General features: G+C 72.4%; 44 protein-coding genes. 26 read left to right on the plus strand and 18 right to left on the minus strand.

The genetic code is table 11. The annotated features are described in order from the left end of the window. Positions 1–1,115 (plus strand): hypothetical protein (locus LIU39_RS27835; protein ID WP_372464070.1); only part of this gene is annotated, 1,115 nt, incomplete at its 5' end. 44 nt (positions 1,116–1,159) lie between these two features. After that, positions 1,160–2,521 (plus strand): hypothetical protein, encoded by a 1,362-nt coding sequence (locus LIU39_RS27840; RefSeq protein WP_227049706.1) that lies wholly within the window; start codon positions 1,160–1,162, stop codon positions 2,519–2,521. Positions 2,522–2,602: 81 nt separating this feature from the next. On the opposite strand, the gene LIU39_RS27845 is transcribed toward LIU39_RS27840, so the two are convergent. Then, positions 2,603–4,132, minus strand: coding sequence for a peptide MFS transporter (locus LIU39_RS27845; protein ID WP_227049667.1), 1,530 nt, complete (start codon positions 4,130–4,132; stop codon positions 2,603–2,605). A gap of 479 nt (positions 4,133–4,611) precedes the next feature. Between LIU39_RS27845 and LIU39_RS27850 the strand changes: the two genes are divergently transcribed. Next, positions 4,612–5,292: a response regulator transcription factor gene (locus tag LIU39_RS27850; RefSeq protein WP_030086430.1), complete on the plus strand. Its 681-nt coding sequence runs from the start codon at positions 4,612–4,614 to the stop codon at positions 5,290–5,292. A 126-nt stretch (positions 5,293–5,418) separates the two neighbouring features. Beyond that, positions 5,419–6,666 carry a sensor histidine kinase gene (locus LIU39_RS27855; protein WP_227049668.1) on the plus strand — a complete coding sequence of 416 codons (1,248 nt, stop codon included), beginning with the start codon at positions 5,419–5,421 and terminating at the stop codon, positions 6,664–6,666. Between the two features lie 12 nt (positions 6,667–6,678). Here the strand turns inward: LIU39_RS27855 and LIU39_RS27860 are convergent, their stop codons facing one another. Then, positions 6,679–7,197, minus strand: coding sequence for a GtrA family protein (locus LIU39_RS27860; RefSeq protein WP_227049669.1), 519 nt, complete (start codon positions 7,195–7,197; stop codon positions 6,679–6,681). Positions 7,198–7,314: 117 nt separating this feature from the next. After that, positions 7,315–7,728 (minus strand): hypothetical protein, encoded by a 414-nt coding sequence (locus LIU39_RS27865; RefSeq protein ID WP_227049670.1) that lies wholly within the window; start codon positions 7,726–7,728, stop codon positions 7,315–7,317. Between the two features lie 229 nt (positions 7,729–7,957). On the opposite strand from LIU39_RS27865, the gene LIU39_RS27870 reads away from it, so the two are divergent. The 3 genes from LIU39_RS27870 to LIU39_RS27880 are packed head-to-tail and all read left to right on the plus strand — an operon-like array spanning position 7,958 to position 10,979. After that, complete coding sequence (locus LIU39_RS27870) at positions 7,958–9,166, plus strand: 5-(carboxyamino)imidazole ribonucleotide synthase (RefSeq protein ID WP_308409424.1); 1,209 nt, start codon at positions 7,958–7,960, stop codon at positions 9,164–9,166. After that, positions 9,163–9,762 (plus strand): 5-(carboxyamino)imidazole ribonucleotide mutase, encoded by a 600-nt coding sequence (gene purE, locus LIU39_RS27875; protein ID WP_372464071.1) that lies wholly within the window; start codon positions 9,163–9,165, stop codon positions 9,760–9,762. The genes LIU39_RS27870 and purE overlap by 4 nt, the downstream gene beginning before the upstream one ends. Next, complete coding sequence (locus tag LIU39_RS27880) at positions 9,759–10,979, plus strand: dipeptidase (RefSeq protein WP_227049671.1); 1,221 nt, start codon at positions 9,759–9,761, stop codon at positions 10,977–10,979. The genes purE and LIU39_RS27880 overlap by 4 nt, the downstream gene beginning before the upstream one ends. Here LIU39_RS27880 and LIU39_RS27885 read toward each other — a convergent pair. Continuing rightward, entirely contained in the window at positions 10,934–11,299 is a 366-nt protein-coding gene (locus LIU39_RS27885) for a VOC family protein (protein WP_227049672.1), read from the minus strand. The two genes, LIU39_RS27880 and LIU39_RS27885, sit on opposite strands and share 46 nt — an antisense overlap. Positions 11,300–11,370: 71 nt before the next feature. Here LIU39_RS27885 and LIU39_RS27890 point away from each other — a divergent pair, with 71 nt between their 5' ends. Continuing rightward, positions 11,371–11,925, plus strand: a complete 555-nt coding sequence (locus LIU39_RS27890; RefSeq protein WP_227049673.1) for a CGNR zinc finger domain-containing protein — start codon at positions 11,371–11,373, stop codon at positions 11,923–11,925. A 14-nt stretch (positions 11,926–11,939) separates the two neighbouring features. On the opposite strand, the gene LIU39_RS27895 is transcribed toward LIU39_RS27890, so the two are convergent. Next, positions 11,940–13,280 (minus strand): UDP-glucose dehydrogenase family protein, encoded by a 1,341-nt coding sequence (locus LIU39_RS27895; RefSeq protein WP_227049674.1) that lies wholly within the window; start codon positions 13,278–13,280, stop codon positions 11,940–11,942. A 279-nt stretch (positions 13,281–13,559) separates the two neighbouring features. Between LIU39_RS27895 and LIU39_RS27900 the strand changes: the two genes are divergently transcribed. After that, on the plus strand, positions 13,560–14,732 hold the full coding sequence (locus tag LIU39_RS27900) for an acyl-CoA dehydrogenase family protein (protein ID WP_227049675.1): 1,173 nt from the start codon (positions 13,560–13,562) through the stop codon (positions 14,730–14,732). A gap of 80 nt (positions 14,733–14,812) precedes the next feature. Here LIU39_RS27900 and LIU39_RS27905 read toward each other — a convergent pair whose 3' ends face one another. Continuing rightward, positions 14,813–16,126, minus strand: coding sequence for an LCP family protein (locus tag LIU39_RS27905; protein WP_227049676.1), 1,314 nt, complete (start codon positions 16,124–16,126; stop codon positions 14,813–14,815). Positions 16,127–16,318: 192 nt separating this feature from the next. Here LIU39_RS27905 and LIU39_RS27910 point away from each other — a divergent pair, with 192 nt between their 5' ends. Beyond that, on the plus strand, positions 16,319–16,873 hold the full coding sequence (locus tag LIU39_RS27910; RefSeq protein WP_227049677.1) for an acyl-CoA thioesterase: 555 nt from the start codon (positions 16,319–16,321) through the stop codon (positions 16,871–16,873). Here the strand turns inward: LIU39_RS27910 and LIU39_RS27915 are convergent. Genes LIU39_RS27915 through LIU39_RS27925 form a run of 3 tightly spaced genes read right to left on the minus strand, consistent with a single transcriptional unit; the run spans position 16,824 to position 19,371 of the window. Then, entirely contained in the window at positions 16,824–17,405 is a 582-nt protein-coding gene (locus LIU39_RS27915; protein WP_227049678.1) for a VanZ family protein, read from the minus strand. The two genes, LIU39_RS27910 and LIU39_RS27915, sit on opposite strands and share 50 nt — an antisense overlap. Before the next feature lie 41 nt (positions 17,406–17,446). Then, on the minus strand, positions 17,447–17,902 hold the full coding sequence (locus tag LIU39_RS27920; protein ID WP_227049679.1) for a hypothetical protein: 456 nt from the start codon (positions 17,900–17,902) through the stop codon (positions 17,447–17,449). Beyond that, a complete protein-coding gene (locus LIU39_RS27925; protein WP_227049680.1) occupies positions 17,899–19,371 on the minus strand; it encodes an LCP family protein in 1,473 nt (490 codons plus the stop codon). The genes LIU39_RS27920 and LIU39_RS27925 overlap by 4 nt, the downstream gene beginning before the upstream one ends. A 195-nt stretch (positions 19,372–19,566) precedes the next feature. Here LIU39_RS27925 and LIU39_RS27930 point away from each other — a divergent pair, with 195 nt between their 5' ends. Further along, the gene (locus LIU39_RS27930) at positions 19,567–20,658 is read left to right on the plus strand and encodes a glycosyltransferase family 2 protein (RefSeq protein ID WP_505016426.1); all 1,092 of its coding nucleotides are present in this window, start codon (positions 19,567–19,569) and stop codon (positions 20,656–20,658) included. A gap of 68 nt (positions 20,659–20,726) precedes the next feature. Here the strand turns inward: LIU39_RS27930 and LIU39_RS27935 are convergent, their stop codons facing one another. The 4 genes from LIU39_RS27935 to LIU39_RS27950 form a co-directional block, all read right to left on the minus strand. Continuing rightward, the gene (locus LIU39_RS27935; RefSeq protein ID WP_227049682.1) at positions 20,727–22,442 is read right to left on the minus strand and encodes an LCP family protein; all 1,716 of its coding nucleotides are present in this window, start codon (positions 22,440–22,442) and stop codon (positions 20,727–20,729) included. Positions 22,443–22,510: 68 nt separating this feature from the next. After that, positions 22,511–24,295 carry an LCP family protein gene (locus LIU39_RS27940; protein ID WP_227049683.1) on the minus strand — a complete coding sequence of 595 codons (1,785 nt, stop codon included), beginning with the start codon at positions 24,293–24,295 and terminating at the stop codon, positions 22,511–22,513. 225 nt (positions 24,296–24,520) lie between these two features. Further along, a complete protein-coding gene (locus LIU39_RS27945) occupies positions 24,521–25,876 on the minus strand; it encodes an LCP family protein (RefSeq protein WP_227049684.1) in 1,356 nt (451 codons plus the stop codon). A gap of 238 nt (positions 25,877–26,114) precedes the next feature. Continuing rightward, positions 26,115–26,876, minus strand: coding sequence for a TIGR03089 family protein (locus LIU39_RS27950; RefSeq protein WP_227049685.1), 762 nt, complete (start codon positions 26,874–26,876; stop codon positions 26,115–26,117). 372 nt (positions 26,877–27,248) lie between these two features. Here LIU39_RS27950 and manB point away from each other — a divergent pair, with 372 nt between their 5' ends. Both manB and LIU39_RS27960 read left to right on the plus strand, forming a co-directional pair. Further along, the gene (manB, locus tag LIU39_RS27955) at positions 27,249–28,331 is read left to right on the plus strand and encodes a mannose-1-phosphate guanylyltransferase (protein ID WP_227049686.1); all 1,083 of its coding nucleotides are present in this window, start codon (positions 27,249–27,251) and stop codon (positions 28,329–28,331) included. A 124-nt stretch (positions 28,332–28,455) separates the two neighbouring features. After that, a complete protein-coding gene (locus tag LIU39_RS27960; protein WP_227049687.1) occupies positions 28,456–29,361 on the plus strand; it encodes a DNA-3-methyladenine glycosylase family protein in 906 nt (301 codons plus the stop codon). A gap of 38 nt (positions 29,362–29,399) precedes the next feature. Here LIU39_RS27960 and LIU39_RS27965 read toward each other — a convergent pair whose 3' ends face one another. The 3 genes from LIU39_RS27965 to LIU39_RS27975 all read right to left on the minus strand — a co-directional run bounded on the left by LIU39_RS27965 (position 29,400) and on the right by LIU39_RS27975 (position 32,398). Next, a complete protein-coding gene (locus LIU39_RS27965; RefSeq protein ID WP_227049688.1) occupies positions 29,400–30,725 on the minus strand; it encodes a coenzyme F420-0:L-glutamate ligase in 1,326 nt (441 codons plus the stop codon). Next, positions 30,722–31,711, minus strand: coding sequence for a 2-phospho-L-lactate transferase (gene cofD / locus LIU39_RS27970; RefSeq protein WP_227049689.1), 990 nt, complete (start codon positions 31,709–31,711; stop codon positions 30,722–30,724). The genes LIU39_RS27965 and cofD overlap by 4 nt, the downstream gene beginning before the upstream one ends. A gap of 153 nt (positions 31,712–31,864) precedes the next feature. Further along, a complete protein-coding gene (locus LIU39_RS27975) occupies positions 31,865–32,398 on the minus strand; it encodes a cysteine dioxygenase (protein ID WP_227049690.1) in 534 nt (177 codons plus the stop codon). A gap of 694 nt (positions 32,399–33,092) precedes the next feature. Here LIU39_RS27975 and LIU39_RS27980 point away from each other — a divergent pair. The 3 genes from LIU39_RS27980 to LIU39_RS27990 all read left to right on the plus strand — a co-directional run bounded on the left by LIU39_RS27980 (position 33,093) and on the right by LIU39_RS27990 (position 39,109). After that, on the plus strand, positions 33,093–33,356 hold the full coding sequence (locus LIU39_RS27980; protein WP_030266018.1) for a WhiB family transcriptional regulator: 264 nt from the start codon (positions 33,093–33,095) through the stop codon (positions 33,354–33,356). Positions 33,357–33,671: 315 nt separating this feature from the next. Continuing rightward, entirely contained in the window at positions 33,672–37,511 is a 3,840-nt protein-coding gene (locus tag LIU39_RS27985; protein WP_227049691.1) for a glycosyltransferase family 2 protein, read from the plus strand. Beyond that, positions 37,508–39,109 carry a DUF5719 family protein gene (locus tag LIU39_RS27990; RefSeq protein WP_227049692.1) on the plus strand — a complete coding sequence of 534 codons (1,602 nt, stop codon included), beginning with the start codon at positions 37,508–37,510 and terminating at the stop codon, positions 39,107–39,109. The genes LIU39_RS27985 and LIU39_RS27990 overlap by 4 nt, the downstream gene beginning before the upstream one ends. A 20-nt stretch (positions 39,110–39,129) precedes the next feature. Here LIU39_RS27990 and LIU39_RS27995 read toward each other — a convergent pair whose 3' ends face one another. Next, positions 39,130–39,588 carry a metallopeptidase family protein gene (locus LIU39_RS27995; RefSeq protein WP_227049693.1) on the minus strand — a complete coding sequence of 153 codons (459 nt, stop codon included), beginning with the start codon at positions 39,586–39,588 and terminating at the stop codon, positions 39,130–39,132. A gap of 318 nt (positions 39,589–39,906) precedes the next feature. On the opposite strand from LIU39_RS27995, the gene LIU39_RS28000 reads away from it, so the two are divergent. The 9 genes from LIU39_RS28000 (at position 39,907) to LIU39_RS28040 (ending at position 50,595) form a co-directional block, all read left to right on the plus strand. Then, the gene (locus tag LIU39_RS28000; protein ID WP_227049694.1) at positions 39,907–40,338 is read left to right on the plus strand and encodes a DUF3499 domain-containing protein; all 432 of its coding nucleotides are present in this window, start codon (positions 39,907–39,909) and stop codon (positions 40,336–40,338) included. Positions 40,339–40,524: 186 nt separating this feature from the next. Next, on the plus strand, positions 40,525–42,141 hold the full coding sequence (locus LIU39_RS28005; protein WP_227049695.1) for an L-lactate permease: 1,617 nt from the start codon (positions 40,525–40,527) through the stop codon (positions 42,139–42,141). Positions 42,142–42,276: 135 nt separating this feature from the next. Then, positions 42,277–43,635: a phosphomannomutase/phosphoglucomutase gene (locus LIU39_RS28010; RefSeq protein ID WP_227049696.1), complete on the plus strand. Its 1,359-nt coding sequence runs from the start codon at positions 42,277–42,279 to the stop codon at positions 43,633–43,635. A gap of 121 nt (positions 43,636–43,756) precedes the next feature. After that, positions 43,757–43,939 (plus strand): Trm112 family protein, encoded by a 183-nt coding sequence (locus LIU39_RS28015; protein ID WP_227049697.1) that lies wholly within the window; start codon positions 43,757–43,759, stop codon positions 43,937–43,939. A gap of 77 nt (positions 43,940–44,016) precedes the next feature. Then, on the plus strand, positions 44,017–45,153 hold the full coding sequence (locus LIU39_RS28020; RefSeq protein WP_227049698.1) for an SIS domain-containing protein: 1,137 nt from the start codon (positions 44,017–44,019) through the stop codon (positions 45,151–45,153). A gap of 100 nt (positions 45,154–45,253) precedes the next feature. Beyond that, a complete protein-coding gene (gene manA / locus LIU39_RS28025) occupies positions 45,254–46,459 on the plus strand; it encodes a mannose-6-phosphate isomerase, class I (RefSeq protein WP_227049699.1) in 1,206 nt (401 codons plus the stop codon). A 128-nt stretch (positions 46,460–46,587) separates the two neighbouring features. After that, on the plus strand, positions 46,588–47,547 hold the full coding sequence (locus LIU39_RS28030; RefSeq protein WP_227049700.1) for a cation diffusion facilitator family transporter: 960 nt from the start codon (positions 46,588–46,590) through the stop codon (positions 47,545–47,547). A 717-nt stretch (positions 47,548–48,264) separates the two neighbouring features. Beyond that, on the plus strand, positions 48,265–49,722 hold the full coding sequence (gene ahcY, locus LIU39_RS28035; protein WP_227049701.1) for an adenosylhomocysteinase: 1,458 nt from the start codon (positions 48,265–48,267) through the stop codon (positions 49,720–49,722). 258 nt (positions 49,723–49,980) lie between these two features. Then, positions 49,981–50,595 (plus strand): hypothetical protein, encoded by a 615-nt coding sequence (locus LIU39_RS28040; protein WP_227049702.1) that lies wholly within the window; start codon positions 49,981–49,983, stop codon positions 50,593–50,595. Positions 50,596–50,736: 141 nt separating this feature from the next. On the opposite strand, the gene LIU39_RS28045 is transcribed toward LIU39_RS28040, so the two are convergent. Continuing rightward, positions 50,737–51,690 carry an RDD family protein gene (locus tag LIU39_RS28045; RefSeq protein WP_227049703.1) on the minus strand — a complete coding sequence of 318 codons (954 nt, stop codon included), beginning with the start codon at positions 51,688–51,690 and terminating at the stop codon, positions 50,737–50,739. 123 nt (positions 51,691–51,813) lie between these two features. Here LIU39_RS28045 and LIU39_RS28050 point away from each other — a divergent pair, with 123 nt between their 5' ends. Continuing rightward, on the plus strand, positions 51,814–52,821 hold the full coding sequence (locus LIU39_RS28050; protein ID WP_227049704.1) for a stage II sporulation protein M: 1,008 nt from the start codon (positions 51,814–51,816) through the stop codon (positions 52,819–52,821). Positions 52,822–53,294: the final 473 nt, after the last annotated feature.

Below are 53,294 nucleotides of genomic sequence, written 5' to 3' on the forward strand. Positions count from 1 at the left end.
GCCGTGGCGTCGCGGCGCCCCATCGGACACGCCCCGGCGGCCCGTACCGCTCCCGCATCGCCGCCGCGCTCGCCCTCTGCGCGGCGCTGGTGCTCCCGGCGCCGCCCGCCGCCGTGGCCGCCGTACGCAGCGCCGCCGCGCCCTCGGCGCAGGTCTCCGAGCAGGAGGCGGGCACCGGCGGCACGGTGACCGTGACCGGGCGCGGCTGGCGGCCGAAGGTGCTGCTCACGCTGCTGATCTGCGGGCAGAACATGATCGGCGGCACCAACTCCTGCGCCAACGGCGACGGCCGGGCCACCACCACCGACGCACACGGCGCGTTCCGCAAGCGCCTCCCGGTCGCCGAGCCGCCCAAGCCCTGCCCCTGCGTGGTGCACGTCGCGACGGTGACCGGCGATGCGGCCGCGGCGGACGTCGCGTTCAAGGTGGCGGGCCATCCCGTGGCGCCGCTGCCCAAGGAGGGCGCGGGCGGCCGGCTCGCGGTGGTCGACCGGCCGGAACTTGCGGGCAGCAGCGGCCTGTTGACCTGGTTCGGCGCGCCGCCGCAGCGCAGTCTGACCTTCACGGTCGGCAATCTCGGCTCGGCACCCGCGAAGGATCCGCTCTTCAAGGTCGGGACCTCGCACGGCGTCTTCGCTCCCGAGTGGGAGGAGCAGCAGTGGCGCGGGACCGTACCGGCGGGGAAGAAGGCCAGGGTCACGCTGCCGGTGGAGCTGGCGGCCGGTGCGCACGGCGACTACCTGGTCTCCCTGGAGTACGGCGGCAAGCTGCTGGCCGAGCAGCCCTGGGGGGTCGGCAGGCCGTGGGGCGTGACGCTCTTCTGGGTGCTGCTGTGCGTGGTGATCCCGACGGCGGTCTTCCGGATCGGCATGGCGGTCGTCGACCGGATCCGCCCGCGCCTGGCCCCCGCGCCCCGCGCCCCCGCCGCGCCCGGCCCGCGCTTCCGGGCCCGCGTGTCCGCCGGGCGGCCGCGCGGGAACGGCACCGTACGTGGTGGCCCGGCCGGCCCGTCCGCCCCGGCGGACGCCCCGGCCGCGCTGCCCTGGTTCACCCCGGACGCCGCACCGTCCACCACCACATCCACGCAACGACCGACGTCGAAGGGGCCCATGTGATGAGGCAACGGAGGAGAGCGGGTGTGGCGGCGGGAGCCGCGCTGATGCTCGCGGGGGCGGGCATCGTGGCCACGGCACCGGCCGCCCGCGCGGCGGACGTCGCGTACAGGACGGAGTGCAAGCCGCCGCCGATCTCGGGGCTGCCCGCGATCAAGGGCACCACGAAGGTGACGGTGACGGCGCCGGCCACGGCGAAGGTGGGGGACGAGGTCGAGGTGGTGTGGAAGACGGTCGAGGCCGCCTCCAAGAACCCCGACATCCTCGACCTGGACAAGGACACGGTGCAGCCCACCGGCACGGTCAAGGTGGCGGGCGCGCAGACCGGCGACCTGGCGATGCAGGGACCGCGGCAGAATCCGCCGATCCCCAAGAACAGCCCGATGAAGCTGCCGGACATGAAGGGCACGCTGAAACTGGAGAAGCCCGGCGAGGTCACCCTCGCGCCCGGCTTCTACAACATCAACGTCAACAAGCCGATCTCCACGGACACCAAGTGCACACCCGAGGAGGACGTGCCGCCCGCGGCCACGATCAAGGTCACCGGCGGCGGGGACAGCGGCGGCACGACGGCGGGAACGAGCGGCGGGGCATCCGGCACGGGCGGGACGGACTCGGGCGGCACGGACGCCGGGGGCACGACGTCCGGCGGCACCGCGTCCGGCGGTGCGGACTCGGGCGGCAGCACCGGCGGCGGGACGAGCGGCGGCACCAGCGCCGGAGCCACGGGAGGTTCCGGCGGTGACCCCGACGGCACCGCATACCAGGGCAAGGAAGTGCAGGTGCCGTACGCCTGCAAGACACCCATCGGGGACAAGAAGGCGACCTCGCCGGTCAGGATCAACGGCGTGAAGAAGGGCGGCGGGTACGACCTGACGGTGAAGTTCGGCAAGTCCGTGATGGACAGCCCGGCCGACATCCCCAAGGGCTCGGTCGTCCCGTCGATGGACGTGAAGGCGGGCGGCGCGGACAAGGGCACGGTGAAGGTGACCGGGCCGGCCAACGCCGCGCCGATCAAGTCCGGGCAGCCGATCGAGATCCCCGACCTCAAGGGCACCTACAAGCCGGGCGCCACCGGCAAGGCGACGCTGGCGCCCGGAGTGCTCACCGTCAAGGCGCTCGGGACGACCACCACCTGCACCCCGGAGAAGGACCCCGGTGTCTCCCTGACGCTGGACACCTCGGCCCAGCCGGGCGGCACGTCCGGCGGGAGCTCCGGCGGCGCGGCGTCATCCGGCGGCGGCACGGCGGGCGGCGCGCAGGCGGCCGGCGGCAGTGCGGGCGGCCTGGCGGAGACGGGGGCGAGCGACCACGGCGGCCTGACCGCCCTCGGCCTCTTCGCCGGCACCGTCCTCCTGCTCGGCGGCGCGGTCTTCACCTTCACCCCGTGGCGGCGGCTGCGCCGCTGACCTGCGGCTTCGGCAGGGCCAGGCAGGCAGAAGGGCCCGGCACGCAGCAGCGTGCCGGGCCCTTCTGGTGTGGCGCGAACGTCAGTGCACGTCGCCCATCAGACCCGTGATCTTCTTGCGGTTGATCCAGATCGCGACACCGGCCAGGGCCGCCAGCGCGGCCTCCGCCGCCAGGACGCCCACGCCGCTCAGATCGGCTCCGGCCGTGGACAGCAGGCTGACCACGCAGTCACCGGCGGTGACGGCCAGGAACCAGACACCCAGCATCTGGCTGGCGTACTTCTGCGGGGCCAGCTTGGTGGTCACCGACAGGCCGACCGGGGAGAGGCACAGCTCGCCCATGGTCTGGATCATGTAGACCACGATCAGCCACATGGGGCTGACCTTCGTGCCGTCCGCCGACATCTGCATCGGGAGGATGAAGACGAAGTACGAGATGCCGATCAGCACCATCGCCATGGAGAACTTGATCGTGGTGCTCGGCTCCTTGGCGCGCTTGGCCAGGGCCAGCCACAGCCAGGCGAAGACCGGGGCCAGCGCCATCACCCAGAGCGGGTTTATCGACTGGAACCAGGTCGAGGGGAAGCCGAGGCCGAAGACGTTGTCCGCGGTGTTCTTCTCCGCGAAGCCGCTCAGCGTGGAGCCGGCCTGGTCGAAGATCATCCAGAAGACGGCGGCCGCGACGAAGAACCAGACGTAGCCGCTGACCTTGGTCTGCTCCTCGTCCGACAGCTCCTTGTCGCGCTTGATGCGGACCAGCACGGAGATCGGGATGACCAGACCGAGCAGTGCGATCGGGATGAGCGCCCAGTTCAGCGTGAAGGTGCCGGTGCCGATGACGATGCCGTAGAAGACCGCGGCGACGATCAGCCAGATCAGGCCCTTGCGCAGCCAGGCCATCCGCTCCTGGGACGCGAGCGGGGTCGGGACCGCGCTGCTCTGCGGGCTCAGGTGGCGGGTGCCGAGCAGGAACTGCACCAGGCCGAGGCCCATGCCGAGTGCGGCGGCGGCGAAGCCCAGGTGCCAGTTGACGCTCTGGCCGATCGTGCCGACGACCAGCGGGGCGGCGAAGGCACCGACGTTGATGCCGATGTAGAAGAGGGTGAAGCCGCCGTCACGACGCGGGTCCTGCGGACCGTCGTAGAGGTGCCCGACCATCGTCGAGATGTTGGCCTTGAGCAGGCCGGATCCCAGGGCGACCAGCGCCAGACCGGCGAAGAACATCCCCTGTCCGGGGATGGCCAGCGTGAGGTGGCCGATGATCACGACGCCCGCGCCGATGGCGACCGTCTTGCGCGGACCCCACACGCGGTCACCGAACCAGCCGCCGGGCATGGCGAGCAGGTAGACCATCGCGAGGTACACGGCGTAGATCGCCGACGCGGTGGCCATCGTCATGGCCAGGCCGCCACCCTGGGCCCCGGGCTTGGCATCCGTGCCGCCGGAAATCAGGTAAAGCACGAGCAAGGCCCGCATGCCGTAGAAGCTGAAGCGCTCCCACATCTCGGTCATGAAGAGAGTGGCCAGTCCGCGGGGGTGGCCGAAGAAGGTCTTACCGCCTTGTGCAGGGTTCCCCTGCGGGGCGGCGTCCTTCGTCAGGCTGGACGCCATGGTGCTTCCTTGGTCTGCTCGGGACGCGCTGACGAGGCGTTACGCGCCCGGGTGGGGGTGACCGGCACCGGCGTACGCCTTGCCCGCCCCCACGTCCGAGGGGTTCGACCCCACACGCGGAGGAATCGGCAGGACGGTCGTACACCGGGATCCACGCCCCCCGTGCTTCTGGCGCGGCGGACCCGGTCGACAGGTCGATCACTGTGTAGCGGGGACGGTGGTACCGGCCCTGCACACAACAGGGACCGATGACACCAGTTCAGGGTCACGGGCCCCAGCGGCTGTGCGATGGACGTCCGGCCACCATACGTCCCGTATACGCACCGTTGGGAGGGGTGAGACAACGCTCACATTCACACAGGGAACCGTTCGCACCGCCACCACCCGCGCCGTCCCGGCTCACGGCACAGATCCGCGTGACCGTCACCGGCCGCGCCTGCTCGGCCCGATGGTCCAACGCATCGGACTACCATCGGGCCATGACCCGTGTACTGCTCGCCGAGGATGACGCGTCCATCTCGGAGCCGCTCGCCCGCGCACTGCGCCGCGAGGGTTACGAAGTCGAGGTGCGCGAGGACGGCCCCACGGCGCTCGACGCCGGTCTCCAGGGGAATATCGACCTGGTCGTGCTCGACCTGGGCCTGCCCGGAATGGACGGCCTGGAGGTCGCCCGCCGGCTCCGTAACGAAGGCCATTCCTTTCCCATCCTGGTGCTGACCGCCCGCGCCGACGAGGTGGACACCGTCGTCGGCCTGGACGCCGGCGCCGACGACTACGTCACCAAACCCTTCCGGCTCGCCGAACTCCTCGCCCGCGTCCGCGCGCTGCTGCGCCGCGGCTCCACCGCCGAACCCCAGCAGCCGCCCGCCACCCACGGCGTGCGCATCGACGTCGAGTCGCACCGCGCGTGGATGGGCGACGAGGAACTCCAGCTCACCGCCAAGGAGTTCGACCTCCTTCGGGTGCTGGTGCGCGACGCCGGCCGGGTCGTCACCCGCGACCAGCTGATGCGCGAGGTCTGGGACACCACCTGGTGGTCGTCCACCAAGACCCTGGACATGCACATCTCCTGGCTCCGCAAGAAGCTCGGTGACGACGCCGCCAACCCGCGCTACATCGCCACCGTCCGCGGCGTCGGCTTCCGCTTCGAGAAGAGCTGACACCCCCAGGGGGCGCGCCACGCTCCCCGGGCCCGTCCGCGGCCCGGCCGCCGGGCGGGAAGCCGAGTGGGGGCCTGGCGTGCGGATCAGGCCCCAGACCACCGCAATTCCCGCCCGGAGGGCACCGTGCGCCGCCGCCTCATCAACTCCACCCTTGCCGTGGTGCTCGTCGTGATCGCCGTCTGCGGCGTCTCGCTGGTCATCGTCGAGACCCGCACGATCCAGGCGGGCGCGGAGGAGAGCGTGGCCTCCGAGGCGGTCCGGCTGGTGGGGATCGTGGAGAGCCGTCTCGGCAGCGGCGAGAAGATCACGCCGGAGATCCTCTCCGAACAGATCACCGCCAAGCGGTACGCGCAGATCAGGGTGCCGGGCAAGGGGCCCATCGAGATCGGGAAGCGGCCCGCGGGCGATGTCATCGCCTCACGGGTCGAGGGGGACCGCGGCGAGGTGGTCACCGTCCAGGAATCCCGCGCCACGGTGAACGAGGAGATCGGCCGGACGCTCCTGATCATCCTGGCCGTCGCACTGCTGGCGATCATCGCCGCCGTGATCCTGGCCATCCGGCAGGCCCGCAGGCTGACCGCGCCGCTCACCGACCTCGCCGAGACCGCCGAGCGCCTGGGCTCCGGCGACCCGCGCCCGCGCCACCGCCGCTACGGCGTGCAGGAACTCGACCGGGTCGCCGACGTCCTGGACGCCAGCGCCGAACGGATCGCACGGATGCTGACCGCCGAGCGCCGACTGGCGGCCGACGCCTCCCACCAGCTGCGCACCCCGCTGACCGCGCTGTCCATGCGCCTTGAGGAGATCACGGTCACCGACGATCCGGACACCGTGAAGGAAGAGGCCACCATCGCGCTGGCCCAGGTGGAACGGCTGACGGACGTCGTCCAGCGGCTGCTGACCAACTCCCGCGACCCGCGCTCCGGATCCGCGGTCGCCTTCGACCTGGACGAGGTGGTCAAGCAGCAGATCGAGGAGTGGCGGCCCGCCTACCGCAGCGCGGGGCGGGCGATCGTCCGGTCCGGCAAGAAGGGGCTGCGGGCGGTCGGCACGCCGGGCGCGGTGGCGCAGGTGATGGCCACCCTCATCGAGAACTCGCTGATGCACGGCGCGGGCACGGTCGCGCTGCGCACCCGCGTCACCGGCAACCAGGCGGTCGTCGAGGTCACCGACGCCGGGCCCGGTGTGCCGCCGGACCTCGGCTCGCGGGTCTTCGAGCGCACCGTCTCCGGCCGCAATTCGACCGGCCTCGGACTCGCGGTCGCCCGTGACCTGGCGGAGGCCGACGGCGGACGGCTGGAACTGCTCCAGCAGCACCCGCCGGTGTTCGCACTGTTCCTGGCCCGGGAGGCGGAGCCGGTCGACCTGTGAGGGCGAGACGGCCTAGCGGGGCGAGGTGCCGTGCGGCTGCGGCCGGCGTTCGGGTTCCCCCGCGAGGATGGTCTCGGCGCTCTCCACGGCGGCGCGCGCCGGGAGGGTGCGGAAGACCCAGGTGCGGTACGACCAGAAGCGGAAGAGGGTGGCGATGGCGATGCCGAGGAACTTGAAGACGTTGCTCTGCAGCGGGGTGTCCCAGTCGAAGCCGTACGTCGCGACGTAGAGCACGCCGTTCTCGATGACCAGGCCGATGACGCTGAACAGCAGGAAGAGCGTCAGCTCGCGGGTGCGGCCCTGTTTGTCGCGGTCGCGGTAGGTGAAGTAGCGGTAGCCGAGGTAGTTGGTGACCGTCGCGACGACCGTCGCCACCACGCTGGCCCGGACGACGGGCAGCTCCGTCAGATGCCGTACGAGGTTGAACACCGCGAAGTTCACGACGACCCCGGCGCCGCCGACGGCGCCGAATTTCACGACTTCCCGGGTGAGCGCATCCAGTCGGGACCGCAGTGCGCTCCGTTCACTCATGGTGATCGTTCCGCTCCCTGTCGGTGGCGGATCCGCGCACCGACATCCCGGTCCGCCCCCACATGCTAACCAGCGTCCGGTGGCCGTGTCCGCGCCCGGTCGCGGGCCGCAACGGCGTCACTCCACGGTGATCCGGAAGTTCAGGCTCCGGGCGCCGGGTTCCTCCGCGGCGCCGGGGCCGCACGTGCGGCAGCGCAGCAGCCGGAGGTCCGTACGGCCGGAGCCGACCGCGTCGAAGTCCAGGTAGCGGGTGGTGGCGGGGTCGGCGGGCGGTGGGGCGCCCGTCGTGACGTGGCCGCCGGCGGACCGCAGGACGGCCGGGTCGGGGGCCGGGGCGGCGATGATCCAGCGGGAGCCGTCGGGGGTGGCGGGCAGCTGCACCGAGAAGTGGTCGCCGGGCGAGACCGTGACGTCGGTGCTGTGCGGGCCGAAGACCATCGGCCCGGTCAGCTGGGAGATCACCGTGTAGACCGCGATCAGCAGCGCGGCGACGGCCATGGCCGGCACCAGCAGCCGGGAATCCCACGCCATCCACTCCGGCCACCCCGGTATGCCGTCCTTTCCGCCCCGCCCGTTCCTCGCCATCCCCGTTTCCCCCTCCGCCGTCGCCCGCTCCGCGCCCGTGCACGTCCCGTACGGGTGGCTCCGCCCCTCCTGGTGATCTTCCCGCGGCGCCCGCCGCCACCCCTCGCGCGCCCGCCCTTGGAGGATCCCCCAAGGCGCTGTCGGGGCGGCGCGGCCGGGCGGATACCCTGGGGGCGTGACGTTCCCGGTAGTCGGCATGGTCGGTGGCGGTCAGCTCGCCCGTATGACCCACGAGGCGGGTATCCCCCTCGGCATCAAGTTCAAGCTCCTCAGTGACACCCCGCAGGACTCGGCGGCCCAGGTGGTGAGCGAGGTCGTCATCGGCGACTACCGCGACCTGGACACGCTGCGCGCCTTCGCGCGCGGCTGCGATGTGATCACCTTCGATCACGAGCACGTGCCCACCGAGCACTTGAGGGCGCTGGAGGCCGACGGGATCCCCGTACGGCCCGGCCCCGGCGCTCTGGTGCACGCGCAGGACAAGGGGGTGATGCGGGCGAAGCTCGACGCGATCGGCGCGCCCTGTCCGCGGCACCGCCTGGTGACGGATCCCGCGGATGCCGCGGCCTTCGCCGCCGAGCTGGCCGGGGACGGCGCTCGGGGCCGGGCCGCGGGGCAGTGGCCCGAGGACGGCCGGGGCGGCGGCTTCCCGGTGGTCCTCAAGACCGTCCGCGGCGGCTATGACGGCAAGGGCGTCTGGATCGTGCGATCCTCCAAGGAAGCGGCCGAGCCGTTCCGCGCCGGAGTGCCCGTACTCGCCGAGGAAAAGGTCGGCTTCGTCCGCGAACTGGCCGCCAACGTCGTCCGCTCGCCGCACGGCCAGGCCGTCGCCTACCCCGTCGTGGAATCCGTCCAGGTCGACGGCGTCTGCGACACGGTCATCGCCCCCGCGCCAGGACTGGACGGCCGCCTCTCGGCGCAGGCGCAGGAGCTGGCGCTGCGGATCGCCGCCGAGCTGAACGTCGTCGGGCATCTCGCCGTCGAGCTGTTCGAGGTCACCGGCGCCGACGGCGAGCCCGCGGTGCTGGTCAACGAACTCGCGATGCGCCCGCACAACTCCGGCCACTGGACCCAGGACGGCGCGGTCACCTCGCAGTTCGCCAACCACGTCCGCGCGGTGCTCGACCTCCCGCTCGGCGACCCGCGCCCGCGCGCCCCCTGGACGGTGATGGCCAACGTTCTCGGCGGCGACTTCCCGGACATGTACTCCGCGTACCTCCATTGCATGGCACGCGACCCGCAGTTGAAGATCCACATGTACGGAAAGGACGTGAAGCCCGGCCGCAAGGTCGGCCACGTCAACACCTACGGCGACGACCTGGCCGACGTGCGCGAGCGCGCCGCGCACGCCGCCGGCTACCTGCGAGGAACGATCACCGAATGACGGCCAGCCCCGCACCCGACCGCCACCCCTCAACGAGCGCTCACGCGCGCCCCTCTGGTGGCGCCCCCGCCGCCCCGCTCATCGGCATCGTCATGGGCTCCGACTCCGACTGGCCCGTCATGGAGGCCGCGGCCAAGGCACTCGACGAGTTCGAGATCCCCTACGAGGTCGACGTCGTCTCCGCGCACCGCATGCCGCGCGAGATGATCGCGTACGGCGAGGAAGCGGCCGGACGCGGCCTGAAGGCCGTCATCGCGGGCGCCGGAGGGGCCGCGCACCTGCCGGGGATGCTCGCCTCGGTCACCCCGCTGCCGGTCATCGGCGTGCCGGTGCCGCTGAAGTACCTGGACGGCATGGACTCGCTGCTGTCCATCGTGCAGATGCCGGCCGGCGTGCCGGTCGCCACCGTCTCGGTCGGCGGCGCCCGCAACGCCGGACTGCTCGCCGTCCGGATCCTCGCCGCCCACGACGCCGAACTCCGCGCCCGGATGCGGGACTTCCAGCAGGAGCTGAACGACCAGGCGACCGAGAAGGGCAAGCGGCTGCGCAACAAGGTCGCCTCCCCGGCCGGCTTCGGCTTCGGAGGCAACAGGTGAGCGCCGAGCTGGACGCCGCGCGGGAACTGCTGGCCCGCTGGCCCGTCGTCGACGGCCACAACGACCTGCCCTGGGCACTGCGCGAGCAGGTCCGCTACGACCTCGACCGGCGCGACATCGCCGCCGACCAGTCGGCGTTCCTGCACACCGACATCCCGCGGCTGCGGGCCGGCGGCGTCGGCGCGCAGTTCTGGTCGGTGTACGTACGCGCCGACTACGCGGGCGACAAGGCGGTCAGCGCCACCCTCGAACAGATCGACGTGGTGCGGCAGTTGGTCGCCCGCTACCCGGACGAGCTGCGCCTCGCGCTCACCGCCGACGACATGGAGACGGCCCGCGCCGAGGGCCGGATCGCGTCCCTGATGGGCGCCGAGGGCGGCCACTCCATCCACAACTCGCCGGCCACCCTGCGGGCCCTGCACCGGCTGGGCGTCCGCTACATGACGCTCACCCACAACGACACCATCGACTGGGCGGACTCGGCGACCGACGAGCCGCGGCACGACGGCCTGACCGCGTTCGGCGAAGAGATCGTGCGCGAGATGAACCGCTGCGGCATGCTCGTCGACCTCTCGCACGTCGCGGCCACCACCATGCGCGACGCGCTGCGGACCAGCCGGGCGCCGGTGATCTTCTCGCACTCGTCGTCCCGCGCCGTCTGCGACCACCCGCGCAACATCCCCGACGACGTACTGGCCCAGCTGCCGGCCAACGGCGGCGTCGCGATGGCCACCTTCGTCCCGAAGTTCGTGCTGCCCGCCGCCGTCGAGTGGACCCGGCAGGCCGACGAGAACATGCGCGCGCACGGCCTGCACCACCTCGACACCACCGAGGAGGGCATGGCCGTGCACCGCGCCTTCGAGGCCGCCCACCCGCGGCCGAAGGCCACCGCCGCCACCGTCGCCGACCACCTCGACCACATGCGCGAGGTGGCGGGCGCCGACCACATCGGCATCGGCGGCGACTACGACGGCACCGCCTTCACCCCGGACGGCCTCGCCGACGTCGCCGGATACCCGCACCTGATCGCCGAGTTGCAGCGCCGCAAGTGGTCCGAAGCCGACCTCGCGAAGCTCACCTGGAAGAACGCGGTCCGGGTGCTGCGCGCCGCCGAGGACGTCGCCCGCGACGAGCAGGCGAGCCGCCCGCCGTCGGCTGCGGCGAGGACCGCTCAGCGCAGGGACAGACAGAACGGATGGCCCGCGGGATCGAGGTAGACCCGGAAGGCCCGCTCGGGTTCGTCCGGCTGCACCAGTTCGGCGCCGAGGCCCAGTACCCGGCGCTCCGCCTCGTCGATGGCGGCGCGGGCCACGTCGAAGTCGAGGTGGAACTGCTGCGGTTGCTCCTGCCCCGGCCAGCGCGGCGGCGTATAGCCATCGACGCGCTGGAAGGCCAGCTGCCACCCGGCGGGCCCGGTGGCCACGGCCCAGTCGTCGTCGCCGCCCACCTCCCAGTCCAGCGTCGCGGCGTAGAAGCCGGCGAGCGCCTGCGGGTCGGGGCAGTCCAGGACGACGGGGCCGGGGACGATGAGAGTCATCGTTACCTCCTGAATGGGTTAACCGGTAACTGTGTTACTGCATCATTGCCCGCGCAGGTAACGTCATACACATGGCCGACCGCACCGCACCCGGCCAACTGCTCCTGGTGCAGCAGCTGGTGAACACCCTCGACATCGCGTCCGGGCAGGACGCACTGACCGCCGATGGCGGCCTCGCCGCGTTCCTCGACGGCCACGGCCTGCCGCGCGGCGAGGGCCGGGCGGACGACGGGACGGACGAGGCGTGCGTGCTGCGGGAGGCGCTGCGGGCGGCCTGCCTCGCGCACACCGGCGCCGCCCTGCCCCACGCGGCCGCCCGTGACCTGGAGCGGCTGTTCGCCCGCGCGCCGCTGGTCCTCACCGTGGACACCGACGGCGGCGCCGCGCTGCGCCCCGCGCCAGAACTGACCGGGACCGCCGTGCTCACCGCCGCCGTCGCCGCCGGAATCGCCGCCGCCACGGTCGACGGAAGCTGGGCGCGCCTGAAGGCGTGCGAGGCCCACGACTGCTTGTGGGCCTTCTACGACCGAAGCCCGGCCGGCCGCGGCCGCTGGTGCACCATGGCGGTCTGCGGCAGCCGGGCGAAGATGCGGACCTACCGCGCCAGGCGCGCGGAGTCCGGCTGACGGGCGGTTCCCGCCTACGCCTGCGGGCGTCCCAGTGCCCGGTAGGTCCAGCCGGCCTTGCGCCACAGTTCCGGGTCGAGCGCGTTGCGGCCGTCCAGGATGCGGCGCTCGGTGACCACCTCGCCGAGCGCCGCCGGGTCCAGCTCGCGGAACTCCTGCCACTCCGTCAGGTGCAGCACCGCGTCCGCGCCGCGCACCGCCTCCAGTGCGCTGTCCGCGTAGCCGAGGGTCGGGAAGAGCCGCCGGGCGTTCTCCATGCCCTTCGGGTCGTAGACGGTGACCTGGCCGCCCTGGAGGTGGATCTGGCCCGCGACATTGAGCGCGGGGGAGTCGCGTACGTCGTCCGAGTCCGGCTTGAACGTGGCGCCCAGGACGGCCACCCGCTTGCCGAGGAAGCCGCCGCCCACCGCGTCACGGGCCAGCTCGACCATGTGGCCGCGGCGCCGCATGTTGATCGAGTCGACCTCGCGCAGGAAGGTCAGTGCCTGGTCGGCGCCCAGCTCACCGGCGCGGGCCATGAAGGCCCGGATGTCCTTGGGCAGGCAGCCGCCGCCGAAGCCGATGCCGGCCCGCAGGAACTTCTTGCCGATCCGCTCGTCGTGCCCGATGGCCTCGGCCAGCTTCACCACATCGCCGTCGGCCGCCTCGCACACCTCGGCCATCGCGTTGATGAAGGAGATCTTCGTCGCGAGGAAGGAGTTGGCGGAGGTCTTGACCAGCTCGGACGTCGGGTAGTCCATGACGATGAACGGCGAGCCCTCGCCGACCGGCGTCGCGTACACCTCGCGCAGCAGCTTCTCGGCCTGCTCGCCGGCCACGCCGACGACGATCCGGTCCGGGTGCAGGGTGTCCTGGACGGCGAAGCCCTCGCGCAGGAACTCCGGGTTCCAGGCCAGCTCGGCCGCCGCGCCCGCGGGCGCCGCCGCGGCCAGCAGCCCGGCGAGCCGGGCCGCGCTGCCCACCGGCACCGTCGACTTGCCGACGACCAGCGCAGGCCGCGTCAGATGCGGCGCCAGCGACGCGAAGGCGCTCTCCACGTACGACATGTCGCAGGCGTACTCGCCGTGCTTCTGCGGTGTGTTGACGCACACGAAGTGCACATCGCCGAAGGCGCCCGCCTCTTCGTAGGAGGTCGTGAAGCGCAGCCGGCCACTGGAGCCCTCGATGCCCGCGACATGGCTGCGCAGCAGCTCCTCAAGTCCCGGTTCGTACATCGGGACCTCGCCGCGCTGGAGCATCTCGATCTTCTCGGGGACCACGTCAAGGCCCAGCACCTCGAAGCCGAGTTCGGCCATGGCGGCGGCGTGCGTGGCGCCGAGGTAGCCGGTGCCGATCACGGTGATCTTGAGGGCCATGGGTACTCCAGACAAGTGGTGTCGGCGCGGGGCCGCGGGTGCGGGTCGGCGGTCGGTGACGGGCGGGCTGTGACCGCGCTGTCCCGGGCGGGAAAACAGCGCTGACCGAGCATAGTCGGGCCTGCCGCGGGCCCGGTCGGGCGGCGACCGCCCCGGGGCCGCAGGCTGTCGGCAACCTCACGTATCCCGATGGGCCACCGGCGCCTAGAATCCGATGGAAGTAACGGGTTACTTAACGGTAGTTAGCACTGCAGTCAGCTCTCAGGGGAGTGAGAAACCTTGGCGGGAACCGCTGATTTCGATCTGTACCGGCCGTTGGAGGAGCACGACATGCTCCGTGAGTCGGTGCGCGCGCTCGCCGAGGCGAAGATCGCACCGTTCGCCGCCGCCGTGGACGAGGAGGCACGCTTCCCGCAGGAGGCGCTCGATGCGCTGGTCGCCAATGACCTGCACGCCGTCCACGTACCGGAGGCGTACGGCGGCGCCGGTGCCGACGCGCTGGCCACCGTCATCGTCATCGAGGAGGTCGCCCGGGTCTGCGGCTCGTCCTCGCTCATCCCGGCGGTCAACAAGCTCGGCTCGCTGCCGGTCATCCTCTCCGGCTCCGAGGAACTGAAGGCGAAGTACCTCGGCCCGCTGGCCAAGGGCGACGCGATGTTCTCGTACTGCCTGAGCGAGCCGGACGCCGGCTCGGACGCGGCCGGCATGAAGACCAAGGCCGTCCGCGACGGCGACTTCTGGGTGCTCAACGGCGTCAAGCGCTGGATCACCAACGCCGGTGTCAGCGAGTACTACACGGTGATGGCCGTCACCGACCCCGAGAAGCGCTCCAAGGGCATCTCGGCGTTCGTCGTGGAGAAGGGCGACGAGGGCGTCTCCTTCGGCGCCCCGGAGAAGAAGCTCGGCATCAAGGGCTCGCCGACCCGCGAGGTCTACCTCGACAACGTCCGGATCCCCGCCGACCGCATGATCGGCGCCGAGGGCACCGGCTTCGCCACCGCGATGAAGACCCTGGACCACACCCGCATCACCATCGCGGCGCAGGCGCTCGGCATCGCCCAGGGCGCCCTGGACTACGCCAAGGGCTACGTCCAGGAGCGCAAGCAGTTCGGCAAGCCGATCGGCGACTTCCAGGGCGTCCAGTTCATGCTCGCCGACATGGCCATGAAGCTGGAGGCCGCCCGCCAGCTGACCTACGCAGCGGCCGCCAAGTCCGAGCGGATCTCGGCCGGCGGCAAGGCCGAGGACCTGACCTTCTTCGGCGCCGCGGCCAAGTGCTATGCGTCCGACGCCGCCATGGAGATCACCACGGACGCCGTCCAGCTGCTCGGCGGCTACGGCTACACCCGTGACTACCCGGTCGAGCGCATGATGCGCGACGCCAAGATCACCCAGATCTACGAAGGCACGAATCAGGTCCAGCGGATCGTGATGGCCCGCAACCTGCCGTAGGGCGGATGCGCGAGCGGCCCCCGGCTTCGCGCCGGGGGCCGCTCGCAGGTCAGGGGCGGGCCCGTAGGCCGCCGCCCGGGTCACTGGCCGTCGGAGACCGTGACCTTCTCGTCGTTGTTCAGCTGCTGGACGAGCTGCGCGAGCTTGGGCTTGTCCCACAGCAGGTTGCCACCGGTGCTGCCGGAGATCGGCATGTTCAGGGACTTGCCCTCGCCGCCGGTGACGCCCTTCATCGCGAAGAACATCTGGCCCAGGTCCCACAGGCTCATGTCCTTGTCGACGATCAGGGTGCCAAGGCCCGCGCTCATCGTCGGATAGAGCTTGAACGGGTTGAGGATCGTGCCAGGCGTCGCGGTCTGGCTCGCCAGCGCCGCCAGGAACTTCTGCTGGTTCTTGGTGCGCGCCAGGTCGCTCGCGGCGAACGCGTGCCGGGCGCGGACGAAGGCCAGCGCCTGGGTGCCGTTGAGCGTCTGCGTGCCCGCCCTGAAGTCGGAGCCGGAGTCCTTGTCCTTGAACGCCTTGGGGATGTCCAGTTCGACGCCGCCGATCGCGTCCACGATCCCGGCGAAGCCGGCGAAGCCGATCTCGACGTAGTGGTCGATGTGCAGCTTGGTGTTGAACTCGATGGTCCGCACCAGCAGTTCGGCGCCGTCCTCGGCGTAGGCCGCGTTGAGCTTGGTGTGCCGCCCCGTGTCCGGGTACTTCTTGCCGGAGTCCGAGCCGACGAACGACGGTATCTCCACGTCCGAGTCGCGCGGCAGCGAGACCAGCGTGGGGCCGTTGCTGCCGTCGTGCAGGATCATCATCGAGTCGGTGCGCTTGCCCTCGGCCGATCCCGTGTGCAGCTTCTTCTTGTCGTCCGCGGTCATGCCCTCGCGGCTGTCCGAGCCCACGATCAGGTAGTTCGTGCCGTCACCGGCCGCGGGACGGTCGATGACCTTGCTGAGGTCGACCTTCCGGCGCAGCTGGCCGTCGGCCCAGAAATACGTGGCGACCGACGTGACGGCGAACACCACCACCAGCGTCAGGACGGTCCACTTGATGCGCCGGCCCCAGTTGGGACGCGGCCGGGCGCGGTAGCCGTCGGGGCCCGCGCCGCCGCCGCGGCCGCCGCCGTCACCGCCGTAGACCTGCCCGGTGTTGTAGCCGCTGTAGTCGTCGTAGCCCTGGGACTGCTGCGGCACGGTGCCCCGGTGCGGGGACATCTGCGGCGGCAGCGGCGGCTCGGACCGCCCGTACCCGGACCCCGCGTCGCGCCGCACCTGCGGCATGGCGCGTACGCCTTCCGGCTGGGTGCTGCCGCTGCCGCGTCCGTACCCGTTCCCGCTCCGGTCGCGGGATCGTCCACCCCCGGCACCGTGCGGGCGGGAGGTACCGCCTTGCCACTCATTCATAGGGGGAAGTGTGCCTGCCGGAGGGGGCCTCCTTACAGGCCGGGTGCAGGATCGGGCCGGTGCTGTTGCAGAGCTGATGCAAAGGGTCCGGGCATACCGCAAGGGGACGTGACCATTCCGGCGATACCGGGGCAAAACCGCATTCCGGACGCCGCGCGCCCGGCCGCGGGTGGCCGAGATTAGGGTGGTCGCATGACCGAAACCGCCGCGACCGGCGAGGAGGGTGCGCTCGCGGGCAAGCCCACCTCCGTATCCCGCACCACGCTCTCGCACATCATGACCGCCGGGGACACCAACCTCCTCGGGACGGTGCACGGCGGCGTGATCATGAAACTGGTCGACGACGCCGCGGGCGCGGTGGCCGGACGGCACTCCGGCGGACCCGCCGTGACCGCGTCCATGGACGAGATGGCCTTCCTGGAACCGGTCAGGGTCGGCGACCTCGTCCATGTGAAGGCCCAGGTCAACTGGACCGGCCGGTCCTCCATGGAGGTCGGCGTGCGGGTCCTGGCCGAGCGCTGGAACGAATCCACCCCGGCCACCCAGGTCGGCTCCGCCTACCTCGTCTTCGCCGCCGTCGACGCCGACGGCACGCCCCGCCCGGTGCCGCCGGTCGTCCCCGAGACCGAACGGGACAGGCGCCGCTACCAGGAGGCGCAGATCCGCCGCACGCACCGCCTCGCCAGGCGGCGCGCGATCATGGAGCTGCGCGAGCGACGCGCCGCCGAGGGCCTCGACGACGCATGAAGGCGGCGGCCAGCCGGGCCAGCCCCGCGAGCCCCAGACCGATGCCGGTTCCGGCGGCCCCGCACAGCACATCGTTCACATCGGCGACCCGCCCGGCCCGCATCATCAGCTGCCCCACCTCGATCAGCACGCACAGGCCCACACCCGCCAGGAACGCGGCGGCCACCGACCGGCCCGGCAGCGCGAACCGCAGCAGCATCGGCACCGGCAGGAACAGCGCGGCATTCGCCAGCTGCTGCCGCACCAGCATCGACAGCTCCAGCGGCAGCAGCGGCGCACCCGGGTCGAACAGGCCCTCGCCCGGCAGCCACCACACCGTGGCATCGCCCGAACCGATCGGCTGCGAGGGCGCCAGCGTCGCCACCAGGACCACCACCAGCCAGCAGCCCAGCAGCACCCCTGCGGTACGCCGCGGCGCCGCACGCTCCGGCGCCCGGCCCGCCCACAGGGCGAGCGCCAGCGCCAGCGCCATCGCCGCCAGCAGGAACAGCGTCACCGTCGCCGGCGTGATGCCCAGTACGACCTGCCACACGATGCGACCCTCCGGAAACGTGCTGTCGGCCGACCCGGGGATCAGCCGCAGCTCCACTTGGTGACGAAGACGGTGTCCCGGTGCTCCATGAGCCCCCGGATGCACTCCCCGGGCAGCATCTCCACCCGCCCGCCCAGCTCGGCGGCCCCCCGCACCGTCCGCCGGAAGCCGAACCACCCCGGGAACGCCGTGATCCTGACGTCCTTGCGCTGATATCCCAGCCGTACGGTGATCTCGCCAGGACCCGCCGCACCGCCGCGCCGGTAGCTCGCGACGTACCGGCCCGCCGCGCCGACCGGGCCGCGCAGGCACAGCTGCCCGCCCGTCAGATCACCGCAGCCGGTCGGCGCGGCCGGGGCCGGCGGGGCCGCCGCCGCGGTCGCCGCGATCAGGCACAGGGCGGCCGCCGCCACCCCGGCCCGCCGCAGGTACACCGGCCCGGCAGGAGGCCCGGGGACCGTACGGCGCTCCGCCCCGCGGGGCGTGGGGACGCTCATGGGCACACGGCCTCGTCCCCGGTGATCGCGGCAAGCCCCGGGGAACCGGCCGGCGGCTCCTCCGCCCGCACCGGGTGCAGCCCCTTGTAGTCCGCGCCGACGGTCACCTTCAGGACCGGCCCCTGCCGGGCCGCCTGGCGCAGCTCGGCCCCCGGCAGCGCGGCGGCGAGGGTACGGACCGAGCGGTCCCAGCGCGGGTCGTAGGAGATGACCGTGCGGGCGAGCGGGTCGCCCGGCGCGGTGCCCGGGACGCCGGCGGCGACGAACCCGGCACCGTGCAGTGCCTTGGCGGCGCTCCGGCCCAGGCCGTGCTGCCCGGAGCCGTTGTCGACGTGCACCCGGATCTGGTTCGGCGGCACGTCCACCACCGTGGCGGGCGGCCGCTTCGCCGCGGACTTCGACCGGTGCACGGCGAACGGCCTGTCGTCCTGGACCGCCTGGAAGAGCTGCCGGGACCTGGCCGGATCCCAGCGCACCGTCGAACCGCCGCCCGGCAGCCGCACCCCGTCCTTGGCCAGCGGCACCGAGACGAACTCCGACGACGACGGGGAGAAGCCACGCATCGCCTGCCCGAGGTCCACCATGTCGTCGGCGTCGAACCCCGCATCGGCCCGCACGGACGCCAGCATCGTGTCGGCGACCTCCTTGAAGCGGACCGGGTTCATCAGCACCCCCGAAGAGGTGACCTTGTGGATCAGCGAGGCGAGGAACCGCTGCTGGCGCTGCATCCGGCCCAGGTCCGCCGACCCGTCGATGTGCCGCGAGCGGACGTACTGGAGCGCCTGACCGCCGTTGAGCTGTGCCTTTCCGGCCGGCAGGTTCAGGCCCGTATAGCTGTCCTTCAGCGGCCGCACGGTGCAGATCTCCACCCCGCCGACCGCGTCCACGCTGCGCATGAAGGTGGTGAAGTCGACCTCCAGGTAGTGGTCGATGTGCACCCCCGTCATGTGCTCGACGGTGCGCACGGTGAGGTTGGGGCCGCCCTCCGCGTACGCCGCGTTCAGCTTGATGGCGTGCCGGGGCCGCTGCCGCCCGGTGGCCGCGTCCCGGTGGGCGGGGACCTCGGCGTACGAGTCGCGCGGCAGGCTGACGACGCTGGCGCGGTCCCGCCCGGCGGACAGGTGGACCAGCATCACGGTGTCCGTGCAGTGACAGGGCGCGCCGCCCAGGTGGTACTTCTCCTTCTCCTCTTTGGTGATCTTGTCCCGGCCGTCCGTGCCGACGACCAGGAAGTTCAGCCCTTCGCCGCCCCCGGGACGGTTCTGCATGCCCTGGAACGCGTCCACCCTGTCGATGCCGCTCTCGACGCCGCTGACCATCGCGTGCCCCACCCCGCTGGTCGTCATCAGCAGCACCGAGACGGTGGCGGCGATCCGCAGCCCCCAGCGCTTGCGCGGCGGGCGCCGGCGGCCCGGCCGCCGGGCGGGCCGGCGCGCAGCGGTGCGGGCGGAGCGGGACGGGGCGGTCACGGGGGGACACCTCCGCGGCGGGACGGGTGCGAGTGGCGGCCGGCCACAGCTGCGGGGCGAAGGGTCGGGGCGAAGCCGGCGGGGACACCGTAGGCCGATACGATCTGCTGCAAAGCGCCACACGCCGGGCACCGGCCGCCCTGCCACCCGGCTGCCGTCCGGACGTGTCCCTCGTTCGCGGTAACGTGAGACGGAATATCGCAGTCTCCCGGCGAGCGCTGCCGTCGATGGCGGCTCCGCCGCGGGCCGTCCCCCCGAGGAACCATGCCCCAGCAGCAGCCCCCGGCCGTCTCCGTGATCATGCCGGTGCTCAATGAGGAACGTCACCTGCGCAACTCGGTCCGGCACATCCTGGAGCAGGAGTACGCCGGCGAGATGGAGGTGGTGATCGCCCTCGGCCCCTCCGCGGACCGTACGGACGAGATCGCCGCCGAGCTGGTCGCCGAAGACCCGCGGGTGCACACCGTGCCCAACCCGACGGGCCGTACCCCCGCCGCGCTGAACGCCGCGATCAAGGCGTCCCGGCATCCCGTCGTGGTCCGCGTCGACGGCCACGGCATGCTCTCGCCGAACTACATCGCCACTGCCGTGCGCCTCCTGGAGGAGACCGGCGCGCAGAACGTCGGCGGCATCATGCACGCCGAGGGTGAGAACGCCTGGGAGGACGCGGTCGCCGCCGCGATGACCTCCAGGATCGGCGTCGGCAACGCCGCCTTCCACACCGGTGGCGAGGCGGGCCCCGCCGAGACCGTCTACCTCGGCGTCTTCCGGCGCGAGGCGCTGGAGCAACAGGGCGGCTACAACGAGGAGTTCATCCGTGCCCAGGACTGGGAGCTGAACTTCCGGATCCGGGAGGCCGGCGGCGGCGTGTGGTTCTCGCCCGAGCTGAAGGTGCAGTACCGGCCGCGGCCCAGCATCAAGGCGCTGGCCAAGCAGTACAAGGACTACGGCAAGTGGCGGCACGTCGTCGCGCGCTACCACTCCGGCTCGATCAACCTGCGCTACCTCGCGCCGCCGACCGCGGTGTGCGCCATCGCCGCCGGTGTCGTCGTCGGCGCCGCCGTCACCCCCTGGGGATTCGTCGTCCCGGCCGGCTACCTGGCCGCCATCGCGGCGGGTTCGGTACCGGCGGGCAAGGGGCTGCCGCTCAAGGCGCGCGTCCAGATCCCGGTGGCGCTGGCCACCATGCACATGGCGTGGGGCGTGGGCTTCCTGACCAGCCCGCGCGCGCTCGCGAAGAAGGTCATCGCCAGCCGCCGCCCGGCGGTGACCGCACAAGCCGAATAACCGGCGCTGACGCAGCGGAAGGGGGCGGGCCCGCGCGGGCCCGCCCCCTTCCGCTTCCCGCTCGCGGCTCAGAAGGTGTACATCGGATTCACCTTCATGCACGCCTTCTTGTCCTCGCCGTTGAGCGCGTCGGCGCTTTCCGGGGCCTTGTCGGAACCCTTGTCCGCGCCCTGCTTCGGGTACGTGGGCCCTTCGCGCCAGTCGTTGCCGACGACCAGGCGCAGCCCGTCGGCCGAAGCGGACTGCTTGACCGCGCTCTTGGGCAGGCCGAGCGCCTTGGCCAGCGCCAGGGCGTCGCCGCGCTGCTTGTCGTCCGGGTAGCCGATGGTGGTGTCGGCCTGTGTGACGAGCGTGGAGTCGGTGCCGGCCGTGGTGTAGCCGAGCTGCGCGAGCTGCTGCTGGATGACGGAGGCGCGGTGGGGGACCGGGCCCGACACGGTGCTGTTGGTGCCGTTCTGGACGACAACCTTCAGCTGGTCCTTGGCCGTTGACGGCTTGGGGTCGGGCGTCGGCTTCTTCTTCGCGTCCTTGCCGTCCAGCGAGGTGTCGTTGCGCAGCAGCGTGAAGGTCTGCTCCGCGTCACCCGGCTTGGGCAGCACGTACTTCTCGCCGGGGCCGTACTGCCAGGGCATGGTGACCATCGTGATGCGCTTGGTCGGCACCCGCTGGAGTTCGCCCGCCAGGTCGTAGAGCTTCTTGGGGGAGCCCAGGCCGTCGTCGACGGTGAGCGCCTTGGTGGCGGCCTCGGCCAGGTCGTACAGCTTGCCGGGGTCGGTGAGCTTGGTGCCCGACTTCAGCTGCCTGACCATGGAATTCATGTACATGTGCTGGGCCTTGGTGCGCCCGATGTCGGTGTTGTCCTCGAAGCCGTAGCGGGTGCGCAGCCACTGGAGTGCCTGCACGCCCTTGACGGAGTGGGTGCCCTTGGTCAGCTTGAGGCCGCTGCCGTGGCCCTTGCTGTCGTGCGAGTAGACGTTGTTGTCGACGCAGACGGGGACGCCGCCGATGGCGTCCGCCATGTCCACCACACCGGAGAAGTCGACCATCATGAAGTGGTCGATGTAGATGCCGGTCAGCTCTTTCCACGTGGCGACCGTGCAGCCGGGACCGCCGTGCTGGAGCGACTGGTTGATGGCGGCGGTGTCCTGCAGATAGACCTTGCCGTCGTCGGGGTCGGTGCACTTCGGTATGGGAACGCGGGTGTCGCGCGGTATGGATATCACCGACATGTTGCTGCGGTCGGCGGAGACGTGCAGCAGCATCTGGACGTCCGCCAGCGGCTTGCGGTCCGCGTCCTCGCGGGAGCCGCCGAGGTCGATGTTCTTCTCGCTGTTCCGGCCGTCGGAGCCGATCATCAGGATGTTGAGCGGACTCTGCCCGAAGGCGTTCGGCTCGGGCTTCTGCAGACCGCTGCTGCCGAGGTCCAAGTGGTCCTTGCGCAGCAGGCCGTTGAGGTGCTCGTAGTAGAACCAGCCCGCGCCTGCGCCGCCGACCAGCAGCACGCCGAGGGCGAGCGCGCTCCAGCGCAGGATCCGGCCGCCCTTGCGGCGGCGCGGGCGGCCCGCGCGGCGGCGGCCCCGACGGGACGTGCCGCCGCCTTTGTCCGAACGGCCCGCGCGCGTACCGGAGTCGGCGCCGGAGCCGACCTCGTCGTCCGGGGTCCAGCCGGGTGCGTCCGGGGGCGGGCCGCTGCTCCCCGACGGGCTGTCGTACCCGCCCAAGTCCTGTGCGTCGGCCTGTTGTCGTCGTCGCGGCCGGTCACCACGCACACTGCTCTGGCGCATTGGGCCCTCTCCCCGTAGTCGGTCGTGGTGCGGTCGGCGCCGGGTCGGGGCGGCCGGATTCGCTCAGATCACTTGGCACAGATGTTCTTGTCATCTGCATTGACGTTCTGAACCCCGTCCGGGGTTTCAGTCGGCGCCTCAATAGGTGTGCCGGCTCCCTTGAAATCCTTGCCGAGGGTCAGCTTCATCGGCACGCGCGAACCCGCGTCGGCCGACGCCTTCTTGAGCGCGCTCTTGGGCAGGCCCATCCAGTCGGCGAGGGTGGCCGCCTGGTCGGCTTGGTTCGGGGCGTATTCGAGCCGGGTCGCGGCCAGTTTCGCCGGGGCGTTGCCCGCGTTGGTGGAGAGCTTGGCCGCCTTGGTGTTCTGCAGCCAGTCGACGGTCTCCTGAGCGGAGCCGAACGGGCCGCCCCCGTTGGTGACATCGACCCGGACCAGTTCCGGCGGGGCCTTCTTGACCGGCGCCTTCTTGCCCTTGCTCTTCGGCTTGGCGAGGGTGTGGTCCGCCTGCACCATCCGGAACAGCGGGTCGGCCTTGGCCTTGTCCAGGATGACGTTGTTCCGGTTGGCCGGGTTGTCCAGGACCGGCACCGTAGCGAAGGTGATCTTGTCGATGTCGACCTTCTTCAGGTCGTCGGCGAGCCGCACCAGCTTCGTCGCGCTGCCGATGCCGGTGTCGACGGTCAGCGCCTTCGTCGCGGCCTGGCTGATGTCGTAGAGCTTCGACGGGCTGCTGAACGCGTCCGACTTCATCTTGCGGATCATCGAGCTGAGGAACTGCTGCTGGAGCTGGATCCGGCTGAGGTCGCTGCCGAAACCGACGGTGTGCCGGGTACGGACGAACGCCAGCGCCTGCTCGCCCTTGACGATGTGCCGGCCGGCCGACAACTTCAGGTGCGACTTGGGGTCGTTGATGTCCTTGCCCGCGCACACCTCGACACCGTCCACCGCCTCGGACAGCTCCTTGACGGCGTTGAAGTCCGCCATCATGAAGTGGTTGATCTTCACGCCGGTCAGCTTCTCGACGGTGCGCCAGGTGCAGCCGGGATCGCGGCCGTCCTGGCCGAGGCTGGTGTTGAACAGCACCCCCTGCTGCCCGGGGATGTCCTTCGTCGAGCCGTCCTTCTGCTTCGTCGGGCAGTTGGGGATGTCGGTGACCAGGTCGCGCGGGATGCTCAGCGCGGTCGCGTTCGTCCGGTCCTTGGAGACGTGCATCAGGATCGTGGTGTCCGCGTGCCCGACGCTGCCGGCGTCGCCGTAGCCCTGATTGCCCTTGCCCGAGCGGGCATCCGTCCCGAGGATGAGGATGTTCACCGGGCCGTCGGTGACCGCGTCGTTCTGGATGCCGACGTCGACCTTGGCGATGTTCCCGTCCAGCTGCTGGAACAGATAGAACGCGCCACCGCCGCCGGCGACCAGGACGAAGCCCAGGACACCCGCCGTCCAGTAGAACGCCTTCTTCTTCCCGGACTTCCGCGGCTTCCGCTTGCGCCGGCTCGCCGGGCCCTGGGTGTCGGCCGCGGCCGCGCGGCCCGCCGTACGGGCCGCCGCCCTGCCGCCCGAAGGCCGCCCGCTCTCCGTACCGTTACCGGCCGCAGGGGCGGCGCCGGCCGCACGTCCGCCGCTGCGGCCGCGCTGGGTCGGCAGCTCGCGCGTATCGGTGTCCCCGCCCGCGCCCGCCGGAGGGCGTGATGCGGCCCCGGAGCCCGGCGCCTCGGGGGTGGAGGGCGGGGCCGCCGCTCCACCGGCAGGGTCGAGGCGCAGCTCGTAGTTGCCGGTTTCGGGGTTCAACACCCATTGATCGGCGGGATCGACGTTGTCGTCGCCCGCCTGCCCACGGCCTTGCGCGTCCACGGTGCCTTGAGTCCTCCGTCGGTGCCACGCAGCGCCTCCCCCTCGGGCGCCCGGGTCGGTCGGTCGTGCAGTTTCGTGGTCGGTCGCTCAGTTGGTCGAGCGACCGGATCGCTCACACTATCCGCCCAGTTCAGCGCGGAACGCCGACCGTGACAAATTCCACTTACCTACAACTGGGCATTCCGCCCAATCCATTCGAGTCGTTGAGAGTCCTTTGCGGCATCTTTATTCGCAGATCCCGCGGTCTGCGGTGGTTCCGGGAAACGTCAGCCCCGAACCGCCGGGCGGAGAGGGGGAACTGCCCGCCTTCTCACCGGAGGATGCCGCATGGGACGCGTTCGGTGAAGGGGTGTCACCCGACGGATCCGAATCCGGCCCGCCCGCCGTGCGCCGCGGTGGCTCCACGGAAACCGGCTGGTCCTTGGCCAGTCTGCGGAACAGACGGTCGGCGGACGGCTGCACCAACTCGTCGCGATTGGCGTCGTAGCGGTACTCCCTGCGCGGCACGGTCATGAACTGCACATGGTCGGCAGGAATGCTGCGCATGCTGCGCACCAATTCGTACAGGCCGGTGAGCGAAGCCAGGCCCTTGTCGGTGGTGAGAGAACTCGTCGCGGCATCCAGCAGTGGATAGAGCCGGGCCGGATTGAGCAGCACACCATTGCTCTGCACTTTCTTCACGAGAGCGCCAAGGAACTGCTGTTGGCGTTCCATACGCTGCGTGTCACTGCCGTTACCCAAGCTCTTTCGGACCCGTACGAATCCGAGCGCGTCCTCGCCGTGCAGCGTCTGCCGGCCGGCCGGCAGATCCAGCCGGGCCTCACGGTCGTGGATCGGCCGGGGCACACAGACCTCGACGCCGTGGACCGCGTCCACCACCTTCTTGAACCCGACGAAGTCGATGATCATGTGGTGGTCGATGCGGATGCCGGTCATCCTCTCGACCGTACGGATCGTGCAGGCGGCACCGGCGAACTGGAACGCCCAGTTGAACTGCGTGGTCTGCGCCGGCATCCGCTTGCCGTCCGAGCGGGTGCAGGACGGCACCTTCACCATCAGGTCGCGCGGGATGCTCACCGCGGTGGCGCGGTGCCGGCCGGCCGCGAGGTGCAGCAGGATCGCGGTGTCCGAGCGCTGGGTGCCGTTGTCCGCGCCGTACGCGCCGTTGCCGTCGCCGCGGGTGTCGGAGCCGATCAGCAGGATGTTCTCGGCGTCCGTCGGGCCGCCCTTGGGCCGCTCGGCCTCGTACTTCTCCAGCTCGGCCTGGGTATTGATGTCGGTGCGGATGTTGCCGTTGAGCTTGCTGTAGAGCACGTAGCCGGTGCCGGCCAGCGCCAGCAGCACCACCGCCACACCGAGAGCGGCCCAGCGCGGCCAGCGGCGCCTGCGACGCGGCGGCCGTCCCTGGCTCGTCTCCCCGGGATCCGCGTCCGTCTTCCCGGGCCCTGGCTCCGCCCCTTCCGGCTCTGCGCCCGTCCGCTCCGGCCCCGCGCCTGTCCCCGGCGCCGGCTGCTGCGGCGTCGGCCCGGTGCCCTCGTCGGGGTTCTCGGGGTCGGACGGGTTCTCGGGGCTGTTGGTCACGTGTGCGTCCGTCCTTCCCGGAGCCGGCGTCGTTCCCCCACCCCCGAAGCCACCCCCACCCCTCCTCCGAAGGGGGAGAGCCCGCACCCGGAGCCCGAGCCGGGGAGGCGGCCCGGTCCGACCCCGCGCAGGGTGGTGCGTACTCAAGATCATGGCCCCGAACCGGCGGCGGGGCCGTCCCGGCGGACCTCCCTGTCCGCCGGACGGGGGACGCGGGGCGCGAGGAGGAGTCCGGGGCTCAGGAGGCGGCGGGCGCGGTGAACGTGATCTTCTCGGTGGCCTTGCGGGCAGCCGCGCTCTCCTGGTCCAGCCGCTCGGGATGGCGGCAGAGCACCACGGAGCCGCCGGTGGCCAGCGGCGCGTACAGGCCGTACGACAGGCCCTGCCAGCCGTCGTACCCGAGGCCCGACAGCACCCTCGGTGTCTCGGGCATCCCGGCGGCGGCCGCGTCGGCCAGTGCGCGGGCCGCGATCCCGGACCCGGTCAGCTCCTCGCCGCCGACGGCGAGCGCCGGGTCGGCGGCCCGTACCGGGGCGAACGGCGCGAAGCGGTCGCCCTGGCCCGGCACCTCCACCGCGTAGTCGGCGAAGCCCTCCGGCGGCTGCGGGAAGCGGCCGCCCAGCGGGCGCAGGGCCAGCGCCACCCGTTCCCCGGAGCAGGCGCGGGCGGCGGCCAGCTCGTCCGGTCCGCTGACGACGAGGTCGGCGGCGGCCGGGTCGCCACCCACGTCCGCGAGTACGCCGACCGACGAACACGCCACCAGCCAGACGGCGGTCTGCCAGTGGGCGGGCAGCAGCAGCGCCAGCCGGTCACCGGGCTCGGCGGCCAGGTCGCCCTGGAGGTAGTTGGCGGTCTTCGCCACCCAGTTGGCGAAGGTCGCGACGGAGAGTTCCACGCGCTCGCCGGTGGCGTCGTCGTAGAAGGTCACGAGCGGGCGGGCCGGGTCCGCGGCGAGCGCGGAACGCAGCAGGTCGGCGGGGGTGCGATCGGTGGCGTTCACCGTCGCAAGATTACGCGGGCGCCGGCCGGCCGCCCGGCGGAGGCGGAGAGGCGTCCGTACGGTGCGGCCGACGGCCCGTCAAGCCGCGGGCAGGCACCGGCGTCCGGCCCGGCCGGGCCCCGCGGCTCACGGTCCGTCAGCGCGGGCGGCAGGCCGGCGGCTGCGGTGAAGTGGCGGGCGAAGTGAACCGATGCACCGCCGGCTACGTCCTACCGACCACGGCTGCGGCCGGGCCGCCACCTCGGCTTCTCCGGCCTCCTTGGCCCCGCCCGTCCCGCCGCCGTCGCCCGTCCCGCTGACCCTGACCGGAAATCCGTCTGCCTACACTGGTCCGCCGATCGGCCGACCCCAGCAGGAAGCAGAGAAGACAAGGTGACTGAAGCGATCCTCCTGGTCGGCGGCAAGGGCACGAGGCTGCGCCCGCTGACGGTGCACACACCCAAACCCATGGTCCCGGCGGCCGGTGTGCCGTTCCTGACCCACCAACTGGCGCGCGCCCGCGCCGCGGGTGTCGACCACATCGTCCTCGCCACGTCCTACCTCGCCGAGGTCTTCGAGCCGTACTTCGGCGACGGCTCGGATCTGGGGCTGCACCTGGAGTACGTCACCGAGGAGGAGCCGCTGGGCACCGGCGGCGCGCTCCGCAACGTCGCCTCCCGGCTGCACTCGGCGCCCGGCGACCCGGTCCTGATCTTCAACGGCGACATCCTCACAGGACTGGACATCCCGGCACTCGTCGACACCCACCGCACCAGCGGCGCCGACGTCTCGCTGCACCTGACCCGGGTCGACGACCCGCGCGCCTTCGGTCTTGTGCCCACCGACAGCACCGGCCGGGTCAGCGCCTTCCTGGAGAAGCCGCAGACCCCCGAGGAGATCGTCACCGACCAGGTCAACGCCGGCGCCTACGTCTTCAACCGCTCGGTCATCGACACCATCCCCGCGGGCCGCCCGGTCTCCGTCGAGCGCGAGACCTTCCCCGGGCTGCTCGCCGACGGCGCTCACCTCCAGGGCATGGTCGACTCGACCTACTGGCTCGACCTCGGCACCCCGCAGGCGTTCGTCCGCGGCTCCGCCGACCTCGTCCTGGGCCGCGCCCCGTCCCCCGCCGTGCCGGGGCGCTGCGGCGAGCGGCTGGTCCTGGAGACCGCCGATGTCGCACCGGACGCCAAGCTCACCGGCGGCAGCGTCGCCGGGCCGCGCAGCCGGATCGGGGCCGGCGCCCGGATCGACGGCAGTGCGGTGCTGGCGGACGCGGTGATCGAGCCGGGCGCCCGGATCCGTGACTCGCTGATCGGCGCGGGGGCCAGGATCGGGGCGCGCACGGTGCTGGACGGCGCTGTGGTCGGCGACGGTGCGGTGGTCGGCGCGGACAACGAACTGCGCGACGGCATCCGCGTGTGGTGCGGCGCCGCCATCCCGGCGGGCGCGGTCCGCTTCTCGTCGGACGAGTAGCCGGCCGGGCGAACGGCGAATGACCGGTCGGCCCGGCGCACGGCGAACGGGCGGCCGCGGGGCGGGCCCGCGGCCCCCCCCCGACGCCCGCCGCCCCACCCGCCCTATCGCCTACCCTGGCCAGATGCCCGCCCGCACCTGGGTTCCGCCCGGCCCGTACGACCTGCACCGCACGCTCGGTGTGCTGGCGCGCGGCCCCGGCGACCCCGCCTTCGCGGTGCGCGGTGACGAGATCTGGCGGGCCTGCCGCACGCCGCAGGGCCCCGGCACGCTGCGGTGTGCGGCCCGTCCGGCGGCCGGCGCCGTCGACGCCGAGGCGTGGGGCCCTGGCGCCGACTGGCTGCTGGAACGACTGCCCGAGCTGCTGGGGGAGTGCGACGACCCGGCGGCGCTGACCCCGCGGCACCGCATCGTGCACGAAGCCCGCCGCCGCCACCCCGGCGTCCGGCTGGCCAGGACAGGGCTGGTCCTGGAGTCGCTGATCCCCTCGGTCCTGGAACAGAAGGTCACCAGCGACGAGGCGTACCGCGCCTGGCGGCTGCTGCTGCAACGCCACGGCGAGCCCGCGCCCGGCCCCTGGGACCGGATGCGGGTGATGCCCGATCCGCGCGGATGGACGCTGATCCCGTCCTGGGAGTGGCACCGCGCGGGGGTCGAGGACAAGCGCGCGGCGACGATCCTGCGCGCGGTACGCGCCGCCCGCCGGATGGAGGAGGCGGCGGGTATGGACCTCGCGGCCGCCACCCGCCGGCTGACGGCGATCGAGGGCATCGGCCCGTGGACCGCCGCCGAGACGCTGCAACGCGTTCTGGGAGCCCCGGACGCGGTCACCGTCGGCGACCTGCACCTGCCGAAGATCATCGGCTATGCGCTCACCGGCCGCCGCGGCACCACCGACACGGAGATGCTCGACCTGCTCGCGCCGTACGAGGGCCAGCGGCACCGCGCGGCCCGGCTGGTCCTGCTCTCCGGCCGGACCCCGCCGCGCCGCGCGCCGCGCTTCCCCGTGGGCGACATCGCCAGGCTCTGACCCGGGGACGGCGGCCCCGCCCCTGGACGCCTGGGCCCTCAGCGCACCACCACGAAGTCCGCACTCTCCCTGGCGGGCCGTTCCTTCGGCGCCGCCGCCGGACGCCCGATGGCCACCGCGCCCATCGGATCCCACTCCGCGGGAAGCTCCAGCACCTCGCGGACGACGTCCCGGCAGAACATCGTCGACGACACCCACGCCGAGCCGAGCCGCTCCCCGGCCAGCGCGACCAGGAAGTTCTGGATCCCCGCGCCGTTGGCGACGACGAACATCTCGCGCTCGGCCGCGTTGCGCCGCGCGTCCGGGTAGGTGTGCGCCCCGTCCGCCACCAGGCAGGGCACCGCCAAGTACGGTGCCTGCCGCAGCACATCGCCGCGCCTGACCCGCTTGGCGACGGATTCCTCGGAGAAGCCGTCGCGGCGCAGGTCCGCGATCCAGGCGTCCCGCATCGCGTCCAGCAGCCGCAGCCGGCTCGCCTCGGACTCCAGCAGCACGAACCGCCAGGGCGTGGTGTGGTGCGGGGCCGGTGCGGTCACCGCCGCGGCGACGGCCCGGCGCACCGCGCCGCCGTCCACCGGATCGTCGGTGAACTCACGGACCGTTCGCCGCAGCGTCACCGCCTCGCGCACCGCCTCCGACGTGCCCAGCCGGAACATGTCGTCGTCGGCACCTCGCACCAGCGCCCGCGCCCCTTCGCCGTCGCCCGCTTCCTCGACGACGTGCGGCAGTCCGCGCACCACGGCGACCGGCAGCCCGTCGGCCTTGCCCTTCACCAGGTCGCCGGCCGCGGCCAGTTCGTCGGCGGTGGCCACAATCGTCGCGCTGAGCGGATTGCCGTACGCGTCCGTGCCGCCGCGCAGGTCGTCAAGGACCCGGACGCCGGCCGCGCCGATGGCGACGTCGGTCAGCCCGGAACGCCAGGGCCGCCCGAAGGTGTCGCTGATGACGATCCCCACGTCGACGCCGAGCACCGCACGCAGCCCCGCGCGCAGGGCACGCGCCGAGGCGTCCGGGTCCTCCGGCAGCAACAGCACCGTCCCCGCAGGGGTGTTGGAGGCATCGACACCGGCGGCCGCCATCACCAGACCCAGCCGGTTCTGCACGATCCGCAGCCCGCCGCGCCGGGCGACGACGCGTACGGTCTCCTGGTCGATGGCGGCCTCGCGGTCGGCCGCCTCCAGGACCCGGCCCTCCGCCTTGCTGACGATCTTCGAGGTCACCAACAGGACGTCGCCGTCGGCGAGTCCGGGCAGTCCGTCGGTGGTGGCCGCCGCGGCGATCACCTTGACGAGGTCATCGCCGGGCCGCACCTCGGGAATCCCCGGCAGCGCCCAGACACGGTATCCAAGTGGCGTACCGCTCATGCCCGTACCTCCTCGGCCAGCGCCAGCGCCTCGCGCACCATCGCGGCCGTCGCGTCCACGTCCGTCATCATCAGCGGGACGGCACGGCAGCGGATGCCGGCCGCCTCGACCTCGCCGACCGACCCGGCGTCGACGGTGTCCACCAGCCAGCCGTCCAGCAGCCCGGCGCGCTCGGTCTGTGCGACGGAGCGCCCCTTCGCGCCGTAGTACCGGGCCACCGCTGCGGCCGTGGACTCGACGTCGACCGCGGCCAGCACCTTGTCGGCCATGCCGCGCACCGGCGCGTCACCGACGATCGGCGACAGGCCGATGACCGGCGCACCGGAGGCCGCGACGGCGTCCCGGATGCCGGGCACCGCGAGGATGGTGCCGATGCTCACCACGGGGTTGGACGGTGGGAAGAGGATCAGGTCGGCGTCGGCGACGGCCTCCAGCACGCCGGGCGCGGGCGTGGCCTGCTCGGCGCCGACAGGCACCACCGCGTGGGCGTCCACCGAGGCGCGCATCCGCACCCAGTACTCCTGGAAGTGGACCGCCCGCCGCTCCCCGCCCTCCCCGATGGCGACGTGCGTCTCGACGCGGTCGTCGGTCATCGGCAGCAGCCGCACCCCGGGCTGCCAGCGGGCGCACAGCGCCTCGGTGACGGCGCTGAGCGCGAAGCCGGCGTCCAGCATCTGGGTCCGCACGATATGGGTGGCGAAGTCCCGGTCGCCGAGCCCGAACCACTCGGGCCCGACGCCGTACGCCGCCAACTCCTCCTTCACCCGGAACGATTCGTCGTCCCGGCCCCACCCCTGTTCCTCGTTGATGCCGCCGCCGAGCGTGTACATCACGGTGTCGAGGTCAGGACACACCTTGAGCCCGAACAGATGGATGTCGTCACCGGTGTTGCCGATGACGGTGATGTCCGCTTCCGGAGCCGCTGCCTTCAGTCCCCGCAGAAAGCGGGCGCCGCCGATACCGCCGGCCAGAACCACAATGCGCATAGAAACAGTGTGTCAGCCGCAGGCTGTCGTTGAGGGGTGGTGGTCGGGCGACGGGAGGGCCAGTGTGTCAGCCGCAGGCTGTCGTTGAGGGGTGGTGGTCGGGCGACGGGAGGGCCGGTGTGTCAGCCGCGGACCGCTGCTGAGGGGCGGTGGTCAGTGGTCGACGGGTTCCGCGGCGGGGGCGGCGCAGCGGGCACTGTGCATGGGCATGTCCGTCAGCCCGGGGAAGTAGATGTGCAGGCTCACGGCCGGCGTCAGGGAGTCGTTGACGACCTCGTGGACGTAGCCGGGGGCGAAGACGCGCTGCGCGCCGGCCCGCAGGGTGTGGTGGCCGGCCGGGGCGCGTTCGGTCAACTCGCCTTCCAGCACGGTCAGTACGCCGGACGACTGCCCGTGATCGTGCCGCCCGCTGCCCTGCCCAGGCACCCAGCTCAGGAGCCAGACCTCGTAGCCGAGCGGGGCCTCCTCTGCTCGGGCGGAGCCGAGAGCCTGGGGGACCGCGCGCAGCCGGTGGTACCAGCGGGTGGTGGTGTCGTAGCGGACGAGCGGGGCCCACGTGCCGCGGTCGGCCGCGATCTTGTTGGCCAGGCCCACGAAGCCGGCGACGGTGGCCGGATGGGCGGGGACGGGCGGCAGCAGGTGGGGGATGGCGAGCGGGTCGCCGGCGATCTGGACGTCGCTGTTCATGTGCTTCGGGTTCCTCGGCGGACGAGCGGGGATGACGCGAACGGGGTGCGGCACGACGCGGTGGAGTCCCGGTAGGGGTACAGCGCGGTGCTCACGGAGCAGGAGTGCTGCGGGGGGTGGCGCGAGCGGAAAGGCTGGAGCTCGGTGGCTTCAACAGCTGGAACAGCGACAGCGGGCCTGAGCAGCGCAGAGCGACCCGTAGGCACGGGTCGGTCCGGGTGCGGAGGTCGCTGGCATGGGAACAAGCAGACCGGGTCCTTCGCGGGATGTCAACCGGATGCCGGGTTTGCAGGAAATGTTTCACCTCATCCGGTTACTCCGTACGGCGAAAGGTTTGTGCAGCGAGAGGTCCGGAGAAGTCGCCCTTCAACCGCGCCCGCAAACGTCGTTGCCGTCTTGTGATCACCCTGTGATCTTCTTCGCTTCGGCGCGCGGGGTGCAACGGGAGTGCCGTCGGTCACGTCCCTGTTGATGAGAGGGGCGCACAGTTCGAATGCGCCCTGGGAAGTGTCCTGGTTTTTGGTGATTTGAACACTTTCCGCATACGCTTGGTTCCGCAGAGTGAATAAGAGGCCCAATAGCAGATCTCGGCTTGACTGGCCCGGATCCGCGCACTTGTAATTTCACTCGTGTCGTTCAGCCGTTATCGATCACGGCAACATCACGGGGACGTAAAGACAGACGAGGGGCGCACATGACCGAGCTGTTCGAAGAATTGCTGGTCGAGGAGGCGGACGAGGAGCTCGGCTGGCAGGAGCGCGCACTGTGCGCCCAGACCGACCCGGAGTCCTTCTTCCCCGAAAAAGGCGGCTCCACCCGCGAGGCCAAAAAGGTCTGCCTCGCGTGCGAGGTCCGCTCCGAGTGCCTGGAATACGCCCTCGCCAACGACGAACGCTTCGGTATCTGGGGCGGTCTGTCGGAGCGCGAGCGGCGACGACTGAAGAAGGCCGCCGTCTGAAGGCGGCCCGGCGGTCCGCCAGGCCGACGGCGCGCGGACCCGCAGGCCCCGCCGCCGTGCCACGCCAACTCCCCATATCCCCCAATAACGAACAGTCCGCCTCCGGTGCGCTGCACGCCGGGGGCGGACTGCTGCGTACGGAGCCGGTCGGTGCCCCCGCGCGAACCATTAGTGTGGGGCCCCGTCCGAGACGTGCCAACGCCCCTTGGGGGCGCGCGCGTCCCTCGTAGTCCGTCGCAGTGTCTTCCGGGGGTGCCGGCCCAGAGCGGCTTCGCCGCGGGCCCGAACTCCCGGGTCCGGAGGGCCCGTACCTCGATGTCCGTGCACAGCCAGTCGGCGGCCCAGGCCGCCGCACCATCCGCCGCCGCACCGGAGTTCCCGCGGCATGTCGTCACCGCCGTGCTCGTCTCCCACGACGGCGCCCGCTGGCTGCCCGATGCGCTCGCCGGGCTGCTCGGCCAGGAGCGCCCGGTGCAGAACGTCATCGGTGCCGACACCGGCAGCGCGGACGACTCCGCCCAGCTGCTCGCCGCCTCCATCGGGGACGAGCGGGTGCTGCACCTCGCCCGCCGCTCGGGATTCGGCACCGCCGTCGACGAAGCGGTCCGCACGGCAAGCGTGCTGACCCCCGACGACCTGCCGTACCTACGGCGGCCCAGCGGCTGGGATCCGGTCAGCCGCAGCTGGCGTGACGACGCGTACGATCTGCCGGAACTGCCGCACGGCGAACCCGTCCAGTGGCTCTGGCTGCTGCACGACGACTGCGCCCCCGAGCCGACCGCGCTCGCCGAGCTGCTGCGGGTCGCCGACGCCAGCCCGTCGACCGTCATCGTCGGCCCGAAGCTGCGCAGCTGGTACGACCACAGGCAGCTGCTCGAAGCCGGTGTCAGCATCGCGCGCAGCGGCCGCCGTTGGACCGGACTGGACCGGCGGGAGCAGGACCAGGGGCAGCACGACCAGGTCCGCCCGGTCCTCTCGGTCTCCACCGCGGGCATGCTCATCCGGCGCGACGTCTACGAGGAGTTGGGCGGCTTCGACCGCCGGCTGCCGCTGATGCGCGACGACGTCGACCTGTGCTGGCGCGCCCAGGCCGCCGGCCACCAGGTCCTGGTCGCCCCGGACGCGGTGCTGCGGCACGCCGAGGCCGCGGCCCGCGAGCGCCGCACCGTCGACTGCGTCGGCCGCCACGTGGCGAGCCCGCACCGCGTCGACAAGGCCGGCGCCGTCTACACCCTCCTCGCCAACACTCGCGGCGCACTGCTTCCTTACGTCCTGCTGCGGCTGCTGATCGGCACCGTGCTGCGGGTGCTGGCCTACCTCGTCGGCAAGGTGCCGGGGCAGGCGCTCGACGAACTCGCCGGGCTGTTCGGCACCTTGCTGCGGCCGGGGAAGATCCTCGCGGCGCGCAAGCGCAGAGGCCGGTCCGCCGTCGAGGCGAGCGAGCTGCGGCCGCTGTTCCCGCCGCCCGGCGCGACCGTACGCGCCACCGTCGAACAGGTCGTGGGCAACATCGGCGGCCGGGCGGCACCGGACGTCGCATCGGCGGGCCGGCACGGTGCGGTGGAGTCGGGGCCCGGCGGTGACGACGCGGACTTCCTGGAGATCGAGCAGTTCGCCCGGCTCAAGCGGATCGCCCGCAGGCCGGCGCCGGTGCTCTTCGCGGTGCTGCTGCTGGTCTCGCTGGTCGCCTGCCGCGGGCTGCTCGGCTCCGGTTCGCTGACCGGCGGCGCGCTGCTGCCGGCGCCCGCGCACGTCTCCGAGCTGTGGGCGTCGTACCTCGACAGCTGGCATCAGGTCGGCGTCGGCGACACCGCGTCGGCGCCGCCGTACCTCGCCGTGCTCGCGCTGCTCGGCACGCTCTTCTTCGGCAGCACCGGCTTCACGCTCACCCTGCTGCTGGTCGCGTCCGTGCCGCTGGCGGGCCTGACCGCCTACTTCGCCTCCCGCCCGCTGGTCGCCTCCCGGCTGCTGCGGGCCTGGGGCGCCATCGCCTACGCGTTCCTGCCCGCGGCCACCGGCGCGCTGGCCGGCGGCCGGCTCGGTACCGCGGTGCTCGCGATCCTGCTGCCGTTGATGGCCCGCGCGGCCGTCGCGGCGAGCGGGCTGCGGCTCGCGCCCGGCGCACGTCCCAACTGGCGGGCGGTCTGGGCGCTGGCGCTGCTGGTCACCTTCACCATGGCGTTCACACCGGTCGTCTGGCCGATCGCGGTGCTGCTCAATCTCGCGCTGCTGGTACTGCGGGCGGTGGACGGCAGCCGGAGCCTGCTCCCCGGCTATCTGCTGCGTTTCCTGGCCGTCGCGGTGGCCCCGCTGCTCGTGCTCGCGCCGTGGTCGCTGTCGCTGCTCGCGCACCCCGCGCGCTTCTTCCAGGAGGGGGGCCTGGAGTTCGGTGCGGGCTCCGCGTCCGTGCTCGACCTGCTCGGCATCAGCCCCGGCGGCCCGAAGGCCGCGGGCGGCCTGCTGCTGATCGGCGTGGTGCTCGCGGCGCTCGCCGCGACCCTGCGCGACCAGCGGCAGAAGGCGATCCGTACCGCCTGGGCCGTCGCGCTGGCCGGGCTGCTGTTCGCCGCGCTGGGCAACGGATCCGGCTGGACCGGGCCCGCGACGCTGGTCTACGGCCTTGCGCTGCTGTGCGCGGCGGCGGTCGGCGCGGAGGGCATCCGCACCCGGATGGCCACGCTCGGCTTCGGCTGGAAGCAGCCGGTCGCCGTGCTCATCGCGCTGGCGTCCGTCGTGGCCCCGCTCTACGCGGCGGTCAGCTGGATGCTCACCGGTGCCGCGGGGCCGCTGGAGCGGCGTGACGCCGTCCAGGTCCCGGCGTTCGTCGCCGAGGAGTCCGACACCGCCGACCGGGCCCGCACGCTGGTGCTCGACGGCAGCGCGGGACACGTCGACTACTCCCTCGTCCGCGGCTCGGGCGCCCGGCTCGGCGACGCCGACCTGGCCGCTTCGGCGGGCGGGGACGCCAGGCTCGGCGGCATCGTCGCCAACCTCGTGGCCGGCTCAGGCGCCGACCAGACCAACCAGCTCGGCGGCTACGCGGTCCGCTACGTCCTGGTACGCGACGGCGCCCCGCACGAGATGAGCCGGGTCCTGGACGCGACCCCGGGACTGACCCGGCTCAGCCAGGACGACGGCAGCGCACTGTGGCGCGTCGACCGCCGGGTCTCCCGGGTCTCGATCGTGCCGGGCGAGGCCAAGGACGGCACGCAGGCCGGCGAGGCGGCGGCGCCGATTCCGGTCGCCGCCGGGCCCGTCGATGCGCACACCCAGGTGCCGGACGGCGCCGAGGGCCGGGTGCTGCGGATCGCGGATGCCGCGGACGAGGGCTGGCAGGCCACGTTGAACGGCACCCCGCTCAAGCCCGTCACGCTCGACGGCTGGGCCCAGGGCTTCGCGCTCCCGGCCGGCGGCGGCCGCCTCGACCTCACCCACGAGAACGCGCTCGGCCACAACCTCTGGCTGGGCGCCCAGGCGCTGCTCGCCGTCGTCCTGGTGGTCCTGGCGCTGCCGGGCCGCCGCCGGGAGATCGACGACGACCTGCCGGAGGAGACCGCTGCGGCGGCCGCGGCACAGGCGGCGGCCGCCACCGGTGACGGCCGCCGGGCCCGCCGGCTCCGGGCCGCCGCGGAGGCCGCGGGCACCGCTCCCGAGACGCCGGAGTCCGGCATTCCGGAGCCCAGGGACGGCACGGCGGATCCGGCGGCCCCGCCCGCCCCCGCAGCGGCACCCGGCCAGGAGGCCGCCGCGCACGACCCGTATGCGGCGGTGCCCCCGCAGGCGCCCTACGACACCTGGCAGGGCGCCCCGCACCCCGGCGACCAGCAGTCCTATGCGCCTGCCGACCCCTACCAGGCGGGACAGCAGCCGTACGGACAGCCGTACGCGGCCGACCCGTACCAGCAGCCCGCCCCGTATCCGGCCGATCCCTACCAGGCGGGCGGCTACGACCCGTACGGCTACGGACAGCAGCCCTACCAGGGGGCGGGGGAGCAGCAGTCCTACCCCGGTGCAGGGCAGCAGCCGTACGACGGCAGCGGTCAGCAGTACGCCGACGGCCTCCCGCAGGTCCAGCCTCAGCAGCCCTACGACGACGGCACGACGTTCCACGGCTCCTACCCCGAGCCGCGCCGTGACGGGAGCGACCAGCAGTGAAGCGCACCATGATGTCCCTCATCGGCGCGGGCGTCGCGCTCGCCGCCGTCACCGGTGTCGCGGCCGTCGCGGCGCCCGGCGGCACGGAGCGGGGCGCCCCGCAGGGCGCCTCCCGGATGCCCGTCCAGCGCTCCGCGCTGCTCTGCCCGGCCCCGACCTCATCGGAGGTCGGCGAGACCACGTACACCGCGTTCGCACCCAAGAGCGCCGCGGACGCCGCGGGCAAGGACGCCGCCAAGGGCACGGCCGAGCTGCTGCCGGCCGGCACCGTCAAGGACAGCGGCGGCACGGGCAAGGGCGACAAGGGTGACAAGGGCGACAAGGGGGGCAAGGACGGCAAGGGCGGCGCGGTCGAGGGGCCGCAGGCCGTGCCGCCGCACGACCGCAAGCCCGTCGTGCCGCTGAAGTCCGCCGGCACGCCGGTCACCGCGACCACCAGCAGCTCCGCAGCCCCCGCGCTGGTGGGCACCGCCGACGGCGCGCTGGCGCCCGGCTGGAGCGTCCAGCAGACGACGTCGGTGGCGGCGGGTGCGGGCCGCGGGCTGTTCGGGCTCAGCTGCGTCGCGCCCGACACCACCTTCTGGTTCCCCGGCGTGAACACCGGCAAGGACCGCCAGGACTACGTCCACCTGACCAACCCCGACTCCACCCAGGCCGTCGTCGACCTCGAACTGCGCGGCAAGGACGGCAGGCTGGCCGCGGGCTCGGGCGAGGACATCTCGGTGCCGCCGCACACCACGGTCCCGGTGCTGCTCTCCACCCTGGTCTCGTCCCCGGGGTCCGCGGACACCGACGCGGCGCTGCACGTCACCACCCGTGAGGGCAGGGTCGGCGCATCCGTCCAGGCCACCGACGCCGAGACGGGCGGCGACTGGCTGCCGGCCGCGGCCGACCCGGCGCCCGGCGCGGTGCTGCCCGGCATCCCCGCCGACGCCACGTCCGTACGGCTGACCGCCGTGGCCCCGGGCGACGACGCCGACCTGAAGGTCCAACTGGCCACTCCGACCGGCCTGATCACCCCGGCCGGCGTCCAGACGCTGCACGTCAAGGGCGGCATGACGACGACCGTCGACCTCAAGGACATCACCCAGGGCGAGGCCGGCTCGCTGGTCCTGACCCCGGCCGACGGCGGCTCGAAGGCGCCCGTCGCCGCGGCCCTGCGGGTGATCCGCGGCAAGGCAGGTCACCAGGAGATGGCGTTCATCCCGTCGGCCCGGCCGGTCGAGGAGCGCGCGACGGCCGCCGACAACCGCGCCAAGGGCAGCACGCTGTCGCTGGTCGCGCCGGAGAAGGGCAAGGACGCGAAGGTCACGGTCACCGCGTCGGCCGGCAGCGGCGGCGGCGCCCCGGCGAGCAAGACGTACACGGTCAAGGGCGGCACCACCATGGCCGTCGAACCGCCGCGCCCGCAGGGCCTGAAGGGCTCGTACGCGCTGACCGTGGAGCCGGTGGACGGCAGCGGTCCGGTCTATGCGGCGCGGACGCTGGCGCAGCCGCAGGGCGGCATCCCGGCGTTCACCGTGCAGACGCTGCCGGACGACCGTGGCTCGGTCGTCGTGCCGACCGCGGGCCAGGACCTGTCCCTGCTGACCGACTGAGCCGGCGGACCCGCGCGGTGTCAGTCCTGGCCGTAGCGCGGGTCCACCGATTCCGGTGCCAGGCCGAGGAGTTCGGCGACCTGCTCGACGACGACCTCGTGGACGAGCAGGGCGCGCTCGTCGCGTGACTTGGTGCGGATCTCCACCGGGCGCCGGTAGACCACGATCCGGTCGCGATCGGGTCCTTGGGCCGGCAGTACCCGGCCCAGCGGGACCGTCCCGTCGTCCGTCTCGTCCGCTCCGCCGGCGTCCGGGCCGAAACCCGGCACCTCCAGGATCAGGAAGTCGACCTCGGAGAGCTGCGGCCAGCGCCGCTCCAGGCGGTCGCGCGAGTCGTAGACGAGATCCACGAACGCGTCGGCGCGGCTGACGGACAGCGGCACCTGCGGCGGGGCGATCGGGCCGCGCATGCCACGGCCGTGGCGGTCACGGCGGCGCGGGCGCGGTTCCGTCGGGCGGGGCGGTACGGACATGTCCATCAGCATCGAGCCTAGAGGAGTACGCCCGAAGTCGTGCCTCTCCGGCGGCGTCCGGCGCAGCTGCCCGCGCCGCTCCCGCGACTGCGCGCGGAGCGTCCCGTCCCTGTCGGCAGATGACCGGTCCGATAACGATTGTGTTCGTTCGGTGGCGCATCCCGGATCGTGGACAACCGGTGGAATGACGCGAATTATGCCGTGCGGCAGCGGGATCCCCGGGCCCGCAGGGCCTGTTCCGGGCTGCTCGGTGCAGGCCGTCCCGAGCAGGTGCAGGTCAGACGCACCGGACGAAGCGGGACGACACGGTCGGGTGAGCCGGAGGTGAGTCGTCGCGGCCCGGTCAAGAGTGCGGTACCGTCCAACGTCGTGAGCCCTGTACGTCGCTGTTCGCGCACTGCGTGCGGCCGCCCCGCCGTCGCAACGCTGACGTACGTCTATGCGGATTCGACCGCCGTGCTCGGACCGCTCGCCACCTACGCCGAACCGCACTGCTACGACCTGTGCGCCGAGCACTCCGAGCGACTGACCGCCCCCCGTGGCTGGGAAGTCGTCCGGCTGGCCATCGATCCCGGACCCGTCCGTCCCAGCGGTGACGACCTCGAAGCGCTCGCCAACGCGGTGCGCGAGGCCGCCCGTCCGCAGGACCGGCCCTCCGGCGGCCCCGGTGGCGAGCGGTCCGCAGGCCGCGAATCCCGGCCGACGGAGGTCGCCCGCCGCGGCCACCTCCGCGTGCTGCGCTCGCCGGACTCCTGACCGCCGGCTCCGTCGTCCGCAGGTCCGGCCCGCCGCCTCCCGCCCGAGCCGCCGATCCGCTCAGCAACCCATCGGTGACAGAGGGTTGACGCCGCCTGGCGTGGACACGACCATGCCTCCACTCCCGCAAGATCCGCTTCCGTATCGCGGAACCGGCAAGGGGAGTCGTCCACGCCTGGAGGCCCTGTGTTCGTCCAGCAACTGGAGCCGGTGGCGGACTCGCTCGCGCTGTCCGCGCTCGTCGCCGCACTGCCCCTGGTCACCGTCCTCGTCCTGCTCGGCGCCGTCCGGACGCCCGCCCACCTCGCAGGGCTCAGCGGCCTGGCCGCCGCCCTCGCCGTCGCCGCACTCGCCTACCGGATGCCGGCCGGCCAGGCGCTCTCCGCCGCCGCCCAAGGCGCACTCTTCGGCCTCTTCCCCATCCTGTGGATCGTCGTCAACGCCCTGTGGGTGTACCGGATGACGGTCCGCACCCGGCACTTCGACGTGCTGCGCCGCTCCTTCTCCCGGCTCTCCGCCGACCCCCGCATCCAGGCGCTGGTCATCGCCTTCTGCTTCGGCGCGCTGCTCGAAGCGCTGGCCGGGTTCGGGGCGCCCGTCGCGATCAGCGCGGTGATGCTGGTCGCCCTCGGCTTCGACCCGGTCAAGGCCGCCGTCGTCGCCCTCGTCGCCAACACCGCGCCCGTCGCGTTCGGCGCCATGGGCACCCCCGTCGTCACCCTCGCCCAGGTCACCGGCATCCCGCTGGACGACGTGGCGTCCGTCGTGGGCCGCCAGACGCCGCTGCTCGCGCTCGTCGTGCCGCTGCTGCTGGTCTTCCTCGTCGACGGGCGGCGCGGGCTGCGCGAGACCTGGCTGCCCGCGCTCGCCTGCGGATCCGCCTTCGCCGCCGTCCAGTTCGCGGCGTCCAACTACGTCTCCGCGCAACTCGCCGACATCGGCGCCGCGCTGCTCGGCGCCGCGGCACTGGTCGCGGTGCCCGCCGCCCGCCGCCCCGCCACCGAAGCGGTACGCACCGCGGTCCTCACCGGCGTACGCAGCCAGGACCTGGACTCCCGCGACACCCGCCGCGAAACGGCCCGCGCCTACGCGCCCTACGCGCTGATCGTGCTGACCTTCTCGCTCGCCCAGATCCCGCCGGTCAAGGGCCTGTTGGACACCGCGACCCGGACCTTCGACTGGCCCTTCCTGAACGTCGCGGACCCGTCCGGCGAGCCCGTCGGCGGCAACCTCTTCGCCCTGCCACTGCTCGCCACCGGAGGCAGCCTGGTCCTGCTGGCCGGCATCCTGACCGCCGCCGTGCTCGGTGTGCGGGCCGGCGCCGCGGCCAGGGAATGGGCCGCGACCGTATACGAGTTGCGCCGGGCGCTGCTCACCGTCACCTCGGTCCTGGCGCTCGCCTACGTCATGAACCTCTCCGGACAGGCCGCCACCATCGGCCACTTCGTCGCCGCGGCCGGTGCCGGGCTCGCCTTCCTCTCGCCCGTACTCGGCTGGTTCGGCGTCGCCGTCTCCGGCTCCGACACCTCTGCCAACGCCCTCTTCGGCGCCCTCCAGGTCAGCGCCGCCCGGCAGTCGGGGCTCGCACCCGAACTCCTCGCCGCCGCCAACAGCGCGGGCGGGGTGCTCGGCAAGATGATCTCGCCGCAGAACCTGACCATCGCCTGCGCCGCCGTCGGCCTCGCCGGGCGGGAGGGAGACCTGCTGCGCAAGGTGCTGCCGTGGAGCCTGGGACTGCTGCTGGTGATGTGCCTGATCGTCACCGGCCAGAGCACCGCCGCCCTCGGCTGGATGCTGCCCTGACCGCCCCGGGACGGCTCAAGAGGCCCGCACGCCGGGGGCGTCAGGGCCGCCTGGCCCGTACCCGCCGTCCACGCGGCCGTGTCCCGCACGGCCGGGTAGGTTGGGGCATCCGTAGAGACTCCAGGAGGGCTGGCTGTGGCTGATCTGTCGCAGATCGTGAAGGCGTACGACGTGCGCGGTGTGGTCCCCGACCAGTGGGACGAGAGCCTCGCCGAGCTGTTCGGCGCGGCCTTCGTCGAGGTCACGGGGGCGGACGCGATCGTGACCGGGCACGACATGCGGCCCTCGTCGCCGGGCCTCGCCGGTGCCTTCGCCCGTGGCGCCGCGGCCCGCGGCGCGGACGTCACCGAGATCGGCCTCGCCTCGACCGACGAGCTGTACTTCGCCAGCGGCGCCCTCGGGCTGCCGGGCGCGATGTTCACCGCCTCGCACAATCCGGCCCAGTACAACGGCATCAAGATGTGCCGGGCGGGCGCCGCCCCGGTCGGCCAGGACACCGGCCTCGCGGACATCCGCGCCCTGGTCGAAGGCTGGTCGGACGAGGGCGCCCCGCCGCCCGCCGACCGCACCGGGACAATCGTGCAGCGCGACGTACTCGGCGACTACGCCGCCCATCTGCGCTCGCTCGTCGACCTCTCGGGCATCCGCCCGCTCAAGGTGGTCGTGGACGCAGGCAACGGCATGGGCGGCCACACCGTGCCGACCGTCTTCGAGGGCCTGCCGCTCGAACTGGACGCCCTCTACTTCGAGTTGGACGGTTCCTTCCCCCACCACGAGGCCAACCCGCTCGACCCGAAGAACATCGTGGACCTCCAGGCCCGGGTGCGGGAAGTCGGCGCCGACATCGGCCTGGCCTTCGACGGTGACGCGGACCGCTGCTTCGTCGTCGACCAGAACGGCGACCCGGTCGCGCCGTCCGCGATCACCGCCCTGGTGGCCGCCCGCGAGCTGGCCAAACACCCCGGCGGCACGGTCATCCACAACCTCATCACCTCGTGGTCGGTCCCCGAGGTCGTCGAGGAGAACGGCGGCCGCGCGGTGCGTACCCGGGTGGGCCACTCCTTCATCAAGGAAGAGATGGCGAAGACCGGCGCCATCTTCGGCGGCGAGCACTCCGCGCACTACTACTTCCGCGACTTCTGGAACGCCGACACCGGCATGCTCGCCGCGCTGCACGTGCTGGCGGCGCTCGGCGGGCAGCAGGGAACGCTGTCGGAGCTGGTCGCGCAGTACAACCGCTATGCGGCGTCCGGCGAGATCAACAGCACCGTCGACGACCAGGCCGGCCGCCTCGCCGCGATCCGGGACGCGTACGAGGGCCGCGAAGGCGTCACCCTCGACACCCTCGACGGCCTGACGGTCACCGCCGCCGACTGGTGGTTCAACCTGCGCGCCTCCAACACCGAACCGCTGCTGCGCCTGAACGTCGAGGCCCGCGACATCGCCACCGTCGAGCGGGTACGCGACGAAGCACTGGCGATCATCCGGGGCTGAGCCCCCGAAGGGCGGGGCAGCCCACGGCCGCCCCGCCCCGGCAACCCCCGCCGGACAGGCCCCGCCCCCCGGTACGGCGGTACGCTGGCGGGGCCGCAACCACCCTGAAGGAGCAGACCCCATGCCGGTCGAAGCCAGCCTGATCGAGATCCTCGCCTGCCCGGCGTGCCACGCCCCGCTGGCGGACAGGTCGGCGGCCGACCCCGCCGAACTGGTCTGCACCTCCGGAGACTGCGGCCTCGCCTACCCCGTACGGGACGGCATCCCCGTCCTCCTCGTCGACGAGGCCCGCCGCCCCGCCTGACCGGGCGCCCGCCGGGCCCGCCCCGGCACCGCCCGGCGTTCCCCGCCCGTACCGGCGATTCGGAGGCCGCGCCCACCATGCTCGACGAGTCACTCCTCGACACTCCCGAGGCGCTGGCCCGCGCCGACCGCTACGGTCTGCTGCGCGGCGTCGCCGAATCCGGCGCCCGGGTCCGCACCGCGGCCCGCAGCGCCACCGAGGCCGGCATCCCCGACCTGGTGCCCGACGGGCGGCCGCGCGCCGTCCTCGTCGCAGGACCCGGCCCGGTCGCCCCCTGCGTCGCCGACCTCTTCGGCGCGCTGGGCCGCGGCAGCTGCCCGGTCACCCTCATCCCGTCCACCGGTGTCGCGCCGCTGCCCGGCGCCCTGCGGTGGGCGCTGCCCGGCTGGAGCGGTCCGCTCGACCTCGTCCTGATCACCGGACCCGACGGCTCCGACAGCGGCCTCGCCGAACTGGTCGAACAGGCATACCGCCGCGGCTGCTCCGTCGTCGCCGTCACCCCTGCGGGCTCCCCGCTGGCCGAAGCCGTCACCCAGGCCCGCGGCCTCGCCGTCCCGCTGGCGACCACCGCGTACGACGACCAGTTCGACGTCGAGGGCGCCCCGCCCGCCGCCCCCGGCACCCTCTGGTCGCTGCTCATCCCGATCCTCGCGCTCGCCGACCGGATCGGGATGCTCAGCGCCCCGCCCGAGGCCCTGGCCCACCTCGCGGACCGCCTCGACGAGCTGGCCGAACGCTGCGGCCCGGCCGTCGCCACGTACTCCAACCCGGCCAAGATGCTGGCCGCCGAGGTGGCCGACGCGCTGCCGCTGATCTGGACCGAAGGAGCCGTCGCGGGCGCCGTCGGCCGGCACTTCGCCGGCGAACTGGCGAGCCTGGCCGGCCGCCCCGCGCTCGCCGCCGAGCTGCCCGAGGCGCTGACCGCGCACCGCACGCTGCTCTCCGGGCCGCTGGCCGCCGACGCCGACCCCGAGGACTTCTTCCGCGACCGCGTCGAAGAGCCGGCCGCCCTGCACGCCAGGATCGTCCTGCTCCGCGAAGGGCCGCCGGGACCGCTGTCCGCCACCGGCGCCGCGCACACCCTCGCCGACGAGCGCGACACCGCCGTCAGCGCACTCGAACCGGCGGGCGGCACCGATCTGGAGATCGCCGCCGAACTCCTCGCCATCGCGGATTTCGCCGCCGTTTACCTCGCGCTCGCCGACACCGAGTGATCATGTACGGCCGGGGCGTGGGCCGGAACGGACCGCGCCCGGCGCCGGCCACCGACCGGTGACCCCGCCCGCCCGTACGACGTCAGGAAGCAGCAGCCCCATGGACCGCCTCGTCAACACCGTGCGCCCCTATGCCTGGGGCTCCACCACCGCCATCCCCAAACTGCTCGGCACCGAGCCGACCGGAGAGCCCCAGGCCGAGATGTGGATGGGCGCCCATCCCGGCGCTCCCTCCCGCATCGACCGCGGCGCCGGCCTCGTCCCGCTGTCCGAAGTGATCGCGGCCGCCCCCGAGGCCGAACTGGGCGCCGCGTCCGTACGGGCCTTCGGCCCCCGGCTGCCGTTCCTGCTCAAGCTCCTCGCGGCCGGATCCCCGCTCTCCCTCCAGGTCCACCCCGACCTCGCCCAGGCGGCGGAGGGCTTCGCCGACGAGGAACGCCGCGGCGTCCTGCTCGACGCCGGGCACCGCAACTACAAGGACACCCAGCACAAGCCCGAGCTGATCTGCGCCCTCACCCCGTTCGAAGGGCTCTGCGGCTTCCGCCACCCGGCACAGGCCGCCGACATCCTGGAGGGCCTGGACGTCGACGACCTCAAGCCGTACGTCGACATCCTGCGCGCAGGACCCGAGGACGCCGCCCTGCGCGAGGTGCTGACCGCCGTCCTGAGCGCCGAGCCCGCCGCGATGGCCGAGACCGTCGAGCGGGCCGCCGCGGCGGCGGACGAACGGAGCGCGGAGGGCGGTCCGCACGCCGCCGCATACGCCGCGTACGCCTCCCTCGCCCACCACTACCCCGGCGACCCCGGCGTCCTCGCCGCCATGCTGCTCCACCACGTCCAACTCCAGCCCGGCGAAGCCCTGTTCCTCGGCGCCGGCATCCCGCACGCCTACCTCGACGGCCTCGGCGTCGAGCTGATGGCCAACTCCGACAACGTGCTGCGCTGCGGCCTCACCCCCAAGCACGTCGATGTCCCCGAACTGCTGCGTATCGTCCGCTTCGAGGCAGGCGACCCCGGCGTGCTGCGCCCGGAGGCGGTGGACGGCGAGGAGATCTACGAAACCCCCGTCGACGAGTTCCGGCTCTCCCGCTTCGTCCTCGCCCCCGGCGCCGCCCCCCGCCCGCTGGAACCCGGTACGCCACAGGTGCTGCTGTGCACGGCGGGCACGGTCGAGGCGCACACCGCGGGCACCACGGACGGCGGGACGCTGACCCTCGCACCGGGAGAGTCGGCGTTCGTCCCGGCCGGCGAGCAGGTCACCGTGTCCGGCGACGGCACCCTCTTCCGCGCGAAGGTCATGGCATAGCAGGGTGGCCGGGCGAAGGCCCCGCGGCGGCCTCATGCCACCGCCCATGGGCGGGGCTGCGACAATGACCGCCGCACTGAACTAAAAGGCGGGTAAAGCCCGGCCGACGGAAGGGACATGCGGCACCTATGAGTGCATCAGGCGGAACCAAGGCGATCGTCGCGGCGCTGGGCGCCAACCTGGCCATCGCCGTAGCGAAGTTCGTGGCGTTCGCCTTCAGCGGCTCGTCGTCGATGCTCGCCGAGGGCGTGCACTCGATCGCCGACTCCGGCAACCAGGGCCTGCTCCTGCTCGGCGGCAAGAAGGCCAAGCGCGCCGCCACCGCGGAACACCCCTTCGGCTACGGCCGCGAGCGGTACATCTACGGATTCCTCGTCTCCATCGTGCTGTTCACCATCGGCGGCGTCTTCGCGCTCTACGAGGGCTACGAGAAGATCCAGCACCCGCACGAGCTGGAGAACTGGTACTGGCCGGTCGGCGTCCTCGTCTTCGCCGTCATCGCCGAGGGCTTCTCCTTCCGTACGGCCATCAAGGAGTCCAACGAGCTGCGCGGGCAGCAGACCTGGGCCCAGTTCATCCGCCGGGCCAAGGCACCCGAGCTGCCGGTCGTCCTCCTGGAGGACTTCGGCGCGCTGATCGGCCTGGTCCTCGCCCTGTGCAGTGTCGGGCTCACCCTCGCCACCGGCGACGGCATCTGGGACGGCATCGGCACGATGTGCATCGGCACGCTGCTCGTGCTGATCGCCCTCGTCCTCGCGGCCGAGACGAAGTCGCTGCTGCTGGGCGAGGCCGCGGGCCCCGAGCAGGTCGCCAAGATCCGCGCCGCGGTCGTCGACGGCGACGTCGTCACCCGCGTCATCCACATGCGCACCCTGCACCTCGGCCCCGAAGAACTGCTGGTGGCCGCCAAGATCGCGGTCCAGCACGACGACACCGCCACACAGGTCGCGGACGCCATCAACGCCGCCGAGGCCCGCATCCGCGAGGCCGTACCGATCGCCCGGGTCATCTACCTGGAGCCCGACATCTACAACGAGAACGCCGCAGCCGCCGGCGCCAATCCCGCGAAGTCCCCGGGCGACCACTGACCGCTGCGCCGCCACCGGCCAACGGGGCGAGCGGCATCCGCAATGAGGTCCCGGAAGAGGCACCTGGGGAAATCCCGGGCGAGGCCCCGCGCCCACCGATGGGGGAGCGGGGCTTTTCGCCGAACGTCCTCGGACGGCAGACGGCCTCGGGCGGCCGTCGGACGGCCCGGCCTCGGGCGGCTCCGCGCGTCGGCGCGCCCGTGCTCCGCAGCTCCGGTGCCGGCTCCCCCGCGCCCGTCCCTTCCCGGGTGCCCACGGCGACGCCATCGCCCCGTCTGGCGCCGCTGCCGGACAGTACGTTCTCAGCCCCGATCGACCCTCGCCCCTCCACCACGGCAAGCAGCTCCAGCCCTCGCCCGCCGCTCCCGCACCCGGAACCACGTGCAGTCCCGGGCAAGGACCCGGACACCACAGGCTCGGCCGCGACCGGAGGCCAGGGGGCGAGCGCCCGCCCCGCCCGCACCGAAGCGCACAGAACCAGCCGACGCGGGCTGGGGTCACAGAGCCTGTCGGTGTAGATTCGTGCGCAGTGCCAGACGTCGCTGCTGATGGCGGTCGGGCGGCCCGCACCGCGGACCGGCCGAGGGAGAGAGGGCCTCCGACGGACTGCGCTGCGGCCAGGGGGAGAGGTGTGTCCGCTTCCGCGTACGCTCCTGCCTGCCCGCGCCGCAGACTGCCCAGCCCGATATCCACCTCGACGCTCGAGGAGCAGCCCGTATGACGACAGCAGCCACCGGCCAGGACTTCAAGGTCGCCGACCTGTCCCTCGCCGCCTTCGGCCGCAAGGAGATCACCCTCGCCGAGCACGAGATGCCCGGCCTGATGGCGATCCGCAAGGAGTACGCCGCCACCCAGCCGCTGGCCGGCGCCCGTGTCACCGGCTCCCTGCACATGACCGTGCAGACCGCCGTGCTCATCGAGACCCTGGTCGCCCTGGGCGCCGAGGTCCGCTGGGCCTCCTGCAACATCTTCTCCACCCAGGACCACGCGGCCGCGGCCATCGCCGTCGGCCCGAACGGCACCCCCGACAGCCCGCAGGGCATTCCGGTCTTCGCCTGGAAGGGCGAGAGCCTGGAGGAGTACTGGTGGTGCACGGAGCAGGCGCTGACCTGGCCCAACTCGCCCACCGGCGGCCCGAACATGATCCTGGACGACGGTGGCGACGCCACCCTCCTCGTCCACAAGGGCGTCGAGTACGAGAAGGCCGGCAAGGTCCCCGCGATCGAGACCGCGGAGAGCGATGAGCACCGCGCCATCCTCGAACTGCTCACCCGCACGGTGGCCGAGGCCCCGCAGAAGTGGACCCGCCTGGCCTCCGAGATCCGCGGCGTGACCGAGGAGACCACCACCGGCGTCCACCGCCTGTACGAGATGCACCGCGACGGTGTGCTCCTCTTCCCGGCGATCAACGTCAACGACGCCGTCACCAAGTCGAAGTTCGACAACAAGTACGGCTGCCGCCACTCTCTGATCGACGGCATCAACCGCGCCACCGACGTGCTCATCGGCGGCAAGACCGCCGTGGTGTGCGGTTACGGCGACGTCGGCAAGGGCTGCGCGGAGTCGCTCCGCGGCCAGGGCGCCCGCGTGATCATCACCGAGATCGACCCGATCTGCGCCCTGCAGGCGGCGATGGACGGTTACCAGGTCGCCACGCTCGAAGACGTCGTCGAGACCGCCGACATCTTCGTCACCACGACCGGCAACAAGGACATCATCATGGCCTCCGACATGGCCCGGATGAAGCACCAGGCGATCGTCGGCAACATCGGCCACTTCGACAACGAGATCGACATGGCCGGCCTCGCGAAGCTCGACGGCATCGTCAGGGATGAGGTCAAGCCGCAGGTCCACACCTGGACGCACCCGGACGGCAAGGTCCTGATCGTGCTCTCCGAGGGCCGTCTGCTGAACCTCGGCAACGCCACAGGTCACCCGTCGTTCGTGATGTCGAACTCCTTCGCGGACCAGACGCTGGCCCAGATCGAGCTCTTCACCAAGCAGGAGGAGTACCCGACCGACGTCTACGTCCTGCCCAAGCACCTGGACGAGAAGGTCGCCCGCCTCCACCTCGCCGCGCTCGGTGTCAGGCTCACCGAGCTGCGCCCCGAGCAGGCCGCCTACATCGGCGTCCAGGTCGAGGGCCCGTACAAGCCGGACCACTACCGCTACTGAGACACGACTGAACCACCTCAGCAGCCGGTGAACCCAGGCCCTCGCCACCCGCGGCGAGGGCCTGGCCCGTACCGGACAGGCATCAGCACCACCCCCGGCCCGCGCCCCTGCCCGGAACCCGTCATCCGCACCCGCCGGCGCATCCCCTCCCCACCGCACCACCACGAGCCGGAGCCAAGTCCCCCGCACCCCTGCGGCCCCACGCTCCCGGGGACGCGTACACCCGAACCCCCGCACGGCCCCGCCAGAAGGACCCCCATGCCCCGCGGCCATTACTCCCTGCACGACCCGCACGATCACACCCCCCTGGGTGAAGAGCACTTCCACTGCGCCCCCGGCCCCTCCGGCTGGCGCTACGTCTCCCAGATCACCTCCCCCTCCGGAGACCACGCGGGCTCCGTCGACCTCACCCTCGACGCGCTCGGCCGCCCGATCCGACTCGAACTCCACGCCTCCGCCTGGCAGGTACGCGGCGCCGCACTCGAAGGCGTCACCTGGGTACGCACCGACCCCACCGGCGAACACGCCACCGAAGGCAACGTCCCCGCACACGCCTTCACCGGCGCGTCCCCCGCCTTCCTCATCGCCACGGCCCGCCTGCTGCGTCCCGCCCCCGGCGCCGGAGCCGTCCGCACCCGGCTCGTGGCCTTCACACCCCCCGTCCTCGCCCCCCGCACCCTCGATCAGTCCTGGGCCCTGGTCTCCAGCACAGCACACGCCACTGACAACGCCCCGCTGATCGATGACGAATACCAGGTCAACGACCTGGAGACCGGTGAACAGCACACCGTCCACATCGCCGGCGACGTCGTCCTCTCGGCCCCCGGCATCGAACTCGAATCCCTCGAATCCCCACCGTCGACCTTCGACTGACCGCCACCGAAACAGCCCGCCGCGAACCCCGCCGCTCAGCCCCGCCCCGCCCCAACTCCCCGTCCACCACAGCGATCACCGCAGAAACCCCACGACGAGACGGCCGTCAGCCACATCCCCACACCCCCGCCCGCCCTCGTCTCACCCCGGCGCCACGAACCCCGTACGCGCCGCCCCCTCATCCCCACAGCCACCAGGACCCTGGCCCTCCACCGCCCCGGCCTCTCCACCACCCCGGTGACCACGGAACTCCCGCCCCCCGGCGACATCGGCACGACCGCCCACGCCACCCGCCCCACCAGACACAGCGCCCCCGTTCAGCACCGCTCCGGGCGCCCCCAACGGAGCCCCGAAGGCACGCTGCGCCTCCCGGGACTGCCGTTCACCGACCACCGCGGCCAGGTATGCCGCCGGGTGCACCCCCTCCGGCACGGACACCCCGGTGAACCCCCGCAGATCCTCCGCGAGCCGCCCCGCCATCGCCCCGCCGATCTGCGGATCCAGCTGCCTCAGCCGCGACAGGAACTGCCGCACGGTCAGCCACCACCCGTCCGGCACACGGGAAAGATCGAGTGCCCCCAGCTCCCCGGCCATCCACGGGGGCGGCGGCGGAAACGCCGCGCCCTGACGCGCCACAGGCAGCCGCTCCCGTACGACCAGCGTCCCCGCGAAAACGTCCCCCAGCCGCCGTCCACGCGCCGACACCAGGGACGCGACGCACGCCACGACCCCCATGGTCAGCACGATCTCGATGGCTCCCATGGCACCGCGTACCAGCGCATGCCGGAACCGGATGGGGCCGCCGTCCTCCCGCAGCACCCGCAGCCCGCACATCAGCTTCCCCAGCGAGCGGCCGTGGCTCAGTGTCTCAATGACGATGGGTATCCCGATCTGCACCAGGACGAACGTCGCCACCGCGACAGCGGCGACCGCCGCCCCGTCCATCGAAGAGGTCCCGCTCATCAGCAGCAGCGACACCACGATGTACGTCCCCCAGGACACCGCGAGGTCGACGACCACAGCCAGCGCCCGGCTCGGCAGCCTGGCCGGCCGCAGCCCCAGCACCACCGCCTCACCCGTCACCAATTCGCTCACGTGCCCCACTCCCTCTCGCGTCCCGCTCGGTCCCCAATACCCCGCCCGCCCCACGCCGGGCGCGGCCAGTCTGCCAAGCTGACCGCGGACCCCACCTCACGGCGCTGCGAGGAGCGACACCGTATGGACCTCGATGTCTTCGTCTCGGCCCACGGCGCCGAATGGGACCGCCTCGAAGCACTCCTGCGCCGCAAGCGCCGCCTCACCGGCGCCGAGGCCGACGAACTCGTCACCCTCTACCAACGCGCCACCACTCACCTCTCGCTGCTCCGCTCCAGCGCCCCCGACCCCGTCCTCGTCGGCCGGCTCACTTCATCGGTGGCCCGCGCCCGCAGCGCCGTAACGGGCGCCCGCAAGGCATCCTGGCGCGATGCCGCCCGCTTCTTCAGCACCGTGTTCCCGGCGGCCGTCTACCGCCTGCGCCACTGGTGGATTCCCACGGCGATCCTGTCCACCGCGCTGGCCGTCCTCCTGGGCTGGTGGATAGCCGCCCACCCGGAGGTGCAGGCCACCATCGGCGCTCCCGAGGATCTCCGCGCCATGACCCGCCCAGGCGGCGAGTACGAGACGTACTACTCCAGCCACCCGGCAGCATCCTTCGCCGCCCAGGTATGGACGAACAACGCCCAGGCCGTGGCCCTCTGCCTGGTACTCGGCGGCTTCGCCGGCATCCCGGTCCTGTGGATCCTCTTCCAGAACATGCTCAACCTGGGCGCCGGCATCGGCCTGATGGCCTCGGCGGGCCGCCTCGACACCTTCCTCGGGCTGATCCTGCCGCACGGCCTCCTCGAACTGACCGCCGTCTTCATCGCGGCCGGCATCGGCCTGCGCCTGGGCTGGACACTCGTCGACCCGGGCCCGCGCACCCGCCGCACCGCCCTCGCCGAGGAGGGCCGCTCCGCCCTCGGGGTAGCGGTAGGACTCGCCGTGGTGCTCTTCGTCTCGGGCGCCCTGGAAGGCTTCGTCACCCCCTCCGGCCTGCCCACCTGGTCCCGCATCGGCATCGGCGTCGCCGCCGAGCTCGCCTTCCTCCTCTACGTCTACGTCCTGGGCGGTCGCGCGGTACGAGCGGGGGAGACCGGCGACGTCGAGGCCACCGACCGCGATATCCAGGTGCCGACCGCAGCCTGATGTGCATCGGCCCCCGCTGACCTGCTAATCTCCTCTTCGCCCCAAGTAACCCGTTGACACGGGTCACGACGGGAGGTAGATTCGAACGGTTGCCACGAACTGGACAGGTTCGACCGCGACGGTTAGTCTCATATCTGCTTCAGCCGGAAACTCAATTCGGCGAAGCCATTCGATCACTTAGCAGGAGAATCCGGTCGATTCACTCGATCAAATTACTTCTGATAAAGTTCGAATCAGCCGAAAGGCAAAACCCCTCCGACGGGGAATCGGAAGCGAATTCGGACCGGAAACGGCGAGAATCGGATCTGATAAAGTCGGAAAGGCCGGAAAGCGAAAGCTGGAAGGCCAACCCCGCTCCAACGGGGGGCCGGAGACGGAAACGGATCTGGTAAGGTTGGAAACGCGAAAAGGCCGAAAGGCCGGATCGCACCGGCGAAAATCGGGACCGCGAGGATCTGATAGAGTCGGAAACG

Origin of the sequence: Streptomyces pinistramenti, from assembly GCF_020564935.1 — a bacterium.
In the GTDB taxonomy this organism is placed as follows: domain Bacteria; phylum Actinomycetota; class Actinomycetes; order Streptomycetales; family Streptomycetaceae; genus Streptomyces; species Streptomyces pinistramenti.

What these genes read in the sequence shown, in the direction of transcription:
- LIU39_RS28015 (WP_227049697.1), top strand. Translation starts at nt 43,757, where the DNA reads ATGCCGGTCGAAGCCAGCCTGATCGAGATCCTCGCCTGCCCGGCGTGC.
- LIU39_RS27975 (WP_227049690.1), bottom strand. Translation starts at nt 32,398, where the DNA reads ATGAACAGCGACGTCCAGATCGCCGGCGACCCGCTCGCCATCCCCCAC.
- purE (WP_372464071.1), top strand. Translation starts at nt 9,163, where the DNA reads ATGACGGCCAGCCCCGCACCCGACCGCCACCCCTCAACGAGCGCTCAC.
- LIU39_RS28030 (WP_227049700.1), top strand. Translation starts at nt 46,588, where the DNA reads ATGAGTGCATCAGGCGGAACCAAGGCGATCGTCGCGGCGCTGGGCGCC.
- LIU39_RS27995 (WP_227049693.1), bottom strand. Translation starts at nt 39,588, where the DNA reads ATGGACATGTCCGTACCGCCCCGCCCGACGGAACCGCGCCCGCGCCGC.
- LIU39_RS27960 (WP_227049687.1), top strand. Translation starts at nt 28,456, where the DNA reads ATGCCCGCCCGCACCTGGGTTCCGCCCGGCCCGTACGACCTGCACCGC.
- LIU39_RS27895 (WP_227049674.1), bottom strand. Translation starts at nt 13,280, where the DNA reads ATGGCCCTCAAGATCACCGTGATCGGCACCGGCTACCTCGGCGCCACG.
- LIU39_RS27980 (WP_030266018.1), top strand. Translation starts at nt 33,093, where the DNA reads ATGACCGAGCTGTTCGAAGAATTGCTGGTCGAGGAGGCGGACGAGGAG.
- LIU39_RS27910 (WP_227049677.1), top strand. Translation starts at nt 16,319, where the DNA reads ATGACCGAAACCGCCGCGACCGGCGAGGAGGGTGCGCTCGCGGGCAAG.
- LIU39_RS27935 (WP_227049682.1), bottom strand. Translation starts at nt 22,442, where the DNA reads ATGCGCCAGAGCAGTGTGCGTGGTGACCGGCCGCGACGACGACAACAG.
- LIU39_RS28020 (WP_227049698.1), top strand. Translation starts at nt 44,017, where the DNA reads ATGCTCGACGAGTCACTCCTCGACACTCCCGAGGCGCTGGCCCGCGCC.
- LIU39_RS28040 (WP_227049702.1), top strand. Translation starts at nt 49,981, where the DNA reads ATGCCCCGCGGCCATTACTCCCTGCACGACCCGCACGATCACACCCCC.
- LIU39_RS27920 (WP_227049679.1), bottom strand. Translation starts at nt 17,902, where the DNA reads ATGAGCGTCCCCACGCCCCGCGGGGCGGAGCGCCGTACGGTCCCCGGG.
- manA (WP_227049699.1), top strand. Translation starts at nt 45,254, where the DNA reads ATGGACCGCCTCGTCAACACCGTGCGCCCCTATGCCTGGGGCTCCACC.
- LIU39_RS27965 (WP_227049688.1), bottom strand. Translation starts at nt 30,725, where the DNA reads ATGAGCGGTACGCCACTTGGATACCGTGTCTGGGCGCTGCCGGGGATT.
- ahcY (WP_227049701.1), top strand. Translation starts at nt 48,265, where the DNA reads ATGACGACAGCAGCCACCGGCCAGGACTTCAAGGTCGCCGACCTGTCC.
- LIU39_RS27905 (WP_227049676.1), bottom strand. Translation starts at nt 16,126, where the DNA reads ATGAATGAGTGGCAAGGCGGTACCTCCCGCCCGCACGGTGCCGGGGGT.
- LIU39_RS27860 (WP_227049669.1), bottom strand. Translation starts at nt 7,197, where the DNA reads ATGAGTGAACGGAGCGCACTGCGGTCCCGACTGGATGCGCTCACCCGG.
- LIU39_RS27985 (WP_227049691.1), top strand. Translation starts at nt 33,672, where the DNA reads ATGTCCGTGCACAGCCAGTCGGCGGCCCAGGCCGCCGCACCATCCGCC.
- LIU39_RS27850 (WP_030086430.1), top strand. Translation starts at nt 4,612, where the DNA reads ATGACCCGTGTACTGCTCGCCGAGGATGACGCGTCCATCTCGGAGCCG.
- LIU39_RS27890 (WP_227049673.1), top strand. Translation starts at nt 11,371, where the DNA reads ATGGCCGACCGCACCGCACCCGGCCAACTGCTCCTGGTGCAGCAGCTG.
- LIU39_RS27845 (WP_227049667.1), bottom strand. Translation starts at nt 4,132, where the DNA reads ATGGCGTCCAGCCTGACGAAGGACGCCGCCCCGCAGGGGAACCCTGCA.
- LIU39_RS27865 (WP_227049670.1), bottom strand. Translation starts at nt 7,728, where the DNA reads ATGGCGTGGGATTCCCGGCTGCTGGTGCCGGCCATGGCCGTCGCCGCG.
- LIU39_RS28050 (WP_227049704.1), top strand. Translation starts at nt 51,814, where the DNA reads ATGGACCTCGATGTCTTCGTCTCGGCCCACGGCGCCGAATGGGACCGC.
- LIU39_RS27840 (WP_227049706.1), top strand. Translation starts at nt 1,160, where the DNA reads ATGCTCGCGGGGGCGGGCATCGTGGCCACGGCACCGGCCGCCCGCGCG.
- LIU39_RS27885 (WP_227049672.1), bottom strand. Translation starts at nt 11,299, where the DNA reads ATGACTCTCATCGTCCCCGGCCCCGTCGTCCTGGACTGCCCCGACCCG.
- cofD (WP_227049689.1), bottom strand. Translation starts at nt 31,711, where the DNA reads ATGCGCATTGTGGTTCTGGCCGGCGGTATCGGCGGCGCCCGCTTTCTG.